56 protein-coding genes and 1 tRNA gene (1 of these 57 running past the window's edge) are annotated in these 57,671 nt (G+C 58.0%); 39 read left to right on the top strand and 18 right to left on the bottom strand.

Going from position 1 to position 57,671, the window contains the following annotated elements:
- Window positions 1-69: 69 nt before the first annotated feature.
- From P0111_16645 to P0111_16630, 4 genes are all read right to left on the bottom strand, one after another.
- The gene (locus P0111_16645) at window positions 70-666 is read right to left on the bottom strand and encodes a hypothetical protein (protein ID MDF0645661.1); all 597 of its coding nucleotides are present in this window, start codon (window positions 664-666) and stop codon (window positions 70-72) included.
- Window positions 667-835: 169 nt separating this feature from the next.
- Window positions 836-1,468 carry a L,D-transpeptidase gene (locus P0111_16640; GenBank protein ID MDF0645660.1) on the bottom strand — a complete coding sequence of 211 codons (633 nt, stop codon included), beginning with the start codon at window positions 1,466-1,468 and terminating at the stop codon, window positions 836-838.
- 9 nt (window positions 1,469-1,477) lie between these two features.
- On the bottom strand, window positions 1,478-2,584 hold the full coding sequence (locus P0111_16635; GenBank protein ID MDF0645659.1) for a L,D-transpeptidase: 1,107 nt from the start codon (window positions 2,582-2,584) through the stop codon (window positions 1,478-1,480).
- A 53-nt stretch (window positions 2,585-2,637) separates the two neighbouring features.
- Window positions 2,638-3,255, bottom strand: a complete 618-nt coding sequence (locus tag P0111_16630; GenBank protein ID MDF0645658.1) for a hypothetical protein — start codon at window positions 3,253-3,255, stop codon at window positions 2,638-2,640.
- Between the two features lie 429 nt (window positions 3,256-3,684).
- On the opposite strand from P0111_16630, the gene rpmH reads away from it, so the two are divergent.
- From rpmH to P0111_16480, 30 genes are all read left to right on the top strand, one after another.
- Complete coding sequence (gene rpmH / locus P0111_16625) at window positions 3,685-3,822, top strand: 50S ribosomal protein L34 (protein MDF0645657.1); 138 nt, start codon at window positions 3,685-3,687, stop codon at window positions 3,820-3,822.
- A 160-nt stretch (window positions 3,823-3,982) separates the two neighbouring features.
- Window positions 3,983-4,363, top strand: coding sequence for a ribonuclease P protein component (gene rnpA / locus P0111_16620; protein ID MDF0645656.1), 381 nt, complete (start codon window positions 3,983-3,985; stop codon window positions 4,361-4,363).
- A gap of 8 nt (window positions 4,364-4,371) precedes the next feature.
- Window positions 4,372-4,584 (top strand): membrane protein insertion efficiency factor YidD, encoded by a 213-nt coding sequence (gene yidD / locus P0111_16615; GenBank protein MDF0645655.1) that lies wholly within the window; start codon window positions 4,372-4,374, stop codon window positions 4,582-4,584.
- Between the two features lie 20 nt (window positions 4,585-4,604).
- A complete protein-coding gene (yidC, locus tag P0111_16610) occupies window positions 4,605-6,284 on the top strand; it encodes a membrane protein insertase YidC (GenBank protein ID MDF0645654.1) in 1,680 nt (559 codons plus the stop codon).
- A 17-nt stretch (window positions 6,285-6,301) separates the two neighbouring features.
- Entirely contained in the window at window positions 6,302-7,720 is a 1,419-nt protein-coding gene (gene mnmE / locus P0111_16605) for a tRNA uridine-5-carboxymethylaminomethyl(34) synthesis GTPase MnmE (protein ID MDF0645653.1), read from the top strand.
- A gap of 9 nt (window positions 7,721-7,729) precedes the next feature.
- Complete coding sequence (mnmG, locus tag P0111_16600) at window positions 7,730-9,643, top strand: tRNA uridine-5-carboxymethylaminomethyl(34) synthesis enzyme MnmG (GenBank protein ID MDF0645652.1); 1,914 nt, start codon at window positions 7,730-7,732, stop codon at window positions 9,641-9,643.
- Between the two features lie 31 nt (window positions 9,644-9,674).
- Window positions 9,675-10,316 carry a 16S rRNA (guanine(527)-N(7))-methyltransferase RsmG gene (rsmG, locus tag P0111_16595; GenBank protein ID MDF0645651.1) on the top strand — a complete coding sequence of 214 codons (642 nt, stop codon included), beginning with the start codon at window positions 9,675-9,677 and terminating at the stop codon, window positions 10,314-10,316.
- Window positions 10,317-10,368: 52 nt separating this feature from the next.
- A complete protein-coding gene (locus P0111_16590) occupies window positions 10,369-11,145 on the top strand; it encodes an AAA family ATPase (GenBank protein ID MDF0645650.1) in 777 nt (258 codons plus the stop codon).
- Window positions 11,123-11,971 carry a ParB/RepB/Spo0J family partition protein gene (locus tag P0111_16585; GenBank protein MDF0645649.1) on the top strand — a complete coding sequence of 283 codons (849 nt, stop codon included), beginning with the start codon at window positions 11,123-11,125 and terminating at the stop codon, window positions 11,969-11,971. Before P0111_16590 ends, P0111_16585 begins: the two co-directional genes overlap by 23 nt.
- Window positions 11,972-12,125: 154 nt before the next feature.
- The gene (locus tag P0111_16580) at window positions 12,126-12,617 is read left to right on the top strand and encodes a polymer-forming cytoskeletal protein (GenBank protein MDF0645648.1); all 492 of its coding nucleotides are present in this window, start codon (window positions 12,126-12,128) and stop codon (window positions 12,615-12,617) included.
- A gap of 67 nt (window positions 12,618-12,684) precedes the next feature.
- On the top strand, window positions 12,685-13,086 hold the full coding sequence (locus P0111_16575) for a polymer-forming cytoskeletal protein (GenBank protein ID MDF0645647.1): 402 nt from the start codon (window positions 12,685-12,687) through the stop codon (window positions 13,084-13,086).
- Window positions 13,087-13,154: 68 nt separating this feature from the next.
- Window positions 13,155-14,237, top strand: a complete 1,083-nt coding sequence (mnmA, locus tag P0111_16570; GenBank protein ID MDF0645646.1) for a tRNA 2-thiouridine(34) synthase MnmA — start codon at window positions 13,155-13,157, stop codon at window positions 14,235-14,237.
- 126 nt (window positions 14,238-14,363) lie between these two features.
- Window positions 14,364-14,903: an ATP synthase F1 subunit delta gene (gene atpH / locus P0111_16565; GenBank protein ID MDF0645645.1), complete on the top strand. Its 540-nt coding sequence runs from the start codon at window positions 14,364-14,366 to the stop codon at window positions 14,901-14,903.
- Window positions 14,904-14,921: 18 nt separating this feature from the next.
- Window positions 14,922-16,439 carry a F0F1 ATP synthase subunit alpha gene (gene atpA, locus P0111_16560; protein MDF0645644.1) on the top strand — a complete coding sequence of 506 codons (1,518 nt, stop codon included), beginning with the start codon at window positions 14,922-14,924 and terminating at the stop codon, window positions 16,437-16,439.
- A gap of 146 nt (window positions 16,440-16,585) precedes the next feature.
- Window positions 16,586-17,464, top strand: a complete 879-nt coding sequence (gene atpG / locus P0111_16555) for an ATP synthase F1 subunit gamma (protein ID MDF0645643.1) — start codon at window positions 16,586-16,588, stop codon at window positions 17,462-17,464.
- Window positions 17,465-17,652: 188 nt separating this feature from the next.
- On the top strand, window positions 17,653-19,095 hold the full coding sequence (atpD, locus tag P0111_16550; protein ID MDF0645642.1) for a F0F1 ATP synthase subunit beta: 1,443 nt from the start codon (window positions 17,653-17,655) through the stop codon (window positions 19,093-19,095).
- Window positions 19,095-19,517, top strand: a complete 423-nt coding sequence (locus P0111_16545) for a F0F1 ATP synthase subunit epsilon (protein MDF0645641.1) — start codon at window positions 19,095-19,097, stop codon at window positions 19,515-19,517. Before atpD ends, P0111_16545 begins: the two co-directional genes overlap by 1 nt.
- A 163-nt stretch (window positions 19,518-19,680) precedes the next feature.
- A complete protein-coding gene (locus P0111_16540; GenBank protein MDF0645640.1) occupies window positions 19,681-20,220 on the top strand; it encodes a GNAT family protein in 540 nt (179 codons plus the stop codon).
- Between the two features lie 12 nt (window positions 20,221-20,232).
- Window positions 20,233-20,994 (top strand): methyltransferase domain-containing protein, encoded by a 762-nt coding sequence (locus tag P0111_16535; protein ID MDF0645639.1) that lies wholly within the window; start codon window positions 20,233-20,235, stop codon window positions 20,992-20,994.
- Window positions 20,995-21,409: 415 nt separating this feature from the next.
- Window positions 21,410-22,138, top strand: a complete 729-nt coding sequence (locus tag P0111_16530) for a proteasome-type protease (GenBank protein ID MDF0645638.1) — start codon at window positions 21,410-21,412, stop codon at window positions 22,136-22,138.
- Between the two features lie 4 nt (window positions 22,139-22,142).
- The gene (locus tag P0111_16525) at window positions 22,143-25,487 is read left to right on the top strand and encodes a transglutaminase family protein (protein ID MDF0645637.1); all 3,345 of its coding nucleotides are present in this window, start codon (window positions 22,143-22,145) and stop codon (window positions 25,485-25,487) included.
- Between the two features lie 510 nt (window positions 25,488-25,997).
- Window positions 25,998-29,387 carry a helicase-related protein gene (locus P0111_16520; protein ID MDF0645636.1) on the top strand — a complete coding sequence of 1,130 codons (3,390 nt, stop codon included), beginning with the start codon at window positions 25,998-26,000 and terminating at the stop codon, window positions 29,385-29,387.
- Window positions 29,388-29,392: 5 nt separating this feature from the next.
- On the top strand, window positions 29,393-32,938 hold the full coding sequence (locus tag P0111_16515) for a hypothetical protein (GenBank protein ID MDF0645635.1): 3,546 nt from the start codon (window positions 29,393-29,395) through the stop codon (window positions 32,936-32,938).
- A gap of 530 nt (window positions 32,939-33,468) precedes the next feature.
- Entirely contained in the window at window positions 33,469-34,095 is a 627-nt protein-coding gene (locus P0111_16510) for an ATP-binding protein (GenBank protein MDF0645634.1), read from the top strand.
- 47 nt (window positions 34,096-34,142) lie between these two features.
- Complete coding sequence (locus P0111_16505; protein MDF0645633.1) at window positions 34,143-34,694, top strand: DUF4276 family protein; 552 nt, start codon at window positions 34,143-34,145, stop codon at window positions 34,692-34,694.
- 20 nt (window positions 34,695-34,714) lie between these two features.
- The gene (locus P0111_16500; protein MDF0645632.1) at window positions 34,715-35,839 is read left to right on the top strand and encodes a macro domain-containing protein; all 1,125 of its coding nucleotides are present in this window, start codon (window positions 34,715-34,717) and stop codon (window positions 35,837-35,839) included.
- Window positions 35,840-35,859: 20 nt separating this feature from the next.
- On the top strand, window positions 35,860-36,495 hold the full coding sequence (locus P0111_16495; GenBank protein ID MDF0645631.1) for a DNA-processing protein DprA: 636 nt from the start codon (window positions 35,860-35,862) through the stop codon (window positions 36,493-36,495).
- A 139-nt stretch (window positions 36,496-36,634) separates the two neighbouring features.
- Window positions 36,635-37,195, top strand: coding sequence for a DUF3800 domain-containing protein (locus P0111_16490; protein ID MDF0645630.1), 561 nt, complete (start codon window positions 36,635-36,637; stop codon window positions 37,193-37,195).
- Window positions 37,196-37,962: 767 nt separating this feature from the next.
- Window positions 37,963-38,463, top strand: a complete 501-nt coding sequence (locus P0111_16485) for a hypothetical protein (protein ID MDF0645629.1) — start codon at window positions 37,963-37,965, stop codon at window positions 38,461-38,463.
- 1 nt (window position 38,464) lies between these two features.
- The gene (locus tag P0111_16480; GenBank protein MDF0645628.1) at window positions 38,465-38,683 is read left to right on the top strand and encodes a hypothetical protein; all 219 of its coding nucleotides are present in this window, start codon (window positions 38,465-38,467) and stop codon (window positions 38,681-38,683) included.
- 261 nt (window positions 38,684-38,944) lie between these two features.
- Here P0111_16480 and P0111_16475 read toward each other — a convergent pair whose 3' ends face one another.
- The 3 genes from P0111_16475 to P0111_16465 form a co-directional block, all read right to left on the bottom strand.
- Entirely contained in the window at window positions 38,945-39,913 is a 969-nt protein-coding gene (locus P0111_16475; GenBank protein ID MDF0645627.1) for an alpha-E domain-containing protein, read from the bottom strand.
- A gap of 219 nt (window positions 39,914-40,132) precedes the next feature.
- Entirely contained in the window at window positions 40,133-41,563 is a 1,431-nt protein-coding gene (locus P0111_16470; protein MDF0645626.1) for a circularly permuted type 2 ATP-grasp protein, read from the bottom strand.
- A 78-nt stretch (window positions 41,564-41,641) separates the two neighbouring features.
- Window positions 41,642-42,217: a DUF3365 domain-containing protein gene (locus P0111_16465; GenBank protein ID MDF0645625.1), complete on the bottom strand. Its 576-nt coding sequence runs from the start codon at window positions 42,215-42,217 to the stop codon at window positions 41,642-41,644.
- A 131-nt stretch (window positions 42,218-42,348) separates the two neighbouring features.
- On the opposite strand from P0111_16465, the gene P0111_16460 reads away from it, so the two are divergent.
- Together P0111_16460 and P0111_16455 are read left to right on the top strand one after the other, a co-directional pair.
- Window positions 42,349-43,350, top strand: coding sequence for an RluA family pseudouridine synthase (locus P0111_16460; GenBank protein MDF0645624.1), 1,002 nt, complete (start codon window positions 42,349-42,351; stop codon window positions 43,348-43,350).
- Window positions 43,347-43,769, top strand: a complete 423-nt coding sequence (locus P0111_16455; protein ID MDF0645623.1) for a hypothetical protein — start codon at window positions 43,347-43,349, stop codon at window positions 43,767-43,769. The genes P0111_16460 and P0111_16455 overlap by 4 nt, the downstream gene beginning before the upstream one ends.
- A 78-nt stretch (window positions 43,770-43,847) precedes the next feature.
- Here P0111_16455 and P0111_16450 read toward each other — a convergent pair whose 3' ends face one another.
- A complete protein-coding gene (locus P0111_16450) occupies window positions 43,848-44,027 on the bottom strand; it encodes a hypothetical protein (protein MDF0645622.1) in 180 nt (59 codons plus the stop codon).
- 60 nt (window positions 44,028-44,087) lie between these two features.
- Here P0111_16450 and P0111_16445 point away from each other — a divergent pair, with 60 nt between their 5' ends.
- Window positions 44,088-44,519, top strand: coding sequence for a GNAT family N-acetyltransferase (locus P0111_16445; protein ID MDF0645621.1), 432 nt, complete (start codon window positions 44,088-44,090; stop codon window positions 44,517-44,519).
- A gap of 57 nt (window positions 44,520-44,576) precedes the next feature.
- On the opposite strand, the gene P0111_16440 is transcribed toward P0111_16445, so the two are convergent.
- From P0111_16440 to P0111_16425, 4 genes are all read right to left on the bottom strand, one after another.
- Complete coding sequence (locus P0111_16440) at window positions 44,577-45,227, bottom strand: outer membrane beta-barrel protein (GenBank protein ID MDF0645620.1); 651 nt, start codon at window positions 45,225-45,227, stop codon at window positions 44,577-44,579.
- A 104-nt stretch (window positions 45,228-45,331) separates the two neighbouring features.
- The gene (locus P0111_16435) at window positions 45,332-46,186 is read right to left on the bottom strand and encodes a metal ABC transporter permease (protein ID MDF0645619.1); all 855 of its coding nucleotides are present in this window, start codon (window positions 46,184-46,186) and stop codon (window positions 45,332-45,334) included.
- Between the two features lie 9 nt (window positions 46,187-46,195).
- Window positions 46,196-47,002, bottom strand: a complete 807-nt coding sequence (locus P0111_16430; protein MDF0645618.1) for a metal ABC transporter ATP-binding protein — start codon at window positions 47,000-47,002, stop codon at window positions 46,196-46,198.
- Between the two features lie 42 nt (window positions 47,003-47,044).
- On the bottom strand, window positions 47,045-47,986 hold the full coding sequence (locus P0111_16425; protein ID MDF0645617.1) for a metal ABC transporter substrate-binding protein: 942 nt from the start codon (window positions 47,984-47,986) through the stop codon (window positions 47,045-47,047).
- Window positions 47,987-48,133: 147 nt separating this feature from the next.
- Between P0111_16425 and P0111_16420 the strand changes: the two genes are divergently transcribed.
- Both P0111_16420 and P0111_16415 read left to right on the top strand, forming a co-directional pair.
- Window positions 48,134-49,300 (top strand): anhydro-N-acetylmuramic acid kinase, encoded by a 1,167-nt coding sequence (locus P0111_16420; protein ID MDF0645616.1) that lies wholly within the window; start codon window positions 48,134-48,136, stop codon window positions 49,298-49,300.
- Window positions 49,301-49,313: 13 nt separating this feature from the next.
- Window positions 49,314-49,817, top strand: a complete 504-nt coding sequence (locus P0111_16415) for a DUF2726 domain-containing protein (protein MDF0645615.1) — start codon at window positions 49,314-49,316, stop codon at window positions 49,815-49,817.
- A gap of 42 nt (window positions 49,818-49,859) precedes the next feature.
- On the opposite strand, the gene ybgF is transcribed toward P0111_16415, so the two are convergent.
- Window positions 49,860-50,366: a tol-pal system protein YbgF gene (gene ybgF, locus P0111_16410; protein MDF0645614.1), complete on the bottom strand. Its 507-nt coding sequence runs from the start codon at window positions 50,364-50,366 to the stop codon at window positions 49,860-49,862.
- A 333-nt stretch (window positions 50,367-50,699) separates the two neighbouring features.
- On the opposite strand from ybgF, the gene P0111_16405 reads away from it, so the two are divergent.
- The gene (locus P0111_16405) at window positions 50,700-51,512 is read left to right on the top strand and encodes a right-handed parallel beta-helix repeat-containing protein (GenBank protein MDF0645613.1); all 813 of its coding nucleotides are present in this window, start codon (window positions 50,700-50,702) and stop codon (window positions 51,510-51,512) included.
- A gap of 18 nt (window positions 51,513-51,530) precedes the next feature.
- Here the strand turns inward: P0111_16405 and P0111_16400 are convergent, their stop codons facing one another.
- The 5 genes from P0111_16400 to P0111_16380 form a co-directional block, all read right to left on the bottom strand.
- Entirely contained in the window at window positions 51,531-52,460 is a 930-nt protein-coding gene (locus tag P0111_16400; GenBank protein ID MDF0645612.1) for a GGDEF domain-containing response regulator, read from the bottom strand.
- Window positions 52,461-53,007: 547 nt separating this feature from the next.
- Window positions 53,008-53,346, bottom strand: a complete 339-nt coding sequence (locus P0111_16395) for a PilZ domain-containing protein (GenBank protein MDF0645611.1) — start codon at window positions 53,344-53,346, stop codon at window positions 53,008-53,010.
- Between the two features lie 206 nt (window positions 53,347-53,552).
- On the bottom strand, window positions 53,553-53,750 hold the full coding sequence (locus P0111_16390; GenBank protein MDF0645610.1) for a hypothetical protein: 198 nt from the start codon (window positions 53,748-53,750) through the stop codon (window positions 53,553-53,555).
- Window positions 53,751-53,888: 138 nt separating this feature from the next.
- Window positions 53,889-54,920, bottom strand: a complete 1,032-nt coding sequence (locus P0111_16385; GenBank protein ID MDF0645609.1) for a kelch repeat-containing protein — start codon at window positions 54,918-54,920, stop codon at window positions 53,889-53,891.
- A 170-nt stretch (window positions 54,921-55,090) separates the two neighbouring features.
- Window positions 55,091-55,167: transfer RNA gene (locus P0111_16380), tRNA-Met, on the bottom strand.
- Between the two features lie 88 nt (window positions 55,168-55,255).
- On the opposite strand from P0111_16380, the gene fmt reads away from it, so the two are divergent.
- The 3 genes in view from fmt to rpe are tightly spaced (at most 2 nt apart) and all read left to right on the top strand, a layout consistent with a single transcriptional unit that may run on beyond the window.
- Window positions 55,256-56,212: a methionyl-tRNA formyltransferase gene (fmt, locus tag P0111_16375; protein ID MDF0645608.1), complete on the top strand. Its 957-nt coding sequence runs from the start codon at window positions 55,256-55,258 to the stop codon at window positions 56,210-56,212.
- A 2-nt stretch (window positions 56,213-56,214) separates the two neighbouring features.
- The gene (rsmB, locus tag P0111_16370; GenBank protein ID MDF0645607.1) at window positions 56,215-57,645 is read left to right on the top strand and encodes a 16S rRNA (cytosine(967)-C(5))-methyltransferase RsmB; all 1,431 of its coding nucleotides are present in this window, start codon (window positions 56,215-56,217) and stop codon (window positions 57,643-57,645) included.
- Window positions 57,642-57,671, top strand: partial view of a ribulose-phosphate 3-epimerase gene (rpe, locus tag P0111_16365; protein ID MDF0645606.1) — the start only. 651 nt of this gene lie beyond the right edge of the window; 30 of the gene's 681 nt are visible here — the first part of the coding sequence; the start codon lies at window positions 57,642-57,644; its stop codon lies off the right edge, out of view. Before rsmB ends, rpe begins: the two co-directional genes overlap by 4 nt.

Genomic DNA, 57,671 nt, shown 5'->3' with positions numbered 1-57,671 from the left:
TGGTACGGCGGCGATGTCTTTCCGGGTATCTTATGGGGCGAAAAACGGAAAGGCAACGCTTCTGATCTGTCAGTGTTGACTCGTGCGGCGGATAATTGTGGGCATACCGTTGGTCAGGGACCAGGCGAGAGATTGTGCCTCGCGTTCAGACAGAATGAGTTCGACGGAGGGGGGCCGTTGTACATCGATGCCGGAGGACAGGGCGCGAACCCTCGTATCCAACCAGTGCCACCAGCGTTTCATGCGAAGAAGCGTCCAACGAACCGGCGCCTGCTCTGGGGGAGCCACGACCGCCAGCGTCAGAGGAGGAGAGAACACCAGTTCATAAGAATCCGGCATGTCCGCCAGAGAAATCGGTTCCTGCTCCGTCCCCGGCGAGTCTGCTTTGCGCCGGACCACGGCCGGTCGCCCAGTGAGACGAAAAGTGCCCGTCATCCTGTCCTGAGATTGCGCGTACCACTCGATGATCGGCAGGCGGTGGAGTTCCACTCCGCGTGCCTTGAGGACGACAGTCTTGGTTGCGAGATCGATCAGCAGATAGGCCTGCGGGCGCGCGGCCAATTTGACTTCCTCGGCCAAGACGCGCGTCGCTTCGTGCAGCGCGACCGGATCGTTGATGTTCACGTCGAGCGGATTGTCGGACTCGGCCGCCCATGCTGTCTGCACCGTCGTGATCCGCAAGGACAGCAAGAGGAACAGGATCGTATTCCTCCAGGCGCGCAGGGCCCTGTGCGCCTTTCGGACCGCTGGCTGCCGTAGAGGTCGCACCGGACCAGTGTACGAGGTTGGTTTCGGGCGGGGAAGAGATGCGAAGGCCGGGCGGTTCTGCACTCGGCTAGAAGATCATGATGGGCGTGCCGACGCGCGCAAGTTGATAGACGCTCTTCAAATCGTCGTCATTCAGTCGGATGCAGCCGTGCGTGACGTTCTTTCCCAGGAGTCTCGGATAGAGCGTGCCGTGGATGAAGTAGCCCTTTCCGAATCCCAGCGCATATTCGCCGAGCACGCCCGGTTCCATCCGATCGGCGTGACTGGTGGGAACGGCCAGGCCTTCTTCGACGAAGGCCCAATCAGGTTTGACCCAGACGGGATTCACCAGCTTGGATTGAACATAGAATTCGCCCCGCGGCGTATCGAAGATCCATTGGCCGGCGGCTTCGCCGGGCTTGTCGAGTATCGTTCCGCTTCCTGTCGAGGCAAGGGCATCCAACATGACTCGGTCGCGGCGTTTGATGAACAAATGATTTCTCGCTGTGTCGACGACGATGTACGGACGGTTCGGAACCAACTGCGCAAGTTGTCTTGTCAAGGACTTGTAACGGGTTTGCAGGACAAGCAGAGCGGCCGGATCGCCGACGGTCGGAGACTCGTCGAGCGGGCCGGGCTCGATTCGCGGAGTACTTTGAACCAGACTCAACAGGAGAAAGGCGACCACACTTGAGGCGAGGATCAAGCGACCTTGCTTCATCGGATGCCGCTATATTTCATTCGCGTCATTGCGAAGATCGGCCAAGACGAGGGCCACGGAATTTTGTTCGTCCAGCGCCCCGACGATGGTCACCGGGGTGCCCTTTTCAACCCGGCTGAAGAGCCAGGCCATTTGAGGGTTTTCAAGCATGACGCAGCCCAGAGATGGCGCCATCAGTTGGCGTTCAGTGCCATGAATCTCAATCTGACCGCCGATGCCGCGCGAATTGGGAATGTGCCCGGTCTTCCGGTCCAGAAGAAATCGCTGCCGGTCCTCGGCATTGGGATAGTCCAACACGAGCGCGCGGAAGAACTGCGTTTGACCCTGTCCGCGTTTGGTCGTCACGTGGTACCGCCCCTCCGGGGTGGCGCCGTCGCCCTGGTAGCGCTTTTCACGGATGCCGTTGAAGCCGAGCCGGACCGAGTATGACAGCACGTGCTGTCCGTTTCTATAGAGGATGAGACGGCGGTCCGCTTTGCTCACGACGATGGCGGCGGTGCGGTGTGATCGCGACCACTCCACGGTTTCCTTGACCATCTTCTGCCAACGGGCGATGCGTTCGCGGCTGGCGTAGCGTCCGAGTTCGTTGTTCAGCAGCGAGGCTTGCGTCGCTAGTCTTTGGGCAGCCTGTTCTGAAGCGGCGAGAGAGTGGCCGTACTCCTGGAGCTGATAAAACGACCGGGCCTGCTTGAGCAGCAAGTCCGTTTCCACAGGGTTCCGACCGAGGACCAATCGGCTGTCGATCGTGCCGACTTGCCGTGCGAGGGTGCGCGAACGGTCTTCGGCGCGTACGAGCTGCTGCTCCGCAGTGCGGCGAAGCGATTCGCGCTGCTCAGTCAGTCTGCGGACAGTCTGGACACCCTCTTCGTGCAAGCCCCGAAGCGCGGATTCCAAATCGTTGGGTTCCCAGGGCCACCGAATCGTGTCGTCCTCTGCTTCGACGCGAGCCTTGAGAATGATCCACTGTTGAGCGAAGCGCGCATATTCACGCGGGGCGATCTCCGAGGCGCGCAATCGGACCAGATCGTGGTCGATGGATGCGACCGCCTGCACGACCTCCTCCGGCACGGCCTTCACACAACCCGTCAGGAGGCAGGACAGAGTCAGTACTGTCATGCTCCACCGGAACGGCCTGGTTGTGCGAGAATCTGTCACCACGACGACGTCCCCTATTTTTTCCTGCCGCGAACCGGTTTGGCCTTTGCGATCTTCGCAAGGGCCGCTTCGACTTCGTGAGCCAACGCCTGGCTTTTTTCCTGAATGGCCTTGGCTTTGGTCTGGGCCGTGAGGTAGTCCGATTTGTCGATCATCATCTGGACATCGTTGAGGGACGCCTTCAATGCGTCCGCATCGGCCTTGATCGACTCAAGGGCGGCGCGGTCCTTGCCGGCCGGGGCCGTGGCGATCAAATCGGCCGCGCGTTTAACGGCGTCTTCGGCGGCATGATGGGCCTGAACGGCGCTCATCTTGGCCTCCTCCAGCTTTTTGAGCGACTCGGCCTTTATTCGTTCGGCGTCCGTCTTCACCGTGGCGACCAACTGGTCGACCTTGCCGTAATCTCGGAACAAGGCGAACTTGGCTTCTTGATCGGCCACTTCTTTCCTGATGGCGGCGATGCCGCCCTCGAGCTTGGCGTACTCGTCGGCGGCGTAGGTGGCCGCACCGCTGTGTTGGGCATCCTTAACTGCCTGTTCGGCCGAACTGATTTGGTCGGCCGGGGGTTGCGCGCAGCCGCCGAGGAGCAGCAGGGCGTAGAGCGTGATGAAACATGTCCATGGCTTGACCATGAGCTCTCCTCCTTCAGTCACCGACAGAGGTCGGTGGATGAAACGGGATGTTGGGCGTAATCGATACAAATGACGTCGGTCTATGATGCGGCAAATACAGGACATTCGCAAAGGCAGTGCCACTGAATCGTCCCTTGGAAATCGCCATCTTGCCCGCAAACATTGACGATTGGAGGGCGCCAAGCCATCGGTCCACGGCGACTCTGAGGCAGTCTAGCTCAGTCGGGCGAAAAGATCTACAAAAGCGCCTCAATTTGAACGGCTTTTCAAGGGCTTACTACATGACATCGATACAGGTGCGTGGAGCTGTTGAAAGAGACTCGGCGGGATGATCACGGGTATGCAACCTGCCTGACGCGGTTTGACAGCTCGAAGACCCCTACCTATAATGCACCGTTCGTTTCGGAAAATGATCGAAGGAGTCACGGTATGTCATTTACGTTTCAACAGCCGTCGAATTTGAAGAAGAAGCGTGAGCACGGGTTTCGCAAACGTATGTCGACCAAGAACGGTCGCAAGGTGCTGGCTCGCCGTCGCGCCAAAGGGCGGGCTAGATTGACCGTGTAGCCAACGAATCCGATCAGGATACCGCCGAGCATCGCGAGCACCCGTTGTCCCCCGTCCGTTCCCCCATTCGGGAAGTTTCCATCCAGCATGGTTCGGTGCGGTCACGCTCAGCCTTGTAGGCCGGGACATCCTGGCGGGCGCCGCGCGGGGGTGTGCCGGCATGACAGGGATCAGACATGCGAAACGCGAACGCTTCCTCCGTGCCAGTCGTGACATCACGTACGTCAAGCAGCACGGGCGTCGTCTGGCGACGGGGCTGTTCAATCTGCTGATATGCAGGATCGAGAGGACGGACACCCGCGTCGGGATCGTGGTCGGGAAGCGATTCGGGGTTGCCGTACGGCGGAATCGAGCCAAGCGCCTGTTCCGCGAGTTGACGAGGCACGTGTCCGAGCGCTTGGCGGAAGGTTACGCGCTTCTGGTATTTCCAAAGCGCGAGGCGCTGGGCTTGCCCTTTGAACGTTTGCGGACGGCATGGTGTTCGACGCTCCGTCGACAAGGGCTCTTTCGCGACGAAGACGATGCGTCGCGGCCTCTATGAAGGATGGGATGCGAGGACTCTGTCTGTCTGTGCTCGCCGGGTATCGCTACTGGATATCTCCGTGGCTGGGGCTGGCCTGTCGTTTTGAGCCCACCTGCTCCGCCTATGCTGCCGAGGCCATCAGCCGGTTCGGCGTGGGGCGCGGATCGGTTCTGGCACTGTGTCGCCTCTTGAAATGCCATCCCTTTCACCCCGGAGGGCATGATCCGGTGAAGGACTAGCGCCGAGCTACGGAAGACCCATGGAAAAACGCGTCGTCATATTTCTTGTCCTTTCCCTTGCCGTGATCCTCAGCTACGACTGGCTGCTGAAGCAGTTCGGATGGCTGCCGCAATCTGGCTCCGTTCAGGAGGAACCGGCGCGCGATACGCCACCGCAGCTCGCCGGCAAGCCCGAGTCCGCGATCCCCGCTGCTCCCATGACGTCTCAGACAGGGGCGTCCGAGGCCGGGGCGGTCGCGCCCGGAGCGAATCCTGTGCCTGCTGCGGCAGACGGCAAGCTGACCGTTGAAACAGACCTCCTGCGGGTCGTGCTCGGTGCACGCGGCGGCGTGATCTCCAGTTGGCAGCTCAAGCAGTATCGCAGTGCCCCCACTGAGGAAAAATGGGTGGAATTGGTTCACCAGAGCCAGCAGAAGCAGAATGGGAAGTTCCGAGGCCCTCTCTCGATCGTGCTGGCCGAATCCTCGGCGGATAGGACGGTGCGCGAAGGAGTATTTTCCCTCGACAGCGATTTTGTGAAGCTGGATGCGGCTCATCCGGAAGGCCACGTGACGATGCGGTTCCATGACGCGGCAACCGGGTTGACGGTTCAAAAGCAGCTGACCTTTCATGTCGGCGGCTATGAAGTTGATGTGGCCGTGACGGTGCAGGGAGTCTCGCAGCCGTATGAAGTGGCCTTAGGAACGAATTTCGGCATCGTGGAGTGGGGTGACGGAATGATCGGATCGATCGGTCCGGCCTCGTTGGTGGACGGAAAGGTCGAAAAGGAGATACCGGATACCCAACTGGAACGGAAGGGAGCAGTGCAATGGGTTGCGCTTCAAGACAAGTACTTCATCGGTGTCTTGATGCCGCAACGTGGGACGACGGCCGTGGAGAAGAAGGAAGGGGAGAAGCTGGTGTCCGTGAGCGTGAAGACGGCCTTGGTCGGCGACGGAGCGGTCAATCAGCTCAGGCTCTATGCGGGCCCCAAGGAGTACGACACGCTGCGCTCATTGAGCGTGGGGCTGGAAGATACGATCGATTTCGGCTGGTTCATATTCGGAAGCTGGAGCGTCGTCAAGGCTGTCGCAAAACCGATTTTCTATGTTCTCCGCTTCATCAATGAATTTACCCACAATTACGGCGTCACGATCATCCTGCTGACGATGGGCATCAAGCTGTTGTTCGTCCCCCTGCAGTATAAGAGCTATAAATCGATGAAGCAGATGCAGGTGATTCAGCCGAAGGTATTGGCGGTCCAAGAAAAATTCAAAGACGACCGCGACCGCTTGAACAAGGAATTGATCAAGCTGTATCGCGATCACAAGGTGAATCCGGTAGGGGGATGCCTGCCGATGGTCCTGCAAATGCCGGTCTTCGTCGCCTTGTTCAATATCCTGTACATGACCATCGATCTGCGGCAGGCCCCGTTCGTTGGCTGGATCACCGACCTGTCGGTGCAGGATCCGTACTATGTGCTTCCGATCATCATGGGCGCGACAATGGTCCTTCAGCAGAAGATCACGCCGACGACGATGGATCCGACACAAGCGAAGATCATGCTCATGTTGCCGGCGTTTATGACGTTCTTGTTCATCAATTTTCCCGCCGGATTGGTGCTCTATTGGTTGACGAACAATGTCCTGACCATCACGCAGCAGTTGGTTACGGACCGCCTGTTCTTCGCCAAACCGCTGATAGCCGAACCGGCGAAATAGTCTCGTCGTCACGCATCATGCGCGGATCGCTCGATGACACAATCTGTGCGATAGCCACCCCTGTCGGTGAAGGGGGCGTCGGCATCGTGCGGCTGAGCGGGCCTGAAGCGCTGCGGATCGGCGAGACAGTCGTCCGATTGCGTTCCGGGCGGCTTCTTGGCGCAGTGGCCACCCATACGTTACATCTCGCCGATGTGCTAGCTCCTGTTTTGATGACGAGCCGTGAAGGGACCCTAGGTCCGAGTCCGGGCGTATTTCTGGATGAAGCCCTCGTCGTGCATATGAAGGCCCCGCGATCGTTTACGGGTGAGGACGTCGTGGAGATCCAATCGCACGGAGGAGGATTGATTCTGTCTTTGATCTGCCAGGTTTGCGCTGAAGCGGGAGCTCGACCTGCGGAAGCCGGTGAATTCACGAAGCGAGCTTTCCTGAACGGACGGTTGGATCTCTCCCAGGCCGAAGCCGTATTGGATACCGTGCGCGCGAGGTCTGCGGCAGCCCTGGGCCTGGCACAGCGTCAGCTGCGGGGCGAACTGGCGACGGAGGTGGAATCAGTCCGTTCGGCCCTGCTGAGGTTGTTGGCGCATGTCGAGGCCGGAATCGATTTTGTCGAGGAAGAAATCAGTTTCGTGACGGGAGAAGAGCTTCGTCGCACCATCGAGAACGCGGCAGTCATGATCCGTAGGCTCGCCGATTCCTTTCGGCAGGGCAAGGTCTTGCGGGAGGGAGCGCGTGTCGTCATTCTTGGACGCCCGAACGTGGGGAAGTCGAGCTTGCTGAACAAGTTGCTACGAGAAGATCGGGCGATTGTCACGGCGACTCCTGGCACGACGAGAGATGTGATCGAGGAGTCCATCGATCTGGAGGGACTCCGAATCCATCTGATAGATACGGCCGGCCTCAGGGAGACAGAGGACCCCGTCGAGTTGGAGGGCATCAAACGGACCAGGTCCGCCCAGCGGGAGGCGGACCTGTCGCTGGTTGTGGTAGACGGGAGTCAGCCTCTGACTCACGAAGACCGGCAGCTGATCGAGGCAACCGGTGCTGGCCTCCGTGTCATCGTCGTAAACAAAGCGGATCTCCCTTGTGTCGTGCCATCCGAGGCGATGCCGTCCGACGCCCTGGTCTGTTCGGTATCGACCGTGACCGGCGTAGGGTTGGATCGCTTGCGGTCCGAGGTGCGCAGACAATTGATCTCGGGCGGGGGCGATGCGGGAGAGACGGTGATCGTTACGAACGTGCGTCACCACTCTGCATTGCAACGAGCGGCGGAGGCGGTGGATCAAGCGTTGGATTCGCTCGAACAGGGTGTCGCGGCCGAATTGATCGCCGCGGATTTACGCGTGACAACGGAGGCGCTGGCAGAGATCACCGGTGCGATTACAACCGACGAGATTCTGGAGCGGGTGTTTGCGGAGTTCTGCATCGGGAAATAGCGAGAAGGCATGGATCGACGCCGATTCGAAATCATCGTCGTGGGAGGCGGGCATGCCGGCTGTGAAGCCGCCTTGGCCGCGGCGCGCATGGGGGCTCGGACCCTCCTGTTGACGATGGACCTGCAGCGCGTTGCACAGATGTCGTGCAATCCGGCCATCGGCGGCATTGCAAAGGGGCATCTCGTCAAGGAGATCGACGCCCTCGGAGGCGAGATGGCCAGAAACACGGATCTGGCCGGCATCCAGTTTCGCTTTATCAATACCAGTAAGGGGCCGGCGGTGCGGGCGTTACGGGCGCAGTGCGACAAGGGGCTGTATCGAGAGGCCATGCGGACGACACTCGAGCGCGAGTCGAGGTTGACCATCGCCCAGGGAACGGTCGATCGGGTGCTCACGAGCGGAGGGAAGGTCACCGGCATCGTCACGGAAGGCGGCGAGCGCCTGGACGCCCAAGCGGTCATTTTGACTTCAGGTACATTCCTTAAGGGTCTCATCCATATTGGTCTCCAGCATTTTGCGGCCGGTCGAGCGGGCGAAGCATCGGCGGAGCACTTGTCCGACTGCATGCGGGATTTCGGTTTTGAGGTGGGCCGGTTGAAAACCGGCACTCCTCCCCGATTGGATAGGGATACTATCGATTTTTCCGTCATGATTCCTCAGCCGGGAGATCAGCCTCCTCCGCCGTTCTCATACCGAACCGATCACGTGCGGACGCCTCAGCGCGATTGCCACCTGACTCACACGAATGAGCGCACGCACGACATTATCCGGAATAATCTCGATCGGTCGCCGTTGTATGCCGGAGTGATTGAATCTGCAGGACCACGGTATTGTCCTTCGATCGAAGACAAAGTGGTTCGGTTCGCGGATAAGCAACGACATCAGGTTTTTGTTGAGCCTGAAGGCCTAGAGAGTCGAGAGTTTTATCCCAATGGGATCTCGACCAGTCTCCCTGTAGACGCGCAGGCTGCGATCCTCAAGACCATCCCAGGATTGGAGCAGGCCACGATGCTCAAGCCCGGCTATGCGATCGAGTACGACTATTTCCCGCCGCGGCAGTTGCATCCGACTTTGGAAACCAAGCTGGTTGAGGGGCTCTACCATGCGGGACAAATCAATGGAACCTCCGGATACGAGGAGGCTGCCGCCCAAGGTCTGATGGCCGGGATCAACGCCGTCCTGAAGCTGCAGGGGAAGTCTCCGCTCGTGCTTGACCGTTCGCAAGCCTACATTGGAGTCCTGATCGACGACTTGATTACGAAGGATGCACGCGAACCCTACCGCATGTTTACGTCCCGCGCTGAATATCGTCTCCTACTCAGGCACGGGAACGCCGATCTACGTTTGACCGAGCAAGGTCGACAAGTGGGATTGGTTTCGGAAGAGCTCTTTGCGCGCTTCCAGAAAAAGCGAGAAGCAATTACCCGTGAAATTGAGCGATTGGAGAGCCTACGCCTGAATCCGACGGATGATGTCCGGTCGCGCCTATACGGAGCAGGTATTTCGGACTTGTCCAACACATGTACCGTGGCGCAGCTGCTTCGTCGACAAGGTGTTAATTATCAGAGTTTGCTCGCATGTTTGGATATTGATCGACAAGAAGATGCTGAAATTATTGAAGAAGTTCAGATTCATGTCAAGTACGCCGGATACATCAGGCGTCAGCTTCAGCAGGTTGCTCGTTTCAGCAAATTTGAGGGCAAGCTGATTCCACCGACCTTCCCATACCATCACGTTCCTGGCTTCTCCCAGGAGGTGCGAGAAAAGTTGCTCAAGGTCCGACCGGAATCGATTGGTCAAGCTTCCAGAATTTCTGGTGTCACTCCGGCGGCGATCTCACTTCTTCTCGTGGCCCTGGAAAAAAGTAAGAGACAAGGCGGATCCACCGTTGCTCAAGACGGTAGAGTCGAGATTCAGTCTTGACCTCTCTCTCCGGTTCACGTAAGTGTTCCACGTGGAACATGAAGTGGATTTGGAGAAGCTCCTCATTCATTCAGCCGAGAAATTTAAAATTGCCCTCACGGGAGACCAATGCACACAGTTCATGAGGTATCTGTCACAACTCACGTATTGGAACAGGACAATTAACCTCACAAGCATCACAAACCCCCGTGAAATTGTGATAAAGCACTTCATCGACTCCCTAGTATCGCTTGCGACGGTTCTATTTCCTTATCAAGCAAAATTGATTGATGTGGGAACCGGAGCAGGCTTTCCTGGAATTCCCCTCAAGATTGTTCGACCTGATCTGCAGGTGACGTTGATTGAATCAAATAAGAAAAAATGCTCGTTTCTGTCCTCCCTCATCGGAACACTCAGACTCACGGACATTGAGGTATTTGCTCGAACGGTTCAGGAGTATCAGGACCATGGTGATGCTCACACGCGCTTTATTACAGCGAGGGCAGTACGCGCGGACGTCATTCATTCAGAATTGCTCTCCCTGGCTCTGCCCACCGGTAAAATCGTGCTGTATCGAACAGAGCCACTGATTTTGAAAGACTCTCCAACGAAGTTTGTGATCGAAGCCCAGCGGAAGTTTGACTTGCCAGAGAATGCCGGTGAGCGAGTGATTACCGTTTTGTCACCGAAATGAGGTAGGCCTGTTCCACGTGGAACAGGCGAGGATGAAGGTTAGAGAGAGATCGATGGCGAAGATTATTGCCGTAACCAATCAAAAAGGTGGAGTAGGAAAAACCACCACGTCCGTCAATCTTGCCGCAGGCGTTGCATTGCAAGGTAAGCGAGTCTTGCTTGTGGACATGGATCCGCAGGGTAACGCCACGAGCGGGCTCGGTCTCGACCCGAGATCACTTCACGGAAATATTTATAACTGTTTGATAAATAACGATAATAGTGACGACATTGTGAAAAAGACCGAGATCGGTGATCTCTCTATACTTCCTTCTAATGCCGATCTGGCAGGCGCTGAAATTGAGCTGGTCAACATTGAAGATCGAGAGCAGCGTCTTCGTCATGTGCTCCAGAAAATAGAAGATCGATTTGACTATATCTTTCTGGATTGCCCACCGGCACTCGGAATTCTGACCGTGAATGCTCTCTGTGCCGCCCGAACAGTGCTGATTCCGGTGCAATGCGAGTACTATGCGATGGAAGGATTGACGCGACTCATCGACAGCATCGAACGAGTCCGTCACTCGTTGAACCCAGAGCTGACGATCGAGGGGATCGTCTTGACAATGTACGACGTGAGGAATACGTTGGCTCGGCAGGTTGCGGATCAGGTTCGGTCGCACTTTGTCGACAAGGTCTATCAGGTCACGATTCCCCGGAACGTCACGCTTGCGGAAGCTCCGAGCTATGGTCGTCCCGTCCTCTTGTACAACATGGCGTCGACCGGCGCTCAATCGTACCTCTCTCTAGCCAAGGAGTTTCTCGGCCATGGAGAAAAAAGCCTTGGGTAGGGGTCTGGAGGCGCTCCTTCCCTCCGGCAAACCGACTGCGGTGCCTGACGCAACTGATGTGCAGCACCTTCGGGTTGATGCGATCGTCCCCAACCGATATCAACCGAGACAGAGCTTCTCGCCGCAGGAACTCGATGAGTTGACGGCCTCGCTCAAACAAAGCGGGTTGCTGCAGCCGATACTCGTTCGGCGCAAGGGAGACGGGATCTATGAGTTGATATCGGGAGAGCGTCGGTGGCGTGCTTCGAAAGCCGCCGGGCTGGAGACCATTCAAGCCGTCGTCCGGAACTGCAGCGACGACGAGTCCATGGTCCTGGCCCTGGTGGAGAATCTCCAGCGTGAGGATCTCAATCCTTTGGAAATGGCGAGGGCCTATCACCGCATGCTGGTGGAATTCGGTCTGACACAGGAGGTGATCGCCCAGCGGGTCGGTTGTGAACGGTCTTCCATTGCCAATATCGTCCGACTGCTGAACCTTCCTGCCGACGTACAACAACTCATCGAGACCGATCAGCTTACCTTGGGCCATGCCAAGGTCATTCTAGGGCTGTCGAGTCCTGTCGAGCAGCAACGGATCGCTCAACTGATCGCGGCCCGCGGTCTCTCTGTCCGAGAAACCGAAAACTTAGTCGAATCCGCTCTCGGTGAGAAGAAGCGCAAGATCAAAGAGGTCAGGCGGTCTCCTTTGTCGGATGTCGAACATCGGTTGGAGAAACGGCTCGGCACCAAGGTGAAGATCGCCAGCGGCCGCCGTGGCGGCAGAATCATCATCCACTATTTTTCTCCCGCGGAGCTCGACGGGATTCTGGAAAATATTCTTCAGTGACCGCGCTGAAATTAGCGTCAACGCTTTATGCGCTCGAGAGAAATGGCATATCAGTTGCCAAATCAGGCGGCTGATGGCACTGTCAGTCCATGTCTCCGAGCGCTAAGGCACATTCAGATCACATCCGGCATCGATACATGTAGGAGGAGCGCTCATGTGGGGACAGGATAAACAGGACGCCAAACGCCAGACAGAGGGAGACCAAGATCAGGATACTGAACAGTCTCAAACGGAGTCCACCACCGGCAAGGAAGGCTTGGAAGACATCAGTGCTTTCGTCGGGAAAGGCGTGGATTTCAAGGGCACCATTTCCTATAACGGCACGGTGCGGATCGACGGCTCGTTGGAGGGGGAAATTCGAACGGACGGCACGCTGTTGATCGGAGAGGACGCCGTCATTCAGGCCAAAATCTCCGCGGGAACGATCGTCTGCAAAGGCAAGATCACGGGAGACGTCGTCGCCAGAGAACGCGTCAAGCTGCGCGCACCGGCCGTCGTCAACGGCAGCGTGAAGACGCCGATTCTCTCGATGGAAGACGGCGTGCAGTTCAACGGGGGGCTGGAGATGGGTCAGGGTACTCAAGGTGCCACGGTACATACCCTGAGCGGAAGCAGCGCCTCCGGTGTCAAACGGGTGGGCGCCTAGCCGCTGATCCTCGATCGGCCGGCGTACACCCAGTATCCTTTACAACTACAACCCTCGGGAGGTAGGCATGTGGGCACTGAAGGAACGCCAGAATCCGATGGTGCAGGGGCGCGACAATATCACGCTCTTCGCCAAGGACGTCCGCTTCAAGGGTGTCGTCAAATTCGACGGCACTGTGCGGGTTGATGGCCATGTCGAGGGCGAAATCCATACGACCGGGACCTTGATCGTCGGAGAAACGGCGGTCATCAAGGGAGTCGTGTCGGCCGGCGTTCTCATGAACAGCGGCAGGATCAACGGGACGATCACGGCGGTGGAAAAAATCAGCGTCCACAAGCCCGGTGTCCTCGTGGGTGACATCCGTACCCCGTCGATCGCGATTGAAGAGGGGTCGCATTTTCACGGCATGTGCGATATGGGGCTGGAGCGGTGGCCGGAGGAGGAACCCGCCGTCACTCTCGCCTCATAGTCACAGAAGAGACTCTCCCCACCGTCCCCTGGCCCTTTCCCTTCTGCCTCGGTAGAATACGATCCACTATGGCGCGTTCGACAGTACTCCTCGGCATGAGCGGCGGAGTGGATAGCTCCGTGGCCGCTGTCTTGCTGGTCCGGCAAGGCTACGACGTTCAAGGTGTCACCCTCCAAGTCTGGGAGCCTGAGGACGAGCATGCCCCCGTGTCGAAAAAGTGGCAGGAGCGGGGATGCTGCAAAATCGGGATCGCGAAGTTTGTCGCGAACAGGTTGAACATTCCCTACGAAGTGATCGACATGCGGCAGCCCTTCCGGGAAGGAGTCATCGATGACTTTCTCCGGGCCTACGGAGAAGGCACGACCCCGAATCCCTGCGTGCGATGTAATGAACGCGTCAAACTGCGCGGCCTCGTTGAGCTTGCGGACGCTCGCGGCATTCAGTACGTCGCGACCGGTCACTACGTTCGGACCGCGCAGCAGAACGGGAAGACCATGCTGTACCGATCCGTGGATGCGAAGAAGGACCAGAGTTACTTTCTCTATCGCCTGCATGCCGACTGGCTGCCACGCCTCATCTTTCCCGTGGGTGGAATGCACAAGGCGCAGGTCTGGCGCGAGGCGGAAGCGCTGGGGCTGCCCGCCGATGAGTTGAAGGAAAGCCAAGAAATTTGCTTTGTGAGCCGCGGCGACTATCGGACCTTCATTGAAACAGAACTGCCCGGAGCAAAAAAGCTCGGGGCTTTCGTCGACCGGGAAGGGCGATATCTCGGCGCCCATGAAGGCATCGCCTTCTATACGCCGGGACAGCGGCGCGGCCTGGGTGTGGCGGCCGGCCGGCGACTCTATGTTCAGGAAGTCCGCGCCGCGACCAACACCGTCGTCCTGGGTCCCGAAGAGTCACTTGCGCAACACAGTTGTCAGGTCGTGGATCTGAACCTGTTGCATCCGAATCTGTTCACGCAGATGATTCGAGCCGAGGTCAAAATCCGCCATGCCACGCCGGCTTGCCCCGCAACGATCGAGCCGGTCGATCGGACCACTCTCCGCGTCCGCTTCGATGCTCCGCTGCGAGCCGTGAGTCCCGGCCAGTCCGCCGTCTTTTATCAGGAGGACGCCGTGCTCGGCGGCGGCATCATTCGCGCCGACTAGTCTCCCACAGGGTGGTCCTCGTATTGACAGTTCCCATCGGCCAGTGCTAACTTGGCGCGCCGATTTTCGTGCGTCCAGCACGAAGGTTTCTCGTTTGTCCAAAAGAGGAAAGAGCGGGCCAGCACAGTGATAAAGACGGCAGTTGCGCGACGTTACGCACAGGCACTCTTCGAGCTTCTCGATCCATCGTCCATAGAAGCCACAAGAGGTACCCTCGCTGGTCTCGGGCAGGCCATGAAGGAATCCGCCTCCCTCCGCCATGCGGTGGCCTCTCCCGCGTTCGGGGTCCATGACAAAATCGCCGTGTTGACGGAACTCGGCAGCCGTCTGGGCTGCCCTCCGGCCGCGAAGGCCTTTTTGGCTCAGCTCGTCAAGAAGCACCGGGTCGCATTCCTGCCGGAAATCGCAGAAGCCTTTGCCCATCTCGTCGATCGTTCAAAAGGCAGACAGCACGTGGTGGTGTCCTCGGCCGTCACACTGCCGTCGTCGGAACAGGAGCGCATCAAGGCTCGTTTGACCGACACGTTGAAACGCGAGGTCGACGTCGCCTTTCAGACCGATGCCGCCCTCCTGGCCGGTCTCCAGATTCTCATCGGGAGCCGAGTGGTCGACAGCACGGTTCGGGGGCGCCTGAATACCATACGAGCGGTGTTGACGCGCGAATAGCACCATAGAGGAGCAGCCATGCAGATCAAAGCGGACGAAATCAGCGCGATCATCAAAGAGAAGATCAAGGGCTTCGACAAGCAGGTCGACGTCAAAGAGACCGGATCAGTCATTCAAGTGGGCGACGGCATCGCCAAGGTCTATGGCTTGGACGGTGCCATGGCCGGCGAAATGTTGGAATTCCCCGGCGGTTTGTACGGCATCGCCCTCAATCTCGAAGAGGACAATGTCGGCGCCGTCCTGATGGGTGACGACGTCGGAATCAAGGAAGGCGATCCGGTGAAGCGCACCGGCCGCATCGCAGAGATTCCCGTCGGCGAGGCCCTGGTCGGCCGCGTTGTGAACGCCATCGGGCAGCCGATCGACGGGAAGGGACCGATCACATCGCCGCATTCATCGCGTATCGAGGTGGTGGCTCCCGGCGTCAATACCCGCCAATCGGTGCGCGAGCCGTTACAGACCGGCATCAAGGCGATCGATGCCATGATCCCGATCGGGCGCGGGCAGCGGGAGTTGATCATCGGGGATCGGCAGACCGGGAAGACCGCCATCGCCGTCGACACCATCATCAATCAAAAGGGCCTCGGCGTGTTCTGCATCTACGTCGCCATCGGCCAAAAGCGCTCGACCGTTGCCCGCGTGGTCAAGACTCTGGAAGAAAACCACGCCATGGACTACAGCATGGTCGTGTCGGCGACCGCCAGCGATGCGGCTCCGATGCAGTTCTTGGCCCCCTTCGCCGGCGCCGCAATCGGCGAATATTTTCGAGACCACGGCAAGCACGCGTTGATCGTCTACGACGATCTGTCGAAGCATGCGGTCGCATACCGGCAATTGTCGCTGTTGTTGCGACGACCTCCCGGACGCGAGGCCTATCCGGGCGACGTGTTCTATCTCCATTCTCGGCTGTTGGAGCGCGCGGCGAAGCTCAGCGACAAGCTCGGCGGGGGGAGCCTGACTGCGCTTCCCATCATCGAAACCCAAGCGGGCGACGTGTCGGCGTACATTCCGACCAACGTCATCTCGATCACGGACGGACAGATCTATCTCGGCAGCGACCTCTTCTACTCGGGCATCAGGCCGGCGATCAACGTCGGGTTGTCCGTGTCGCGTGTCGGGGGCTCGGCCCAAGTCAAGACGATGAGACAGGTGGCCGGAACCCTTCGCCTTGACCTCGCGCAATACCGGGAAATGGCGGCCTTCGCGCAGTTCGGCAGCGAACTGGACAAGGCCACGCAGCTGCAGCTCGCGCGCGGCGTGAGAATGGTCGAGCTGTTGAAGCAGGGGCAGTACAAGCCGATGCCGGTGAGTGATCAGGTGCTGTCCATCTATGCCGGGGTCAACGGCTTTCTCGACGATGTGCCGGTGGACAAGGTTCAGCAGTTCGAAGCCGATTTTCTCCACTACGTACAACAGCACCATGCGGAACTGAAGAAGGAAATCGTCAGCATCGGCAAGATCGATGATAAAGTCGGCGGCCGACTCAAGGAAATCCTCGCGACGTTCAAGCAGAAGATGGGATACGGCGGGAAGTAGCAGATCAGGGCAGTCTCTCTGCGGCCGATCAAAACGGCCATCCAACGAGGCCGCAGGGAGCCCGACGACTGAGGCGTACGGGGCATGTACGTCGCAAGGAGGAGGGCGACTGAGAACAAGGTTGGGGGCCGTTTTCATCGGATCGCATGCCAAGTTTACAAAGTCTGCGCAGGAAAATTGCGGCCTTCAAGAATACGCAGAAGATCACCAAGGCCATGAAAATGGTGGCCGCGGCCAAGCTCAAACGGTCGCAAGACCGTATCCTGGCGGCGAGACCCTACGCGCACAAGATGCGGAGCGTCATGGGGAGTCTCAGCCAACGGGTCAACCGCAAGGTCCATCCACTGCTGAGAAAGCATGAGGGCCGGAAAGTGGAGATCCTCGTCGTGACCAGCGACCGAGGGCTTTGCGGAGGCTTTAACGGAAACATCGTCAGGAAAAGTTCGGAATTCGCCCGGCAATGCGAGGCACGGGGCCTTCAGGCGAATCTGAGCATCGTCGGTCGCAAAGGCCGCGACTACTTCCGCCGTCGTAGTTGGACGATCAGACAGGAATGGACGGGCGTCTTCGACAAGCTCAGTTTCGAGCATGCCATCGATATCGGGGATGACCTGAGCCGCAACTTTGTGGACGGCAGCTTCGACGAATTGTATGTCGTCTACAACGAGTTCAAGTCCGCGATTCAGCAGCGGGTCATCGTCGAACAGCTCTTTCCGATCGATACAGCCGCCGAGTTCGGCTCAGCCCAAGCTGAAGGCACCACCGGCGGGAGTTATCTCTGTGAGCCGGACGAGGTGGAGATCCTGAGCGCCTTGGCGCCGAAGCACGTGCAAGTGCAGACCTACCGCATCCTGTTGGAGTCAGCGGCAGCCGAGCACGGAGCCCGCATGGCGGCCATGGACGGCGCGACCAGAAATGCCGGGCAACTCATCAGGAAGGTCACATTGTATTACAACAAGACTCGGCAGGCCGCCATCACCAAGGAACTGATGGACATTGTAGGAGGCGCCGAGGCGCTGAAGTAATTCACGCGGGTCCTGTCGCCGACCAGCCCGCTCGTCCTCGCACCCCGCCCGGTGTGGGGTCCCCGCTGCGGGTGCTTGGTGAAAGCCGCGTCTTGGCGCGGCAGGGACGGGCGGGTGAGAAAATCGCCCAGGTCGGCGCCACGCGCTCGAATAGAGCTGTGGTGGATGGACAAGGAAGGAGAAGAGCAGTGAGTACTGGCAAAGTCGTTCAAGTCATCGGACCGGTCGTCGACGTGGAGTTCCCTCCCGGACATCTTCCGAATATTTATAACGCCCTGAAGGTTCATCAGGAGGAAAACAAGGCGGCGGGTAGACCGGCGGTGCGTCTGACACTCGAGGTCGCGCAGCATCTCGGAGAAAACCGTGTGCGCGGCGTCGCCATGTCCTCGACCGACGGTCTGACCAGGGGTATGGATGTGCAGGATACCGGCGCCGCCATCTCTGTCCCGGTCGGTCGTGAGACCTTGGGCCGGCTCATCAATGTGCTCGGCGAGCCGGTCGATGAGAAGGGACCGCTGAAGGCGAAGAAAACCTACCCGATCCACCGGCCTGCGCCGAAGCTGGAGGACCAAGAGACGAAAACCGAGGTGCTGGAAACGGGCATTAAGGTCGTCGATCTGCTCGAACCCTACAGCAAGGGCGGAAAAGTCGGCCTCTTCGGCGGAGCCGGCGTCGGCAAGACCGTCATCATCATGGAGCTCATCAACAATATCGCCTTACACCACGGGGGATTCTCCGTCTTTGCCGGGGTGGGAGAGCGGACGCGCGAAGGCAACGATCTCTGGCACGAGATGCAGGAGTCCAAAGTCATCGATCCCGACGATTTTACGAAGTCGAAGGCCGCCCTCGTCTACGGGCAGATGAACGAGCCCCCCGGCGCCCGTCTTCGCGTCGGCCTCACCGGTCTCACCGTGGCGGAGTACTTCCGGGACGAAGAGAATCAGGACGTGCTGCTGTTTGTCGACAACATCTTCCGGTTCACGCAGGCCGGGTCGGAGGTGTCCGCACTACTGGGCCGCATGCCCTCCGCCGTGGGATACCAACCGAACTTGTCCACAGAAATGGGTGCGCTGCAGGAACGCATTACCTCGACCAAACGTGGGTCGATCACGTCGGTGCAGGCGATCTATGTGCCCGCCGACGACTTGACCGATCCCGCTCCTGCGACGGCCTTTGCGCACCTGGACGCCACAACCGTGCTGTCCCGGCAACTGGCCGAGTTGGGTATTTATCCGGCCGTCGATCCCCTCGATTCGACGTCTCGTATTCTTGATCCGCAAGTGATCGGCGAGGAGCATTACAAGGTTGCGCGCGGCGTGCAGTCCGTGTTGCAGCGGTACAAGGATCTGCAGGACATCATCGCGATTCTCGGCATGGACGAATTGTCGGAGGACGACAAGATGGTTGTGACCCGCGCACGGAAGATTCAGCGGTTCTTGTCGCAACCGTTCCATGTGGCCGAGGCCTTTACCGGCGCGCCGGGGAAGTACGTGAAACTCAAGGATACCGTCCGCAGCTTCAAGGAAATTCTGGACGGCAAATATGACCATTTGCCCGAACAGGCCTTTTACATGGTAGGACCGATCGAAGAAGCGGTCGCGAAGGCGGAAAAGATGGGAGTGAAAGTCTAGTGGCTGGAAAGATTCTGTTGGAAGTCGTCACGCCGGAAAAACAGCTGCTGAGCCAGCAGGTGGATGAAGTCATCGCGCCGGGCTCTGAAGGAGAGTTCGGGGTGTTGCACGGCCACTGTCATTTCCTTTCCACCTTGCGAATCGGTGAACTCCGCTATCGCACGGGTGACCGAACGTTTCACATGGCCATCCTCTGGGGCTACGCCGAAGTGACGCCCGATCGTGTCACCATCATGGCCGAGATCGCGGAAAAAGCCGAGGATATCGACGTGGACCGGGCACAGGCCGCCGTCGAATCGGCGGAGCGACGCCTGAAGGCCGGTGGTCTTCCCTCCGAACTCAAGGAGGCTGAAATCAGCCTCGAAAAAGCCCGCCTCCGTAAGAAGATCGCTGAACGAGCCGGCAAGAGCGGCCACGCCTAGGAATCCCGCAAAGCCGGGGGATGTTTCTCCGCTGCGGAGCACGAGCGTCGAGGTTTCCAAAAGGAAATGCCTCCGGAAATCGGCTCAAGGTCGGGTGAGTGACGTCATCGCCCTACACTCCAATCCACCCGGCGGCTCCACATCACGAACCTGCTCAGCTTCCATGCCATTTCCTCTTGACGCCAATTTGAAGGACGGGACAGCGATCGAATTGACCCTGGCAGGACAGGGGGATTTGTCGTTGCTCGCCACGCTCTATGAGAAGATCGTGACCGAGGGGACGTCGTACCCCCACGACCAGCTCCTTCGGGAAGAGGAATTTCAGGATTATTGGGTCAAGGGCAAGAGTACGGTGGTGGCCTATGAGCGGCCACGCAAGCCGAGCGGTGAATTGCTGGGCGCATTTTATCTCAAGCCGAACTGGCCTGGGCGGGCGAAGCATGTGGCGAACGCCGGCTTCATCGTCTCGCCGGACTGGCGGAATCGCGGCTTGGGTCGCCTCCTCGGCGCGACGATGCTGGACTATGCCCAGGTGCTCGGCTTTCGCAGTGTCATTTTCAATCTTGTCTTTTCTGAAAATCAGGTCGCGCGCCACTTGTGGGAGCAGCTCGGCTTTCGGGTACTTGGCGTGATTCCCGATGCCGTGCGTAAGAACGATGGTCGCTACCAGGACGCGCTCATGATGTTTCGCTCGTTGAGCTAAACTCAATCTTCCATGGCAGCCCGACAAGTCTGGGACCCTCAACAGTACGCGGAGCACGCGCGGTTCGTGACGGACCTCGGAGCCCCGCTGATCGACCTGCTGGCGCCCCAACCGGGCGAGCATGTCTTGGATGTGGGTTGTGGCGATGGGGTGCTCACCAAGCAGCTCATGGACCTGGGCTGCGACGCGGTCGGAATCGATGCGAGTCCCGCGATGGTCGAGGCAGCGAAGGCCCGTGGCGTCCCCGCCCAGGTGATGGACGGGCATCAGCTTCCCTTCCACGAGGCCTTCGACGCGGTCTTCAGCAACGCAGCGTTGCACTGGATGGTCAAACCCGACGAAGCGCTGCGCAGTATTCGACTGGCCTTACGACCTGGCGGCCGGTTTGTGGCGGAGTTTGGCGGGAAAGGCAACTTGACCAGGGTGCTGGCCGGGCTTCACACCATTCTCAAGACGTACGGCTGCGATTCCACCACCATTGAACCCTGGTACTTCCCGACCGCTGAGGAATATCGTTCCAGACTGGAGCGGCAGGGCTTCCGGGTCATCTCGATCGACTTGGTTCCTCGTCCGACGAATTTACCTGGGGATATCACAACCTGGTTGGAGATGTTCGCTCAGCCGTTCCTCGGCCTGATCCCGGACACGAGCCGCGCTGAATTCCTCCGGCGCGTGCGCGAGGCGCTGCGGCCTGAGTTGGCGACCTCCGATGGTCGCTGGACGGTGGATTACGTCCGCCTGCGCTGCCATGCCGTCAAGCCGACCGTTGGGTGAGGAGTACCTTCACGCCGCGGCCGTCACGGAATTTCGAGCAGCAGCCTGCCTGGGACATCGATCGCCGTGCCACATCGATCCCTCCACGACGGAGATTGGGATTTCTGCGGTCGATGCACAGGTCTGGCACGGCGCGTTCAGCAAGGACGAGTCGGCTTGACGGGCTGCAGGGGCATAGTCTACGCTCGAATTCCTAGCAGGCTGTTGATAAAGTTCGCCAGCGGCGTTCTCGCATCGCTCAGAGGCTCCATGTACAGAACTGAGTACGCTTCGCCACTTCGCTCGCTGCGGCCTTGCTGGACGGCCTTTCTGAACAGCCTGCGGGTGTTGTAGGCTTCTGGACGCCGGTTCGTTCTAAGCTCGCGACCGGCGATCGAGTGCGGTTTCAGCCGTATCAGAACTACAAGGAGTGACGATGACGTATTGTGTGGGGATCATCCTGGATTCGGGCTTGGTGCTCGCGTCGGATTCACGCACCAATGCCGGCGTGGATCAAATCGGCAACTTTCGTAAGATGACGGTCTTCGACCGCCCCGGTGACCGGATGATCGTCATGCTCAGTTCCGGCAATCTTGCCGTGACCCAGGGCGTGGTCGCCCTGCTGGAACAGCGGGCCCAGATGCATCAACAGAATATCTGGAACAGCGGGTCCCTGTACGAGGTCGCTTGTCTCGTCGGAGAGACCTTGCGCGAAGTCCACAAACGAGATGGGCCCTATCTCATGCAGCACAATATCGACGCGGGCGCCGGCTTTATTCTGGGAGGGCAGATCTGCGGCGAGCGGCACCGGTTGTTCAACATCTATACGGAAGGCAATTTCATCGAAGCCACCCCGGATACGCCGTTCTGCCAGAATGGCGAGATCAAGTATGGGAAGCCCATCCTCGATCGAGTGATCTCCTATTCCACCGGCCTGATGGAAGCGGCGAAATGCGTCCTGATCTCGTTCGACTCCACCATGCGCAGCAATATTTCCGTCGGCCCGCCGATCGACTTGCTCTGCTACGAGCGGGACAGCCTGAAAGTCGGACTCCAGCGGCGTCTCGGAGACCAAGACCCGTATTTTGACGATGTGCGTCGGCGGTGGGGATCTGGGTTAAAGCGCCTGTTCTCCGAGCTGCCCGATCCACACTGGGACAATTGATCCTATGAGCACCAGGGTCGCCCTGAGCCACCAGACCCATTATCGGTTTGATCGGCCGGTGAGCCTCTCCCCACATGAGATCCGTCTGCGACCCGCCCCCCATTGCAGGACCCGCATTCAGAGCTATTCGCTGAACGTTCATCCAGCCAATCATTTCCTCAACTGGCAGCAGGACCCCTATGGCAATTATCTGGCTCGCGTCGTTTTTCCGGAACGGACCACCGAACTGAACGTCGTCGTGGACGTCGTGGCCGACATGACGGTCATCAACCCGTTCGACTTCTTCATCGAGCCCTCCGCCGAACGTTTCCCCTTTGCGTATCAGCCGCGGCTGGCCAAGGAGCTGGCGCCCTTTCTTGAAGTGGACCCCTGCGGCCCGTTGCTCGGCGCATGGCTGGAACGATTCAAGGTCGGCGATCGCGCCGAATCGAGCGCGACCACCGACTTTCTGGTCCGGCTCAACCAACGGCTTCAAAAAGACATCGACTACATCGTTCGGCTTGAACCAGGCGTCCAGACCTGCGAGCAGACCCTTCAACTCTGCCGAGGCTCGTGCCGTGACAGCAGCTGGTTGCTGGTGCAGATTCTGCGGAACTTCGGCCTTGCTGCGCGGTTTGCGTCGGGATACCTGATTCAACTGGTGGCCGATGTGAAGCCGCTGGATGGACCGGCCGGGCCCAAGCAGGACTTCACGGACTTACATGCGTGGGCCGAGGTCTATATTCCCGGGGCCGGCTGGATCGGACTCGATCCGACCTCCGGCTTATTGGCGGGTGAAGGTCACATCCCCTTGGCCTGCACGGCCTCTCCGTCCAGCGCCGCTCCGGTGATCGGCAGCACGGATGTGTGCGAGTCCGGGCTGGACTTCCGCATGTCGGTGACGCGGATTCATGAAGATCCGCGCGTCACGAAGCCCTATACTGAGGAGCAATGGCGGGCCATCGAATGGCTGGGACGCCAGGTCGATGCCGATCTGCAGGCCGGCGATGTGCGCCTCACGATGGGAGGAGAGCCGACCTTCGTCTCGATTGACGATATGGAGGGGGCCGAGTGGAACACCGATGCGCTCGGTCCCACCAAGCGGAAGCGCGCCGGTGACTTGCTCAAACGTCTGAAGAACCGCTTTGCTTCTGGTGGCCTGCTGCACTACGGCCAGGGCAAGTGGTATCCGGGTGAAGTACTCCCTCGGTGGGCGCTGGGGTGCTATTGGCGGCTGGACGGCGAACCGGTTTGGCACGATCCGGCGTTGGTTGCCGATGAAGCAGTCGCCTACGGCTATTCGGCGGATCATGCGCAGAAGTTTGCGACGAGGTTGGCCGAACGATTGAGCCTCGATCCCGCTTTTGCCATTCCAGCCTACGAGGACGTCTGGCATTACCTGATGGAGGAACAGAAGCTTCCCATCAACGTGGACCCACTTCAACGAGATCTCAAGGATCCTGAACAGCGTCAGAGATTAGCGCGCCTGCTGGATCGAGGATTGGGTCAAATCACCGGCTATGTGCTGCCGTTGAGAGCGGTCGCACCGTCGTCTAGCCGATCTAGTCCGCGCAGGGCCCGCTGGATTTCCGGCCCCTGGCCGCTGAAGCGAGGGCGGCTGTACCTGTTACCAGGAGATTCGCCGATGGGCTATCGTCTGCCCTTGGCCTCACTACCATGGGCGGCCCCGGATGATGTAGACATCGAGCCGGAACAAGACCCACTGGAACTGCGTGAGCCGTTAGGACCAGCCGAGGCACTAAAACGCGCGTCGGGAACACAAGATCAACGGCAACTCGCGATCACCAGTTCATCGGCGATCGGTGAATCGACTCAGGGTACGCTCCGGACGGGGCTCTGTGTCGAGGTTCGCCAAGGACGGCTGCACGTCTTCATGCCGCCGCAGTCGTATCTGGAAGATTATCTCGATCTGATCAGCGCGGTTGAGCAGACTGCGGCTGAGTTACAGAGTCCGCTATGGGTCGAGGGGTATCCACCTGCCTATGATCCACGATTACAATCGCTCAAAGTCACGCCCGATCCAGGCGTCATTGAAGTCAACATTCACCCGGCCACGGGCTGGGACGAACTGGTCGACAACACGCGCATCCTTTACGAAGAGGCCCGCAGCTCCCGGTTGGGTACGGAAAAGTTCATGCTCGATGGCCGCCATACCGGCACGGGTGGCGGAAACCACGTCACATTAGGCGGCCTCACCCCGTCGGATAGTCCAATGTTGCGCCGTCCGGACTTGCTCCGAAGCCTCACTTCGTACTGGCTGAACCATCCGGGGTTGTCCTACCTGTTCTCCGGCATGTTTGTGGGGCCGACAAGTCAAGCGCCCAGGGTGGATGAAGCGCGCCACGATCACCTGTACGAACTCGAGATTGCGTTTCAGCAAATGGCGGCCAAGCAGGAGGCCGGGCAAGACCGGGTCACGCCCTGGCTGGTGGATCGCTTGCTGCGGCATCTGCTCGTGGATCTGACCGGCAACACGCACCGCGCGGAATTTTCCATCGACAAGCTCTACTCGCCTGATTCCGCGACGGGACGATTGGGCCTGGTGGAATTCCGGGCCTTTGAAATGCCGCCTCACGCGCGGATGAGCCTGACGCAGCTCTTGTTGCTACGCGCGCTCGTTGCAAAATTCTGGAAGCAACCCTATCAAGCTCAGGTCGTGCGCTGGGGCACTGAATTGCACGACCGGTTCATGCTGCCCCATTTCGTCTCGCAGGATCTGAAGGACGTGCTGTGGGACTTACAGACGGGCGGCTATGCCTTTCGCGACGAATGGTTCGCGCCGTTTCTGGAGTTCCGCTTTCCGCGATACGGGAGCGTGGTCTACGACAATGTCGAGCTGGAACTGCGGCAAGCGATCGAACCTTGGCACGTGCTGGGGGAAGAAGCGGCGGCCGGCGCCACCGCGCGCTACGTGGATTCGTCGGTGGAACGGATGCAGGTCAAAGTCAACGGCATGGTCGAGACACGTCACGTCGTCACGTGCAATGGCCGTCCGGTTCCGCTCCATCCGACTGGGACGAACGGCGAATTCGTCGCGGGAGTGCGGTATCGAGCCTGGCAACCACCGTCTGCCCTGCATCCGACCATCCCGGTACAGTCCCCGCTGACGTTCGATCTGGTCGATACCTGGACCGGCCGTTCCATCGGCGGCTGCACCTATCATGTAATGCATCCGGGAGGACGGAACTATTCCACGTTTCCCGTCAATGCAAACGAAGCCGAGGCCCGCCGCCTCACTCGCTTCTGGGACCACGGCCACACGCCCGGCCCAATGACCATCCAATCTGAAGCACGGAATCGCGACTTCCCCTTCACCCTCGATTTGCGACGGCGGCCGGAAGCCATCTAGCGTAGTGCCTCAGAAGTTCGTTCGTGGTGAGCCCTTCGATAAACCAACCGTTCGTCCTGAGGCTCTCGAAGGAGACGGTTGGTTTCCTCAGGACAGGCCCTTCGACTTCGCCCAGAGCAGGCCTGTCGAACCCTGCGGTGAGCTCGGTCGAACCGCATGAACGGAACTTCCTGAAATCGGGCGCCCTTCAACACGCTCAGGGCGAACGAATCAATGCCGGAACATGCGGGACACAACACTAGAAACTATCTCAAAATGACTGTTCCAGTAAGAACTGGTCATGCCCGCGAAAGCGGGCATCCAGAATGATCCGAAAAGACTGGATTCCCGCCTGCGCGGGAATGATGACAACAGACCCCATCCCATCATGAAACAATTTTGAGATAGGTTCTAGTCCGGCCCCGCGCAACCCTGCTGCCGCGTTCGCAAACCTCCAAGTGCATCCCTTGGCTGATTTCCTCGAATGAAACGGGTACACTGCGCCGGAACCGAGCCGGACACTCGCAGGCCATGCCCCGAATCTTCGACAACATCGAACAATCTCTCCTACCTGCTCTGCGCGCAACCATCCAGGTTGCCGACCGCGCGGATTTCTGTGTTGGATACTTCAATTTGCGCGGATGGAAGCAGCTCGACTCGCACATCGAACAATGGGCCGGCGGAGATGGCCATTGCTGCAGACTTCTCGTCGGCATGCAGCGGTTGCCACAGGACGAATTGCGTGAAGCGTTGAGCCTGATCAGTCGGGGTGGCGAGATAGACAACCAGACGGCAATTCGCCTTAAAAAGAAGCTCGCCGAAGAGTTCCGCGAGCAATTGAGCGTCGGCATTCCGACCAACGAAGACGAAGCCGGTCTACGCAAGCTGGCCGAACAGATTAAATCCAAGAAGGTCATTGTCAAACTGTTCCTCCGGCATCCTCTCCATGCCAAGTTGTACCTGCTGTTCCGCCCCGATCCCATCAATCCCACCGTCGGGTACCTAGGAAGCAGCAATCTGACGCTCGCAGGTCTTTCCAAGCAGGGCGAGCTGAATGTGGATGTCCTCGATCACGACGCCTGCCAGAAGTTGGCCAAGTGGTTTGAGGACCGATGGAACGACCGTTGGTGTGTGGATATATCCGAAGAACTCGTCCGTATTATCGAAGAGAGTTGGGCTCGGGAAGAACTTGCGCTTCCGTACCATATCTATATCAAGATGGCGTACCATCTTTCGCAAGAGGCACGGGCCGGGCTTTCTGAATTTCGAATTCCACGGGACTTTGGCAATCGACTATTCGAATTCCAGACGGCGGCGGTCAAAATTGCTGCGCATCACCTGAACAAGCGTGGTGGTGTATTGATTGGGGATGTTGTAGGGCTGGGCAAAACTCTTATGGCTACGGCTCTCGCCCGCATCATGGAGGACGACCACGGACTCGAAACGCTCATCATCTGCCCCAAGAACTTGGTCTCGATGTGGGAGGATTATCGCGCGCAATACCGGTTGCACGCGAAGGTGTTGTCCATCAGCCAGGTAGTGGGAGAACTGCCTGATCTGCGCCGATACCGCCTCGTGCTCATCGACGAAAGCCACAATCTGCGCAACCGTGACGGCAAACGCTATCGAGCCATTCAAGAATACATTCAAGCCAACGAGAGCAAATGCATTCTGCTCTCTGCCACCCCGTACAACAAAACCTATCTCGACCTTTCCAACCAGTTGCGTCTCTTCGTCAAAGAAGACAAAGACCTCGGCGTTCGTCCCGAACGATTAATTCGCGAGCTCACCGAAACCGAGTTTAGTCGACGGCATCAATGTCCCGTGCGCTCCCTGGCGGCGTTCGAGAAGAGCGACTATGCGGACGACTGGCGAGAACTGATGCGCCTTTACATGGTGAGACGCACCCGCAGTTTCATTCAGGACAACTATGCCCAGACCGACCCGGCCAGCGGACGGAGATTTCTCACCTTTGAGGATGGGAGCCGGTCGTACTTTCCCGTCAGAGTCCCAAGAACAGTGCCCTTTACGATTGACGATGCCAACCCCACGGACCAGTATGCGCGGCTCTACGCCGACGATATCGTCGATACCATCAACGCCCTCAATCTCCCTCGGTACGGATTGGGAAACTATGTCGCGGCGACACCGCATGAACCACCGACACAAGCGGAAGCGAGATTGCTGCAAGACCTGTCTCGCGCCGGAAAACGCCTCATGGGGTTCTGTCGGACGAATCTGTTCAAGCGTCTCGAAAGCAGCGGCCAGGCCTTTCTCCAATCCATCGAACGCCATATTCTCCGCAATCACGTCTACCTACATGCGATCGAACAGAAGAAGCCCATCCCCATCGGCACGCAAGATGCCGAGATGCTCGATGCGCGCATCTACGACGAAGATGCCGACGCCCCCGGAGCTAAGACGGGATTGTTTGAGGATGACGAGACCGATCATGAGCAAGAGCGGCCTCGAACAGGATCGCTAAGAACGGCCAAGGACTTCGCTCGTCGAGGAGCTGAGATTTACGAGGAGTTCGCTGGTCAATTCAAGCGGCGATTTAAGTGGGTGCCGCCAGGACTCCTTGTGAAATCGTTAGAGAACGATTTGCGGAGCGATACAGAGGCTCTACTAAACATCTTGCAACGCTGCGGTGAATGGGACGCGAACAAAGACGCCAAGCTTCAGGCCCTTGTCGCTTTGCTCATGAAGAAACACCGGAATGACAAAGTCCTGATCTTTACGCAATTTGCCGATACCGTCCGCTTCTTAGAGACTCAGCTCGCGGCTCGCGGAATCTCATCCTTGGCTGGTGCAACCGGAGACTCTCCGAACCCGACGGCCTTGGCGTGGCGGTTCAGTCCGGACAGCAATGAGAAGCGCGACAGACTGAAACCAGGCGAAGAGTTGCGAGTCTTGATTGCCACGGATGTCCTCAGTGAGGGGCAAAACCTGCAAGACGCGGCCGTCGTGGTGAATTTCGACCTGCCCTGGGCCATCATTCGCCTCGTCCAACGAGCGGGCCGAGTGGACCGCATCGGACAGAAAGCTGAGAACATCCTCTGCTACTCGTTTTTGCCAGCCGAAGGCGTCGAGCGCATCATTCGACTCCGAGCCATGGTGCGGCGTCGCCTGCAAGAAAATGCGGAGGTGGTTGGAACCGACGAGGCCTTCTTCGAGGATGATCGAAACGATCATGCCGTCCTCAATCTCTACCATGAGAAAGCAGGCATCCTGGATGGAGAGGCGGATACGGAAGTCGATTTGGCCTCCTATGCCTACCAAATCTGGAAGAACGCGATTACCGCCGATCCCGGCTTACAAAAGACCATTCCCGATCTGCCGCCCGTGATCTTTGCCACACGGGCGCATGATCCTACGGATAAGCAGCCAGGCGGGGTGCTGGTGTATCTCAGAACGGCCGAAGGCAACGACGCGCTGGCCTGGATCGACAAACACGGTACCGCCGTCACGGAGTCTCAGTTCGCCATCCTCCAGGCCGCGGCGTGTAGCTCAGACACCCCGGCTCTCCATCGCCAGGAGAACCATCACGAACTCGTCCAGAAGGGCGTCGAGTTGATTATCACGGAAGAGAAAACAGTTGGGGGACAATTGGGACGGCCTTCGGGGGCACGTTTCCGCACGTATGAACGCCTCAAGCGCTATGCGGAACATGTCAAAGGCACGTTGTTCGAGTCTCAGGAACTCCTGAAAGCGATTGATGAAATCTACCGCTATCCCCTCCGCCAAGCCGCCGTGGATACGCTCAATCGCCAACTCCGAAGCGGGGTGTCTGATGAAGCACTGGCACAACTGGTGGTTGCGCTCCGTGAAGAGGACCGGCTCTGTCTGATTCATGAGGAAGAACAGACCCAGGAACCACGGATCATCTGTTCCATGGGACTGGCAGGATCTTCAGAGTGATCTCAATGGCCAAACTCAACATCCCTAGAACTCGGTCGCTGCTCCAGAAATTCGAATTTCGGACCCTCTTTATAGAGGAATTGGGCTGGTCTCAACCATCCGTCCGAAAACCAACGTCTTTAATCCACGACGGAATACAGTTCGCGATTCAACAGATCGCGGAATTGTCCGGAGTCGTCGTGCTGGAAATCATGGCACAAGACGGCGCCATCCCCAACGCGAAGATCCGGGCGGCTGCCTACAAATCGATTGCCAGGCAGCATCATGAAAACCTCCTGATCTTTCTTGACCGGCACCGGACCCAAAGCCTCTGGTATTGGGTCAAGCGCGAAGGCTCGAAAACCTATCCGCGCGAGCATATCTACGTGCAAGGTCAGCCGGGAGACCTCTTCCTGAGCAAGCTGAGCGCCATGGTGTTCGACATCAGCGAGCTGGACGAATTGGGGCGTGTGCCAGTGGTCGAAGTCGCCGGCCGGCTCAGAGAAGCGCTGGATGTCGAGAAGGTCACAAAGAAATTCTATCGAGAATTCTCAGAACAACACCTGGCCTTCCTGGAATATATCCGTGGGATCGCCAATGAACGGGACCGCCGGTGGTACGCCTCCGTGCTCCTCAATCGGCTCATGTTTATCTACTTTCTTCAGCGCAAGGGCTTTATCGACAACGGCAATTTTGACTATCTCCAGACCAAGCTGGCAGAGACTCGGAAGACGGTAGGACCCAACCGGTATTTCGGAACGTTCTTGAAACTCCTCTTCTTCGAAGGCTTCGCCAAACCAGAGCAAGAACGCTCGGCGGAGGCGCGAGAGCGGCTCGGCTCGATACGGTATCTCAACGGCGGTCTTTTCCTGCAGCACAACATCGAGGAAGACAATCCCAAGATCGACGTGCCGGACAAGGCATTTGAAAATCTATTCGCCCTGTTTGAGCGGTATTCCTGGAATTTGAACGACACCCCAGGCGGAGAAGACAACGAGATTAACCCGGACGTTCTGGGGTACATCTTTGAGAAATACATCAACCAGAAAGCGTTCGGTGCCTACTACACGAGACCGGAAATTACGGAGTATCTCTGCGAAGCCACCATCTACCGGTTGATCCTCAACGCCATCAACACACCAGCGACAATCGAAACCCATCATATCCCTGGCGTGAAGAACTATCAGTATCAAAACATTCCTGACCTCATTATGGACCTGGATGCGCCGCTTTGCCGACAGCTTCTGAATGACGTGCTAGCTGGTCTCAGCCTACTCGATCCGGCTTGTGGGTCCGGCGCGTTTCTGGTCGCAGCGATGAAGACCCTCATCAACCTCTACGCAGCCATCATCGGGAAGATCAAGTTTCTAAACGACCGCAATCTGTCCGCCTGGCTGGCTCAGGCCGAGCGGGAGCACAAGAGCCTGAGCTACTTCATCAAGAAACGCATCATTACCGACAATCTCTACGGCGTGGACATCATGGAAGAGGCGACGGAAATCGCGAAGCTTCGTCTCTTTCTCGCCCTCGTCGCCTCCGCGGAAACTGCCGATCAATTGGAACCATTGCCCAACATTGATTTCAATATTCTGGCGGGGAACTCTCTCATCGGGCTACTACGTGTGGATGACCAGGACTTTGCCAAGTATGCCGACGATCTGGCGACCGCCAGTTACTTCAAGGATTATCGGCAGGCGCTCGCAGAAAAGAACCGCCTCGTTGAGACCTATCGGCACGCATCCGTGTATGCCGAAGACTTGCGACATCTTCGGCACGATATCGAAGACAAGAAACGGACAGCAAAAGGGCTCTTGGATCGACTACTACTCGATCAGTTTCAATCTCTGGGGATCAAATACGAAGAGGCCACCTGGGACGAGAAAAAGAATAAGGAAGGGAAGACGCACAAGCGTCCGCTATCGGAAACCGATATCCAAGAGCTGAAGCCTTTTCACTGGGGCTATGAATTCGACGAGATCCTCAACAAGAGAGGCGGGTTTGATGCCATCATCACCAATCCACCCTGGGAAATCTTCAAACCCATCGCGAAGGAGTTCTGCTACGAATATGATCCTGAGGTGGAGCGACGTGGCACAGACATCAAAGATTTTGAGAAGCGCCTTGTCAAATTGCTTGAGCAACCGAAAGTGCGGGAGAAATATCTTGCATATCTGAGCCGATTTCCCCACATCAGCGCGTTCTTCCGATCCGCTCCCCAGTACAAAAACCAAATCACCGTCGTGGATGGCAAGAAGGCCGGAACTGACATTAACCTCTACAAACTGTTCACAGAGCAATGCTTCAATCTTCTCCGACAGGGCGGGCATTGCGGCATTGTGATTCCCAGCGGAATTTACACCGACCTAGGCGCCAAGCAGCTCCGAGAAATGCTCTTCTCGGAGACCAATGTCACGGGCCTATTTGGTTTTGAGAACCGTAAGGAAATATTCGACGGCGTGCATCGAAGCTACAAGTTCATTGTTTTAACCTTCGAGAACGGGGGCGTCACCAAGCAGTTCCCTGCTGCCTTCATGCGACTCGATGTTCAGGAACTGGACCGGTTTCCTCAAGAGGGCGCCATCGAGATGTCCGTGGATCTTATCCGCCGGCTCTCTCCCGGTTCCCTGTCGATCATGGAGTTCAAAAACGATCTGGACGTTCGAATCGCCGAAAAGATGCTGCGGTTTCCACTGTTAGGTAACCAGGTCGAAGGAGCCTGGAATTTGAAGCTTACGGCAGAATTCCATATGACCAACGATAGCCGCCTGTTCAAGACTTCTCCTGGCCCAGGACGGTTACCCCTTTACGAAGGGAAGATGATCTGGCATTACGAACATGGAAAGAGCGGCATCCGGTACTGGATCAACGAGCGCGAGGGCGTAAATGAACTGCTCGCAGCAAGGGTCCGTGGTATCAGAACAATGCTGCGCCAACATGGATTGCCTGAAGAAGTGAATGAGGAGGAGATTATTCTTGGGTACAGCCATTACAGGGTCGGGATTCGCGCTGTGACTGGCGCAACTAATGAACGGACCTTGGTCGTTTCAGTGATTCCAAAGATGGTATTCGCCGGCAACTCTATTCTAGTCAGTCTCCCGGTTCGTGACGAAATTGAGGGGGAAACTTGGCTTCAAGCTGAGAATGACAACCCTCCGCGTCTACTCTTCGCATGTTCCGTGCTTTCGAGCTTCGCGGCAGACTGGTTCATTCGTCAGAAAATCCTGACGAACATGAACATGTTTTTCCTCTATGAGATACCGACTCCTCGTCTTACGGAGAAGAACGAGGCGTTCTGGCCGATTGTAGAGCGGGCAGCACGGTTGATCTGTACTACGCCTGAGTTTAATGACCTCGCAAAGGAAGTCGGCCTCAAGAGTCTCAAGGCGGGTGCGATAGACTCCACCGAGCGGGCGAAGCTCCGGGCCGAACTCGACGGCCTCATCGCACATCTCTACGGGCTCACGGAAGAAGAGTTCGCATATATCCTCACCACCTTCCCGCTGGTTCCTGATCCAGTGAAGGAAGCGGCACGCAATGCTTACCGCGATGTGGAGCGAGGACTGGTCCGATGAGAACGCGGTTCCTTCGATCATTCCGCCTCAAGCATTTCAAGGCTGTGAGGGATAGCGGCCCCGTCCGCTTCACACCATTGACCGTCTTCATCGGCAACAACGGTTCCGGCAAGAGCAGCATCACAGAGGGCTTAGAGACCCTCCAAGCGATTGTTGAGCGCGGCTTGGATGTTGCCATGCAACCCTGGCGAGGTTTTGAACATGTGTGGCATCAGGGAGTTCGGCGGAATATCAGGAGGACTGGCGAGAGACGCCCATGCTTTGAGAATCCAATGAGTTTTCAACTTGCTGGGCGTTCAGCCTTGGGTCCATTCACCGCCGCTCTTGTCCTCAATGCTGCTCCCGGGACAAACGAGATCTTCATTGAACACGAGGAGGTGAAGGTTCCGAACCAACCTACAATGGTTCGCGACTCAAAGGGACGAATGACACTTCGCGTCCCAGGTGTGGAACCGAATAGAAGAGTCTTTAGCGATGGCCAAGCCGGCATTGTGGGATCTCTGGGAAGTGAAATATCGAGCTGGCAGTTTGTGTCCCTCATCCCCCAATCCATGGGAGCCCCGGTTCCCCAGCACCGGACCGGTGGCCAGGTCCGGTTGAACAAGGAAGGGGCAAACTTGGCCGATTATCTCTTAAGCATTCGCAGGCTCGATCAGGCGGCGTTCGACGGCATCGTAGAGACACTGCAACACGTCTTGCCATACGCCAAGGACTTACAGCCTGCTCTGACGTCAGAATTAGAACGGACTGTCTACCTCCAGTTGTCGGAAGCGGATTTCAAAGTTCCTGGTTGGCTGTTATCGACCGGCACCCTTCGGATTCTCGCGTTCCTCGCGCTGTTTCGTCATCCGACTCCGCCGCCTCTGATTGTGATCGAAGAAATCGAAAACGGGCTCGATCCCCGAACTCTACACTTGCTCGTGGATGAAATTCGCACCCTCGTTGAATCAGGGCGTTCGCAGGTCATTGTCACGACCCATTCGCCCTATCTTCTGGATCTTCTGGACCTCTCCCACATCATCATGGTCGAGCGCATTGATGGCCAACCCACCTTTACGCGGCCAGCGGACCAGAAGGCCTTACAGCGCTGGGCGCGTGACTTCAGCCCGGGACGTCTCTACACGATGGGCCTATTCAACAAGAAGCACGCCCGATGAAAGTCGGGATGATCTTCGAGTGCGGTCCAGCCGGTGCCGACAAAGTCGTGTGCGAGCTGCTGGCACGTCGCCTCAAACCTTCAATCCAGATCGTCAGCATCACGCTCGATAACAAACGCAAGCTGCTGCCGGATTGCGGAGAGGCGACATCTCAGTTATTCAAGGATGGATGCGAGCGCGTGGTCATCGTGTGGGACCTCTATCCGCCATGGCGTGAAGCTGGGGCTAAACCCTGTCGAAGAGAAGACCGACAAACTATTGCGCGATCACTGAAGAAGGCGAAGGTCTCATCGAAACACGTGTATCTCGTTTGCATTGAACAGGAATTGGAAGCCTGGTTGATTACGGACGGAAGGGCCATCTCACAAGTCTTGTCTCGACCGGCCCATCCAGTCCGAGTTGCTGATGTGAAGAGCTCCGACAAAGTCAACAACCCGAAAAAACGGATCATGAAAACCTTTCTGCAACATACTGGTCGTCCTTACACCGACCGGATCCATGCCAAGCAGATCATCGAAGTGATGCCTGACTTGAACAGGATCAAGCGCTGTGCCTCTTTCATCCGTTTCGCCGCCAAGGCAACCGGGGTAGCGTTATAGATCTTGAAAATGTGGCCGCTATGAGAATCCTAATCGGAGATATACTGAAGTCGAAGGCGCAGACGCTGATCAATACGGTCAATTGCGTGGGCGTTATGGGAAAAGGGATCGCGCTTGAGTTCAAGAACCGATTCCCGGACATGTATGAGGATTACGTTAACCGATGCCGACGTGGTGAGGTGAAACCCGGCGTCCCGTACCTCTACAAGACGCTGTTCCCGCCACAGATCATCAATTTCCCGACCAAGGACCATTGGAAGTCGATCTCCAAACTGAGCGACATCGAGCGTGGACTGCAACACCTCGTGGAGCGTTATCGGGAATGGGGTATCACGTCATTGGCCATTCCTCCCCTGGGATGCGGCAACGGACAATTGGAATGGCGGGTGGTTGGCCCCGTGATTTATCGGTTCGTGAAGGACATGGGTATTCCCATTGAGATGTATGCCCCCTATGGCACGCACCCGAAAGAACTCACAGTAGAGTTTTTGGCTCAAGACACCGATCGGCATGCAGAGCCGGCCGCTAAAAATGGCCAGTCAGCACTGAATCCGGCTTGGGTGGCCTTGGTTGAAATTCTTGCTCGCATCGAGCAACAACCCTACCATTGGCCGATTGGAAGAACGCTGTTTCAGAAAATCGCCTACGTTGCCACCAACGAAGGGTTGCCAACCGGGTTACATTATCAGCGAAGCAGCTTCGGCCCGTTCTCAGGCGAGTTGAAAGCTCTCGGAGCGAAGTTGGTCAATAATGGCCTGCTACAGGAAGAACGCCGTGGGAAGATGTTCATGGTCACTGTGGGGCCGAACTTCAGCCGCATTCGCCAGAAGTATGTGCCAGCCTTTGAACAATGGGATAAGGTCCTCGACAAGACCGCCGACCTATTCACCAGGGTCAACACTGATCAAGCCGAGGTCATTGCTACCGTTTTGTTTGCTGCCCGTGAACTTGCGGGAGCACAGCGCGAGGTACCTTCTGAGATGACGGTACTGGAGGCGGTCATGCAGTGGAAGCAGAAACGTCGTCCGCCTCTTGATCGAAGTACGGTCGCCTCGACCATTCGCAATCTCGCCACCTTGAGATGGCTGGCTATTACGGCCGATCCAAATCTACCGGTGCCGGAGGATGAGGCCATCCCAGCCTAGATCGTGGGTTCACAGACAGCATGCCGACAGCTCTTGTGTGGCGTTCTTCTAGAGATGCGCGGTTCCCTTCACAGCTGGCTCAGTACCTCGGCGCTGAGGCTCCTTCTCGGATTGCCTCCATTGGGAATCCCGAAATCCTCAACAGCAAACCCCTCGCTCTTATCTGTTCGGTGAAATGTCCTGGCAACATCATCCTCCAAACCTACGACCTTGCGAAGAAGTTACGTGAGGCTGGTGTGCCGGTTATTGGCGGTTTTCATTCGCCGATGGAACAAGAGTGTTTGCGGATTCTTCTACGCGGAATGCAGCCGGTCATTGTGTGCCCAGCTAGGGGACTTCAGGGGATGCGGATACCGTCGGAACATAAGCCCGCTTTTGAAGAAGGTCGGCTTTTGTACCTCTCGCCGTTTTCTGACACAGTGCGCCGCGCAACCGTTGACACCGCTCTGCGTCGCAATCGCTTTGTGGCCGCCCTGGCCGAGCACATTGTCGTTCCCTACGCCGCTCCTGACAGCAAAACCTTCGAACTGTGCCGGGTTCTCACCTCATGGAAGAAGCCTGTCTCCACGCTGGCGAGTGAAGCGAACGGCGCGCTTCTCAAGCTGGGCGCACGATCGGTGGAGGGATCTGTCGATGAGTTCGCTCTTAAGTTTTAGTCACCCGCTGTTCGGACGAATACAAAGTACCGGGAGTCTTTCCTGAGCCAGTGCGGGGTCACCGGTCTGGTCCGATGACCAACCGGCTTGAAGCGCTGACTCCCGCGGTTTAGCTCAGGACACCAGGAACCGGACACAGATGCTGGTCTTTCTCGATGATTCCGGAGACCCCGGCTTTAAGGTAAAGAAGGGCTCCTCTCCCTGCTTCGTGATCGCCTTGGTGATCTTTGACGATCATTTGGAAGCTGAGACCTGTGCCGTGGAGATCAAGAAACTGCGGCGTGAGTTGGGCCTGACCGATCATTTCGAATTCAAGTTCAGCAAGTGTTGCGATCGCTTTCGGAAGGCCTTCCTCACACGTGTGGCGCAATCCACGTTTCGTGTGCGTGCGATCGTGATGCGAAAGAGCGTGATTTATAGTCCGGAGCTCCGGCAGTCCAAGGACAATTTCTATCGATATGCTATCAAGATGGTGTTGCAGCATAGCTTTGGGACCATTCAGAAAGCCCGCCTGAAAATGGACGGGCACGAAGATCGGGAATTTCGGCGGGAACTTTTCTCGTACCTTCGGAAACAGCTTCAGATCAACCGTGATGGGGAGCCAATTCTGGAGGATGTGCGGATCGTGGATTCAAAGAATAACGTGCTTATTCAACTGGCGGATATGGTGGCCGGTACGCTACGGAGGCATGCCGAGTAAGAAAAACCGGACGCCATTCAGTACAGAAACCTCATCGCGAAGCATATCGAAGATGTGTGGGAGTTTCAGTAGGTGGCGAGGGAGGTAAAAATTCGACCCAGCCCCTATCCCGAGGATTCTCGGGGACGCGCACCATACGGTGACAGTTCGGAAGCTGGGTCTTTGTAGCGATAACCGTACAGTACCGGTGCCGTACCTGTCAAATGTACGTTGATGTTGATTGAGGTTCTGCAGGCGGCCAAGTCACAACCCATCGCTATTCCGACAGAAATGCTGTGGCGACCAGAGCAGCGGCTCCTCCCGCTTGCCATTGTGGTTCGACAGGGGAGAATACTAACAGTGTGTTGACAAACTATACGAGGACCTTGGAAACGAAGTCGCGTCTGAGATCGCAAATGCCAGCAGAATACCTTGCAGGCTGTTCAGAAAGGCCGTCCAGCAAGGCCGCAGCGAGCGCAGAGGCGGAATCGTACTCTCTGCCGTACGGTGAGCCTCTAAGCGACGCGAGAACGCAGCTGGAGGCCTTTGTCAACAGCCTGCTAATGTACCGGGAGTCTTTGCTGAGCAAGTGCGGAGTTACCAGCCGGGGCCGATGACCATCCAGCCCGAAGCACGGAATCGGGATTTTCCCTTGCCCCTCGATCTGCGGCGGAAACCCACATGTACCGAGTGTACGTCGCGACGCGGCCCCGGCACGCCCTTCACCGATCCTGACACCATTCACTCGACTGGCTGCTAATTGTGTGAGTATTCGCTAGAATAGCGCCGTGTCGGTCTTCGAGCCCATATTCCAGATTCTCAATGCAGCAAAAGTGCGATATGTCGTTGTAGGCGGGCTGGCGACAGTGCTGCACGGACATGCGAGACTGACTGCTGATGTCGATTTGGCCATCGATCTTGCTCCAGAGGAAGTGGCCAAAACGATCAGGGCGCTGGAGGGTCAAGGATTTCGCCCGCAAATTCCGGTCTCGGCGAACGCGTTTGTCGATCCGACAACACGTGAATCATGGTGGCGCGAGAAGCATATGAGAGCGTTTTGTCTCGTCGATCCGGCCAATCCAATGAGGGTGGTGGACTTGCTGCTCAAGCCGGAGGTTCCCTTTGAAGAACTGTGGGCTCGTTCGCAAGAAGCCATTGTGGGTCAAACGACAGTCCGAGTTGCCTCTCTGAATGACCTGATTGTCCTGAAGCGGCACGCCGGCAGACCGCAGGATTTGGAAGACGTCACCCATCTGGAATCTATTCGGCAACGGAAGGCAGATCGCTGACATGGCCGGCGAGCAGCCAATTTCTCTGAAGACGGCGCATCAGGCGAATTGGACCGCTGAGGATCAAAGTCTCCTGGGCGCCACGCTCGCGGCCACGCCGACCCAACGGATAGCCTGGCTGGAGGAAGCGCTGCGCCTTGCCTATGCCACCGGCGCGTTGAAGCCCAAGCGACTGATCACCAAGCAGGAGTGGGACGCGATGGGGTCCACGCCCCAATAATCACGTGGGCGGCCGCAGAAGGAACCAGCCCATACATGTTCAGTTTTTGGCGCTCACCCGAAACCTGGCTTGCGATGCAATATGACTATGAGCTTCGGCAGGCAAGGCGATGTGTGAAGTTCGGTAGTGTCGGCAGAGTCAAACTCACAGCGACTTGACCCCCTTGGTCCACCCGGCCTGCCACAGGCGTCGCCGATCATTTTCGGATTGGGGCCGGCACCTTTCCGGATTGGGGCCGGCACCTTGCCGGGAGTCGGTGCGTCACTGCACCTTCTCTTTCGCCGTGACCCCTTCAACCGGATGCAGGGCGAAGAATGTTTCGTAAATGGCGTCGTCGATCCGATTGAGCTTGAATTGAAAGTCATCGAAAAACTCGTGCAACCCGCCCGACAAGATGTCCGCCATATCGATGTAGTCCATTTCAGATCGTAACCGCCCCAACCGCTTTTCCGCCAAATTGCTATGCCGATCGCTTGCCGATCCGGCGATCGCATGCAGTGAATCTTCAGCCTTGATCAGGCAATAGCGGATGGTTCGTGGAAAGTTCGGGTTGAGAATCAGAAATTCGGCCACCCGATTGGGCGAAATGCGGCCATGCTGTTTGCAATACATCTCGAGGGCGCTGGCGGACTTCAACAGTGCGGACCACTGGATGATATCGAACGGTGTGCCGACTTCGCTTACGGTCGGGAGCAACATGAAATACTTCACGTCGAGGATGCGGGATGTCTTGTCCGCTCGTTCCAGCAGGCGGCCAAGCCTGGCGAAGTGCCAGCCTTCTCCATGCGACATGGTGGCATCGGTGATTCCCAGGAAGAGATGACTGGCGGCCTTGACGTCCAACAGAAACGCGTGGAGGTTGTGGCTGGAGAGTCCCATGGACACGGCGTTCTTGACCATCAAATGAAAGCGGTTGACCTGTTCCCACATATCGGTGGAGATGATTTCCCTGACCGACCGTGCGTTCTCACGGGCGGCCACGAGACAGGACAGGATCGAATTGGGGTTTGCCGCGTCGGCGGAAAGAAATCGGATCACGGTCTCCCTCGTCGCTTTGCCGTAGCGGTCCGCAAACACCTCATGGTCGCCTGTCGTGGCGACCAACGGTTCCCATTGCTCGGCGGTTCCCCTAGGAAGGTCGAGGGTGAGGATCAGATTCACCTCGATGAATCGAGCATAGTTCTCGGCACGTTCGACATAACGGTTCAGCCAATAGATGGAACTGGCCACGCGACTCAGCATATGTGATTAGAACCTATCTCAAAATTCTTTCATGATGGGGTGAGGTCCGTTGTCGTCATTCCCGCGCAGGTGGAAATCCAGTCTTTTCGGGACTTTCTGGATGCCCGCTTTCGCGGGCATGACCAGTTCTTACTGGAACAGCCATTTCGAGATAGATGCTAGACGCACACCGCACGCGGTTTCGCAGAGCCGCATCTAGGGTATTGCTCATGAGAGGACCCATGTATCCTTGTTCCCGCCTCCTTGCGATGAATTCACCACGAGGGAGCCCTTTCGTAACGCCACGCGTGTCATGCCTCCAGGCAGCACGTAGACATCCTGAGCGTACAAGACGTAGGGACGCAGATCGACGTGACGCCCTTCCAAATGATCCTCCACGAGGGTAGGCACCCGCGAGAGCGCCAGCGTGGGTTGCGCGATATAGTTCCGCGGATCCGCCTGAATACGCCGGGCGAACTCTTCACGCTCCTGCTTCGAAGCATGGGGTCCGATGATCATTCCATATCCCCCTGCTTCATTCGTGGCCTTCACGACGAGCTCGTCCAGGTGTTCCAGTACATAGGTCCGATCCCGTTCTTCGGAACACACATAGGTGGGGACGTTTCGAAGGATGGGTTCCTCCGCCAAGTAGTACGTGATAATCCTGGGGACGTAGGCGTAGATCGCTTTGTCGTCCGATACGCCGGTGCCGGGCGCGTTGACGAGCGCCACTCTCCCTCTCTTGTACGATTCCATGAGACCCGGCACCCCGAGGACTGAATCGCGTCGAAAGGTGAGCGGGTCCAAATAGTCGTCGTTGATCCGCCGATAGATGACGTCCACGCGCTGCAATCCCTTGGTGGTCCGCATGTGTACGGATCCGTCCACCACCACCAGATCGTTGGCTTCGACCAATTCCACTCCCATCTTTTGTGCGAGCAGGGAGTGCTCGTAATAGGCTGAGTTGTAGATTCCGGGTGTCAAGATCACGACGGTGGGATCGGGGACATCCGAGAGATAGCGGAGCGTGTCCAAGAGCTGGCTTGGATAGCCGTCGACCGGCCGCACCCGATAGGCGTCAAACAGCTCTGGGAACGTCCGCTTCATGACTTGCCGGGCTTCCAGCACATAGGCGACACCGGACGGGCAGCGCATATTGTCCTCGAGGACATAGTAGTGACCGTCGCTGATACGGATCAGATCGATCCCGGCAATGTGGCACCAGATGCCTCGCGGTGGGTTCAGACCCATGCAGGGCTGCAAGAAACCCTTGCTGGAAAAAATCAGCTCGCCGGGGACCACTCCGTCTTTGAGTATGCGCTGATCGTGGTAGATGTCGTCGATGAAGAGATTCAAGGCGCGCATGCGCTGGCGAAGCCCGGACTCGATGTGCTCCCAATCCCTTGCCTCGACAATCCTGGGCACAATATCGAAGGGAAAGACCTGCTCATGCCCGTCGGTGCTTCCGTAGACGCCGAACGTCATGCCCATGTTGAGAATGACGCGCTCCGCCGCCTGCTGACGTTTCCTGAGTTCCCCCTCCGGTAAGGAGGCAAATTTTCTGAGGAGTAAGGAGCTCCCGGCACGTGGCTGCCCCTTGCCCTCGTACAGTTCGTCGTAAAATCCCTCAGGGTCGTACCCGGAGAACCGTATGCTCATCCCGACCTTTCGACAGCGGTCTCGGCCCTGTGCCGCCTCTTGCTCGCACCTCCGCCGTAGGGGTGAAGCATCGTTAGACTATCGTCCAATTGGAATCTCGATCACCAACCCACCCATCACGTCATTCAGCTTGAAATCCTTCTTCGGACTGCTTGGGTGCTGGTTGTGGCAGTCAATGCAGGCTTTCGTGACGGCATGATCGGCGTAGATCGCTTGAAAATAGCGCTGATCGCCGATCTTGACGGTGCCTGTCGACGCTCGATCCGGGTGGTCGCGCACGGCTTCGAGCCCGGCCTTCTCCGCTTGGTCGTAGGGGGCATTCTGAGGGTTGATGGGCCACAGGCTGATGAGACGGTAGCGGACCTTGACCCCGGTTTTCGCGGCGAGTTCGCTCGACTCCATCAAGAACTGGGCGGGTAGCGGCAACCGGTTCGTTTTCGCGCGCCAATCTTCAGCGGCGACCGACCCGCCTTCCTTCTGCATTCGCTCGACCACATGAACGGTATAGAACGTTCGGTCCGCCTCGATGACGGCATGAATGTAGTCCGCGACGGTTTCGGGAGGGATACCTTCTCGGTCCGAGGCTCCCCCGCGATCCGCGAGCAGCACGCTGAGGCCCACTATGACGCCGGCGACGAAGACGATCCCTCTCATGCCGCGATCTCCTCTCGTGAAAGGTGGGGCCAGCCTCCGGCCTGTAGCATAATCCCTCTTCCCACGAGGAGGCAATCGACAGTACTCTCCGATTGCATTCAGGGGAATCTCTTTAGTAGCGTGGACCCGATATGATCACGGAGTTTGTCGTCACGTCCGGAGAACTGCCGAAGCGGCTGGATGTGTTCCTCGTGAACCGGGAGCGAGACATTTCGCGGTCCGCCCTGCAACGATTGATTGAACTGGGCCGCATCCGCATCAACGATCAATTCGTCAAGCCCAGTCAGAAGATCAAGCCGGGCGACAAGATTACGATGGATGTGCCGAAGCCGGAACCTCTGGAAATCAAAGGCGAGGCCATCCCCCTGGAGGTCCTGTTCGAGGACGAGCATCTGCTGGTCTTGAACAAGCCCCCCGGCATTGTCGCGCATCCGGCTCCCGGCAATTGGTCCGGGACCCTCGTCAACGCCCTCCTCCACCACTTTCAGACATCGGGCGGCACCATCTCATCAATCGGCGGCAAGGAACGGCCCGGGCTGGTCCATCGCCTGGATAAGGAGACTTCCGGCGTCATGGTCGTGGCCAAGAATGATCAGGCTCATAGACACCTCGCTATGCAATTCAAACAGCATACGATTGCGCGAGTCTACGAAGCGCTTGTGTGGGGCGTGCCGAAAACGGGCCGAGGAGTGATTGATCTGGCCATCGGACGAGATTCCAAGGAACGGAAAAAATTCTCCGCGCGCACGGCCCGGCCTCGCACGTCCGTGACGGAGTATGTCGTCCATCGTCGGTTTGCCAAATTCGCGGCACAGGTCCTACTCTATCCGCGGACCGGTCGCACTCACCAGCTACGGGTGCATGTATCTTCGCTGGGCCATCCGATTCTCGGCGACCCCACCTACGGAGGACGCAAGGTCTGCCGCATCGAGGGGCTGGACATTCCCCGGGTCATGCTGCATGCCAGGACCTTGGGTTTCACGCATCCCTCGACGGGAGAGTTCCGAGAGTATACGGTATCGCTCCCCGTAGATATGGAGGAGGTCAGGCGGCACCTGGATCGGACGATTCTCGGCCAGAGCCGAGAGACGAGAGCTTCTCCATTGTCCTATACGAAGAAGGTGATCTCATGACTGTTGCAGATGTGCTTGAAACCGTCGGGGGGCTGACCTCGCAACTGAAGGCCTATGCGGCCAAACTGCCATCGATTGTGTACCTGACCGTGGTGCCGACCGGCATCAAGCCCAAACCGGAAGCCATCGAGGAATATGAGCAGCTCGTCTCTCGATTTCGCCATCAGAGCGCCGGCACTCCGTACAAAGGGTTGAACGAGCCGCTGATCGAATCGCTGGAGGCGTTTGAAGTCGGCAAGCTGCTCGGTTCGGTCCAACCCCTGTTGGCCGTGCTCGATCACCTGGAACGGATGCAGCGAGACAACGAGGCCGCGATCGGTCGTACCGACGAAAAACGGCTCCTCGATTACCGTGCCGCGCTCCACAAGATCCTGCCGGGGAACAAGCCGGAATTGGATGGAGCTGGACGAGGGCTATGAGAAGTGCTGAGTCCTGAGAAATGAGCGCTGAGATCTATCGGAAGGGTGGTTGGGGTTCAAGAACGGGTCGCGCTTGGATTAATGCCCCATCTTCGGCCCCGTCGCATTGGCCCCCTCTGAGATCAGTTTGAATCGAACCAGGGAACCGCAGTGCGGACACTTCGCGCGGATCGTCTGTTCGTCGAGCAGCTCGTACTCGTCCTGCTTCAACCACATCAACTGGAAACATTTCGGACAGCTGCGGACTTGCGTTGCCATGAGTTTCCTCGTACACTAGCCCCGTTTCGACTCACCCGCGGGGAGATACTTTAGTACAAGATGCCTTCTGCCCTCAAGACCGCCCTGGTTTTTTCCGACAAGAAGGATCTTCAGGCGGCACAGCTCCTCGGGCTCTTCCACCAAGCACCCTGGGCCAAAGATCGGACCCTCGAGGATGCCAGGGACATGTTGCGGCACACGGACCTCATCGTCAGTGCGTGGGATGGTGAGCATCTGGTGGGCTTTGGGCGAGTCTTGTCCGACTTCGTCTACCGAGCGACGATATGGGATGTGATCGTCGACAAGACCTACCAGAAGCAAGGGATCGGGACGGAGATCGTTCAGCGCATCCTTCAGCATCCTCGGCTGCGTCGAGTCGAACTCTTCTGGCTGTGCACGAGGCGCCCGGCCTTCTATCAAAAGCTGGGATTCAGCGCCAAGGAACAGACCGGGATGGTCTGGAGTCGATCGAAGCAGGCTAAACAGGAATGACGCGATAGACCCTCGCTCGAAGGCGCCCTTTCCGGCCCCTGCTCCCCGCTCTCCGGTTCAGAAGAACAGCTTCACCCCGAACAGAAATCCGAAGGACGAGTAGTTCCAATCGTTGTCTCTCACGTTATTGATGGTTACGTGTCCGTCGTTCCGCTTGTAGGCCATTTCGGCATTGAGCGCGAACTGTTTCGTCAGGAGCCAGTCCGCGCCCCAACCGAGCCGCCAGGCCAAGGTGTTGCTGGGAGAAATGGTCGTCCCTCGGATCGAACTACTCTCTCCGAAGCTGTTGACGTTCACGCCCAGACCCATGTTGATATAGGGAGTGATCGGACCCCAGCGCACCGGACGAAGTTCGACCGTCGGCATGACCGAGACGGTGTCTTGGTGTCCCAAGTCGACACCAGGTCGTTCGAGATCCATCCCGTGCCGCTCCCATTCCAACATCAGGCCGACTAAAAACCATCTGTTGAGGCTATACATCGCCTGGAAGTTGAGGAGCGATCCGACATCGGTCGAGGTGTTGGCGCTCACCTGTTGGGTGACCGGAGCAAAACCCGCCCGCATCCCCAACATGAAGGTTCCTGGGGCGATCCCTCCCTCTTCCGTCTTCCACTCTTCCGCCGATGCGGCACCGGCTGCAATGCAGAAGATCAGCAGACCTGCGCACAGTGCTCCTGCAAGGTGCCGACGCCTACTTATCTCGTTCATAGGTCCTCCTTGGATGCGCGCCAGGTACACGAAGGGCCTAATTTAATGCCTTTCCCCGCTCATGGCAAACCGAGAATTCAGCAGGTACAGGTCCCTCTCGTCCCTCAGTGACGGTCAATTGGCTGGGAGAAGCTCATCGACGGCGCTCCGGTCGAGCGACGCCTTTTGGGGGAGAACAGAATGGACAGGAAAAAGAGGCTTGTGGACAAGAGAACGATGGCGGGACCGGAGGGGACATCCCACAAGGCCGAGATCAACACCCCGCACACGGCCGTGGTCATGCCTATGAATAGCGAGTACCAAGTCAAGGTGGACAGGCTGTGCGTCAGCTGATACGCCGTCGACGCGGGAATCAAGATCATGGCAAACACCAAAATCGCGCCGACCGTCTTGAGTGAGACGACGACGGTGAGGGCGATCAGACTCAGCAACAGGAAAAAAATGCGACGGGCCGGCACGCCGGATGCCTCGGCCATTTCTTGATCGAACGCGATGAAGTACAGCTCTTTGGAAAACAGCAGCATCAGGCCGATGATGAAGATGCCGAGCCACATGATCGTGCGCAGTTCATCGTTGGTGACGGACAGGACGTTTCCGAAGAGATAGCCGTACACCTCCGCATTGTATGTCTTCATCAGTCCGATGAACAGAATCGCCAGCGCCATCGTGGCGGTATAGAGAATGCCGATCGACACGTCCAGTTTCATGCGGCCGTGTTCCTCGACCCAGCCGGTGATCCACACGGTCGTCAAGCCGAACAGCACGGCCAGCGCCAACGGCGACCATCCGGTCAAATAGCCGAGCGCGACGCCGGCAAATGCGGCGTGAGCGGTCCCGGCTCCGACGAACGCCAGCCCACGCAGGACGACGAACACGCCCACGACGGAGCACAGGCCCCCGACCAAGGCCGCCGCCAGCACCGAACGCTGCATGAAATCGTAGGCAAAGAGTTCTAGCATGGCCCGGTCTCAGTGGTGGTGGTGGTAGTCCTCGACGAGGATGGTATCGTGTGCGGTGATGACCACGTCCTTCCCATAGACCTGACGCAGGATGTCGGGCTTCAATACCTCGGCGGGAGGGCCGGAGGCGAACAAGCGGGTTTTCAACAACACCAATCGATCCACTCGAGAACGGATCATATTGATGTCGTGTGTAATCAGGAGCACGGTGAGTCCGAGCTCCTCATGAAGCTTCTGCACGAGATCGATGACGCTGTGCTGAGTGGGAATATCGAGCCCCGTCGTCGGTTCGTCCAGCAACAAGACCTTCGGCTGCTGCGCGAGCGCTCGTGCAATGAAGACCCGCTGCTGCTGTCCGCCTGACAGCTGTCCCAACGCCGTGTCGCGATGCGCATCCATTCCGACATGCGCCAGGGCATCGACCGCGATGTCCCGGTCTCGACTTGTCGGACGCGCAAACAAACCGAGGGCCCCGTATCGTCCCATCATGACGGTTTCGAGAACCGTCACCGGAAAGTTTCGATCCACCACTCCCTTCTGAGGCAGGTAGCCGATTCTGGCCCGATGGTGACAACGCAACTTGTCGCAGGCGCAGTCGAAAATTCGGAGATGTCCGGAGATCGGCGGCAGCAGACCTAACACCGCCCGGCACAGGGTCGTCTTGCCGGATCCGTTCGGGCCGATGACCCCGATGAAATCCCCTTCGTGGATATCCAGCGAAATGTCCTCGAGCGCCACGACGCCCGGAAACTGGAATGTGGCATGGTCGAAGCGAATGATGGCCTGTGGAATGACGGCCTGTGAACGGAGTGACACGCTCACGTCTCCGGGGCGGGTTGCGACAGCAAGAACGTCTGGTCAAGCGGCTTCGAGAGCATTGACCAATTGGAGCACATTGTAGCGCAACATGTCGAGATAGGTTTCCGTTCGAGGCAATCCGCCCGGAAGGGTCGTCAGCACCACAACGCGGGCGCCGGTCTCCTTTGCCAGGAGTTCGGGAAATTTCTGACTCAGTTGAATTTCGGAGACCACGACTTTGACCTTGTGCTGTTTCATCGTCTGAATCAGCTCTTGGATATGACGCGCACTCGGCTCGCCTCCCGACTGCAATTGAATCGTCCCGACGATATCGAACCGGAATCGCCTGGCCAGATAGGGCCAGGCCGGGTGGTGCGCCACGAACTTCCGGTCGGACAAATCCTTGACCCTTCCACTCAGTTCCGTCTGCAGTCGGTCGAGGCGGGTGAGATAGGCTGCCTGATTTCGGCGATAGTCGTCCGCATGGTCCGGGTCGGACTGTATCAGCGCTTCGGTGACGTGTCGGATCATCGTGGCCGCATTGGTCGGATCCAGCCACACGTGCGGATTCCCTCCGACCGTCGGCTCCTCGCGTGCATGGTCGTCCTCCGGGATGTGGGCATCGCCGATCAGCCCTATCCCGGTGGAGGTGGTGACGACACGCAGGGAAGGGCCTCCGGCATTCTTCACAAGAGGGGATACCCATATCTCCAGTCCGATCCCAACTTGAAAGAAGAGGCGGGCTTTGCGTACGGCGATGAGGTCGCTTGGTTTCGGCGAATAGGTATGTTCGTTCTCATACCCCTTCAACAGTGAGGTCACCGAGACATGCGGCCCTCCGACCTGCTCGACGAAGTCCTTGAGCACGGGGATGGTGACGACGATGTTCAGAGCCTCACGCGGACCGGCGGCCAGCGCGTTGGCGGGAATGATCACGCAGCACAGAAGCTGTAGCACGAGCAGCAGGACGCACCGGCTCGATCGCAAGAGACGCTGGGGCATGGGGGGGCGACCGTAACATCGGGACCAGACGATGTCAACGCGACCAGCCCACTCGCCCGATTGACGCACCGGCGGCTTGACCGCGGACGAGAGTTCCATTAGCGTAGCGGCGCTCAACGACACCTTGACCAGCGGAGGATGAGAGTCATGAAGGTGATTGGACTGATGTCCGGGACCTCGGGCGACGGAGTCGATGCGGCATTGGTTGAAATCACAGGGCGAAAGCGATCGCTTCAAGTGAAGACGCTTGGCACAGAAACACTCGCCTATCCGCGAACGCTTCAGCAACGGATCCTCACCGCGTCGGTATCGGGAACAGTCGGAGAAATTTGTCACCTGAATGCCCTGTTGGGCGAATGGTTTGCCGATGCAGCCTTGCAGATTATTCGGGTGGCCAAGCTTCGTCCCTCCGACGTTGCGCTGATCGGATCACACGGCCAAACCGTCCATCACCTTCCACACGGCATTCAGGCGCCTGGTGTAGGCGCCATCCGGTCAACGCTGCAGATCGCCGAGCCGGCGGTCATCGCCGAGCGAACGGGGATTACCACGATTGCGAATTTTCGGGCTCGAGATGTCGCGGCCGGCGGTCAAGGCGCTCCCCTCACCCCTGTGGTTCATGCCCTCCTTCTCCGACACCCCCGTCGCGCGAGGCTTGTGGTGAACCTCGGTGGCATCAGCAATGTGACGTATATTCCTCCGGATTATACGGAGGAAGGGGTTGTGGCGTTCGACACCGGTCCCGCAAACATGGTGCTCGACAACCTCGTGGCTCGTACGACGAACGGCCGTCTTGCTATGGATCGGGATGGGAAGATGGCGCTGCGCGGGAAAGCAGACGGCAGGCTGTTGAGCAAGCTGTTGGCTCATCCCTTTCTGTCTCAACCGCCTCCGAAGTCGACCGGGAGAGAGGAATTCGGGGTGACGTTGGCCGAAGAACTGCTCGCGGGGCCGCAGAAGCTGTCCTTGGACGATCTCCTCGCGACATGCAGTGCGTGGACGGCCAAAGCCGTCGGAACGTCGCGTCGCTGGATCAGGGGACGGATCGACGAAGTCGTGGTCGGAGGAGGCGGGGTTCGCAATCGGGCGATCATGGCTCAATTGTCCGCCGTATTCGCTCCCGTACCGGTGACCACGTTCGATGCATTGGGATGGGACAGCAAAGCCTTTGAGGCGGTCGCATTCGCCGTCTTGGCCTATCGAACGGCCAAGGGACAGTGGGGAAATCTTCCGGCGGTGACGGGAGCCGCGCATCCGGTTATTCTGGGGGCGATCGTTCCGGCCGGCCCACGGTGGGCTCGACTGTTCAAATAAGTGAGCCGGTAGGATGGATCATGTATTCTTCTGGAGTGGTCTGGCCATAGGTATCTACGCCATGTGGCGGTTCACGGTCCGCAGGAAACCGACCCACACGGAAGCGCTCGCGCTCCCGACCGGCGTGATCTTGGAGCCGCAGCCTCCGCTCAGCGACAAAGACCTGCAGCTCTATAATCTGCTCCGGATGGCCGCGCAGGATCGGTACATCGTGCTGGCTCGCGTTCCGCTGATGTGCGTTGTACGGGTGCAAGCCGGAGCAACGGGGCGAGTTCAGATGCTGCGCCGCCTGGCGCTCAAGAATTTGGATTTCGTGCTGATTCATCCAGGATCGCGGCTGGTCGAACATGTCGTCCAGGTCGAAAGTGATCAGCAATCGGACCCACGCGAAGCGGAAAAACGGCAGGACATCCGGAGAATCGTTCAAGCGGCGGGAATCAATCTGGTTGTTCTCGAGATGGATCGATTCTACTCCGTCCAGCAGCTGGGAGATATGTTGGGCATCGGCGGCGAGTGAGCGTACGCGATGTGTCTGAGGTCGTCATAACGAATGCGGCCTCTATTCAGGCGCCATCGTCGTCGCTTCGATTCGTGACTGGTCCACCTCGAGCGCCTTTCTCGCCGCCTCGGCTTCCGGGCTGTCCGGATATTCATCGAGCACGCGCTCGTACATGATCCGCGCTTTCTCATAGTCCTTGAGCCTGCTGTAGGTCTGGCCGATTTTCAGGGTCGATGCGGACAGTTTTGGGCTGAGGGGATAATAGGACACAACGTTGTAGAACGATGCCAAGGCGTCCTTGTAGCGGCCCATTCTATACTGACACTCCCCGACCCAGTATTGTGCATTGGCAGCGAGCGCCGTTTGGCCATGAAGTTCGAGGAATAAGCGAAAGCCGGCCAAGGCCGCCTCGTAATCACGATGCTTGAATTCCTCCATCACCCGATCATACAGATGACGCGATGTATCCTGGACTTGCCCCGGAGCGGCGGAGGTCAAGACTGGGCTGAAACACAACGACAGGAGCACGCCGAATACTGCAACAATTCTGAGTCTGTGGGGGGTCATTGCCATCCTCCGAAGTGAGTCACAATGGCTCTAGGGATCACGAGACATCGCAATCGTCATGCCAGTTGTCGGCGGCAGTAGTTACAAGAGAGCGGCGTAAGACCTCGTCAATGCGGGGATTCGGAGCGTAGAGGTTTCCCCCACCTCCGGGGGAGCCAACAGAATTGTACGAGTCTGGCTGGGCGAACCCGCGGCTTGACAAACATGAGCCCGCAGTTCCTCATCACCGGCGCTGTCGTGTGCCTGTCACCAATATTGGCGTGACCGACGATTGGAGAGAGAGACCTCCCGGGACCGTTGATTGTGCCTGAACGATCGAGCGGTAGGACGCGAATGAAGACCGAGCAGGAGGATCAGGGCAAGCAGGAGATTCCCCCGAATCCGCTCGGGGGAAGAACGCTGGTGGTGGACGGACAGGATGCCAAGGCCTATCCGAGACCGAGTGCGGCGCTTGCCGAGGCGGAGGCGAACGACCAGGTCTTCGTCCGTTCGGGAACTTATGAGGACAAGATCTTCGTGGCGTCGCGACCGATTACCCTCATCGGCGCCGGTCGAGACCTCGTTCATATCTTCTCCCGCCGTGGCGCCCCCTTGTATCTGCAGCAGGTACCGAGCGGAAGAATCAGCGGGATCAGCTTTCGCTATATCGGGAGCGATCAACATTCCGCGATGAACCTTCTCGATTCCACCTGTACGGTGACACAGTGTCGTGCCCTGGAGGGCATTCTTTCAGGCGTCGTCATCTACGGGCCTGAAGCCCGGCCGACGTTCGTGGGCAACGAGTTCTGCGGCAATCGTGAGTCCGGCTTGTTCGTATTTGCCGGGGCACAGCCTCGATTGGCCGAGAATGTCTGCCGTGGCAATCATCATTTCGGCATTGCGGTTCGGGACGAAGGCAGTTATCCGGAGCTGGTCAGAAATCAGTGTCGAGAAAATATGCTGAGCGGCCTCCTGCTTTTCCATCACGCCAAAGCGCTCCTGGTGGACAACTGCTGTACGGACAATCTCCACTGGGGCTTGGTGATGACGCCTGACTGCAGGACGTCTCCGGATCGGGACGCACTCGAACGGTCCAACACGCTGATACCCAATCCACGAGGTGCGATATTCGTCACGGACACGCCGCTCTCCGAGATCGGGCGATGAGACGGCGCGAAGAGATGATCAGGAACCGGCATGAGCGGATTGCGTGCGGTAGCCCGAAGCCTCGTGAAAATGGAAGCCGCTGCCTCCTTGCTGCTTCGCCCGATACATCGCCTCATCCGCATGCTTGAGCAGTTCGTCTATCCCTTGATCGTCGTGGGGATAGACCGTGATTCCGATACTGACGCCGATCGACACGCTATGCCCCTTCAATTCAAAGGCCGTGGAGATCGATTCGGCGATCCGCTTGGCCACGACGACGATGCTGGCTTCCGACGGCACACCTTCCAGAATGACCGTAAATTCATCTCCTCCCATGCGGGCCACCGTATCGACCTCACGGACGCAGCTTTTCAATCGTTCCGATACCGCCTTCAACAACTCATCTCCGATGTCGTGGCCTAATGTGTCGTTTACGGCCTTGAAGCGGTCGAGATCGAGCAGCATGAGCCCGACGGGTTGCTGAAGGCGTTTGCTGCGGGCCATCGCTTGAATCATGCGATCGCGAAACAGGCTCCGGTTGACGAGACCGGTGAGGTGATCGTACTGGGCTAGATAGGTCAAGCGCTCTTCCGTGCGCTTGCGTTCGATCGCGTAGCGGACCGCTCTGGCGAGAAGTTCCGGATGGCCCTGTCCCTTGACCAGATAATCCTGGGCTCCTTGTTGCACTGCTTGCAGCGCCAGCGCCTGGTCGCTGACGCCGCTGAGTACGACCAGCGGGATTGCAGGGTTGGTTGTGTGCACCTGCCGAACGGTCGGCAATCCAAAAGCGTCGGGAAGGGAAAGGTCAAGAAGAATGGCGTCAAAGCGGGTGTGACCGATGAGCGCCAACCCGTCCGCCAGGGTTTTGACGTGGGTGATGCGGAACTCCTCTATACTCCACTCAGCCAGCAGATCCTGGGTAAACTGGGCGTCGACATCGTTGTCCTCTATCAGAAGAACGGCGATCATCGTTGGTTAGCTCATGTCGGTAACATCGCAGAGATGCACATGATTCCCCGGTCTGATTATAGCCAAGCGGGGAACGCTGAGGAACAAAAAGCAGGAATGTTGCCAATAACTCTGTGGGCGAATCAGAGATGTATAGGAGACAAGTCCCGCACGAGGACGCAGGCCGATGGACGCGATTAGCCCTGAGGGGAGAGTGGAGGGACGTTCTGATAGGAACCGGTCGGGGCCTGCTCAGGACCCACCGCCGCCTCACAAGCGTACCCAGGCTCGAAGGGCCACAGGAGCGACCGCCCGAATGTCGACCCCCGGACGTAGACGTAGCGGAAGGTGACTCCAAGCCGGTCAGCCTCTTGCTGCATCGTAGAGAGGCACCCTTCGTACGAAAAGGATCTTCTACCGAGCAAAATCGGCTCGCCTGTCTGACTATGGAAGACGGTAAATGGCTCCGCACAACCGGCGAGACTCAGAGTCAAGAGACAGAACGTGTAGGAAAGAAAACGTATCGACCGCATACGCCGATTGTAGCAGATATCGGTGGGAAATTGGACTACTGAGCAACGACCGATGAGCCGGACTTTCCGAAAACGGGGTTCCGAATCAAACGCCCAAGCCGTACCTGATCCTGACCCGGCATACAAATAAACTCCACGCCGAAGTACCGCCCCTGGCACCAGCGGACTCTCGCCAGGCCCACCGACAGGGGAGGTGTCTGGTCGGGAAGCAGGACCTTGAGTTCGAGGTATGAGCCAGAACGGACAACCTTCTTGCTGGTAATCGCGCATCCAGGAACGGAGAGGTTCAACACGGTCCCTTCCCCGACAAACGACTCACCGGCAAACACAACAGGAAGACGGGTATCTACCCTGGTACAGTAGCGGAGCTTCATGATGGAATCATCCACATTTCCCTCAGCGCTTACCGTCGTCCCGCCATATCGCCGCTAAGGTGCGGTTACAGAGAACAATAATCAGAGATCCGGCTGTCTGTCTGCCCTACAAAAGGAGGGAGGAGCGGAACTTCGGGAGTGTCTCGCAGGCTTGCTGGGCGCGCGGAGTACGCGTCGATCTCAGTGGATGAGTAGAACTAGGGAGGTTAAACAGGCTTTTCCGCTATATACTCCAAATATTTCCATAATTCTTTGGCCTCGCCCTCTCCGAACACCAACGGTGTATTGTTGGCGGATCCGCTGAAATAGATCTTCACGCTCATCTCATCCTGCCATGCTTGCACTTCGCAATAGGCGATGCTGTCGAGATTGAGAGCCCGTTTCCCTATTCGAACATAGTGCATCGGACTTCCTTCCAACTGCGCGAAATACGACCAGACTATAGCATCGATGAATGTAGCGTCCTACGAGATCGCTCATTTCCGACAAATCCCGTCCTGATACGGGGGATTTAGGTTGGTTTCTCACTGTCGGACAGACTCCTAAGCCGGAATGAATACTTCATTGACATTGGTATAAGTTGCGCCGGGGGATGGACCACCGCTCAGAACGTACAGTCGACCATGAAGGGAGACCACACCAAGTCCGTGGCGGCTTGTGGGAAGCGGAGCCCTTCTTTCCCATTTATTGGTTGCAGGGAGATAAGCATGGTTGAGATTAAAAGTCGTTTCACTGCTTTCACCACCGACGGTATAGATGATGCCGTCAATCGTCCCTGCTCCAATCCCACTTCGCGGAGTGGGTAGATGGGCCACTGTCTCCCAACGATCGGTTATCGGATCGTAGGCCTCGACGCTTGTGACGTTTCGATTGAAGTCACCGCCCAATCGTCCCCCGATGGCATAGAGTTTTTGATGAGAAACGGTTACCGCCAAATGGTCACGAGGAGTGGGAAGTGCTGCCCTCGCCATCCATGTATCGGCCACGGGATCATACATCTCCACTGCCGCTGAATTGCCGTTCGCGCCGATCCCGCCGATGGCATACAGCTTACCGTTAAGCTCAGCGAGGCCCAAGGCTCCACGAGGAGTCGGCATCGGCGCTCGTTCGGACCATGAATTGGTTGTAGGGTCGTATGCGAACACTCTTGCGCTCCGACCAGGAGGCCATTGTATGAGGCCGCCAACGACATACAGTTGATTGGCCACACTTGCCGCGCTTGCATGGTGAACGGGTATGGGAAGCGGCGCTCTCAATCTCCAACGGTCAAGCGTGGTGTCGTACTCCTCAACGGCATCAGTGCTGAGAATACCGGGTCGGTTGAAGAAACGACTCAGAATGGTCTCCATCCAATCCAGATCGCGAAATCCACCGACGAGGTAAATTTTGTCTCCGACGGCGGCGGCAGCCACCTCTGTTCGTTTGATTGTAGCCGGCGCAAGGGTTTCCCAGTGTCCAGAAGCCTGGATCGATCCTCGGGCAATTGCCCAGTGCACGAATGTGAACAGGATTACAGTGATGACCACCCAGTGCCTGGACGCTCGGGAGACGAGCCAGACATCGAAGATAAGCATGGCCGAAGCTGGATCCTCTTTGGGCACGGGAGTCTAACTCTGGCTGATACCAGTCACAGAATCAACCCATTCAGAGCGAAAAGGCATGTGGGGCCGGATCTAGCAGGCACCGTCGGTTTGGAATGGTGCAGAAGTCTTGAGGAGATAATTGAGGGGAGCTATCTGATGGGTGGTTGCGGGGGAAGGATTTGAACCTTCGACCTTTGGGTTATGAGCCCAACGAGCTACCAGGCTGCTCCACCCCGCGCGCGGAATCTAACAAAGCGTCGAACGGCAAGTCAAGCAATGGCCGAGTGCCGGTTGCATTCTCAGGAAGCAGGTGCTAAAGCGGGAGCATGCGCGTCATTTTCATGGGTACACCGGATTTTGCCGTTCCTTCTCTGGAAGCGCTCCTGAATTCCGACGATGAAGTCGTCGGAGTGGTCACGCAACCAGATCGACCAAAGGGCCGTGGACAGACATTGGCGTTCTCTCCCGTGAAGGATCTTGCCTTGCGCCGACGGATCCCCATGTTGCAGCCGGTCAAGATGAAGGATCCTGACTTGTTGGCCGCCTTGCGCGGATGGAGTTCCGACATCATCGTCGTGGCGGCGTTCGGCCGAATCCTTCCTCCATCGATTCTTTCCCTTCCCCGGAGCGGCTGTGTGAACGTACACGGCTCGCTGCTGCCGCGGTATCGCGGGGCAGCTCCGATTCAATGGGCGGTCATCAACGGTGAAACCGAAACCGGTATCACGACGATGTTGATGGATGAGGGCATGGACACCGGAGCGATCCTGCTGCAGGAACGTATGGTCATCGAGCCGCAGGACACGGCCGGGAGCCTGTCTGTCCGCATGGCCGCACTAGGCGGACGGCTGCTCATCGAGACGTTGAAACGCGTGAAAGCCGGAACGCTCACTGCGAGGCGGCAAAACGATAGCCAGGCGACGCTCGCTCCGATGCTGAAGAAAGAAGATGGACTTGTCGATTGGAACCTCTCCGCCCGCGCGCTGGTCAACAGGATTCGCGGGTTAACCCCCTGGCCCGGCGCGTACACGTTCGTGCGCGACGATCGCTGGGTTCTTTGGAACGCGGTGGCATCCGGCGAACCGACGTCTGCAGCGCCGGGCACGATCGTCAACGTGTCGAAGCAAGCGCTTCGCATTGCGACCGGCGAGGGGCTGCTGGCGGTCACCGAGCTTCAGGTCGCCAACAGCCGGCGGATGGCGGTGCCGCAGTATCTCGCGGGTCATGCGATCCAACCAGGTTTGCGTTTGGGGCCTCCGTCACCGGTTAGCCCCGGTTCCTAGACATGCCCGCCGATTCCAGACCTGCTCCCCTCGCGCACAGGCCCTCCGCACGATCGACCGCATTAGCCGTATTGGTGGAATCGACACAGTCGGACGATCCCGTCGATGGGATTCTGGAGCGGGCCTGCGCGCCGATAGGCCATGATGCGCGAGAACGGGCCCTAACGGTGGAACTCGTCTACGGCGTGCTCAGACATCAAGGAACGATCGACTGGAGATTGGAGCCGGTTCTCGACAAGTCGATGCAGAAGCTACCGCGGCTGATTCAGATGCTTCTCCGAATGGCTGCCTATCAGCTCCTCTCTCTCGATCGCATCCCTCACTCGGCGGCGGTCAACGAGTCGGTCCGGCTGGCCAAAGTCAATGTTCCGGTCCTGGGAAGGGATTGGAGCGGCTTCGTCAACGCCGTTCTCCGCGCCCTGCTTCGAAATCCCGTTGCGCCCTGGCCTTCCATGGCGGACGATCCCGTCCACTCGCTCTCCGTGCGTTATTCCGTTCCAGAATGGCTGAGCCGTCGATGGATCCATCGGCTCGGGTCTGACGCGGCCGAGGCTGCCTGCGCCCACTCCGTCACTATTCCACCCGTGACGATCAGGGTTAATCGGCTCAAGTCGACGCGTGATGACCTTCTTGAGCGGCTTCGACGAAGCGGGGTATCGGCCTCCCCGACCAGCGTGAGCCCGCTGGGTATCACGGTCGAGTCGCGCGGGCCCATCACGTCTCTCCCGGGATTTTCGGAAGGCTGCTTCTATGTCGAAGACGAAGCAGCCCAGCTCATCCCTCCCCTTCTCGGCGCGAGTTCAGGTGAGTCGATCCTTGATGCCTGTGCGGCGCCGGGAGGAAAGACGACTCATTTGGCCGAATTGATTGGAGATCGAGGGACCATCTTGGCCCTCGATAAGCACGGAACGAGGCTCGACGTCGTCGCTGCCAATTGCGCGAGACTCGGATTGCGGAGTGTCAGGCCGATTACCGGCGACGCTCGATACAGGGATGGATGGCAACGTGCGGCCTCAACTCCGCTTGCTCGCGCCGAAGTCCGACATGACCTGTTCGATCGTATCCTTGTCGATGCTCCCTGCAGCGGATTCGGAGTCTTGCGCCGGCACCCTGAGGCGAAGTGGCGGAAGCACAGCGCTGCGCTCGTCCGCTATCAAAAGCTACAGCTGGAGATCCTCGATGCCCTCAGTGCCACCTTGCGACCCGGCGGTGCGCTGGTCTATAGTACCTGCTCGACTGAGCCGGAAGAGACGGAAGACGTTATCGCGAGATTCCTCAATTCTCATGCGGACTTCCATCGCGAGTCCCTTGCTCCGTGGCTGTCAGGCGAGGCGCAGGATTTCCTGACCAGTCAGGGAGACCTGACCACGGAGAATAACCGGTACGCGATGGATGTCTTCTATGCCTCGCGCCTCAGGAAACGAGATTCATGACCAGACCTGTCCGTATCGCTCCCTCG

The sequence above is a fragment of the Nitrospira sp. genome, from assembly GCA_029194535.1.
Classification (GTDB): Bacteria; Nitrospirota; Nitrospiria; order Nitrospirales; family Nitrospiraceae; genus Nitrospira_C.
Note: the sequence above shows the minus strand (reverse complement) of the source record. Positions and strands in the feature narration are given on the sequence as shown.

Excerpts from the sequence above, each read along its gene's own strand:
- P0111_16640 (MDF0645660.1), bottom strand. The coding sequence starts at position 1,468 with ATGAAGCAAGGTCGCTTGATCCTCGCCTCAAGTGTGGTCGCCTTTCTC.
- P0111_16635 (MDF0645659.1), bottom strand. The coding sequence starts at position 2,584 with ATGACAGTACTGACTCTGTCCTGCCTCCTGACGGGTTGTGTGAAGGCC.
- P0111_16630 (MDF0645658.1), bottom strand. The coding sequence starts at position 3,255 with ATGGTCAAGCCATGGACATGTTTCATCACGCTCTACGCCCTGCTGCTC.
- rpmH (MDF0645657.1), top strand. The coding sequence starts at position 3,685 with ATGTCATTTACGTTTCAACAGCCGTCGAATTTGAAGAAGAAGCGTGAG.
- rnpA (MDF0645656.1), top strand. The coding sequence starts at position 3,983 with ATGACAGGGATCAGACATGCGAAACGCGAACGCTTCCTCCGTGCCAGT.
- yidD (MDF0645655.1), top strand. The coding sequence starts at position 4,372 with ATGCGAGGACTCTGTCTGTCTGTGCTCGCCGGGTATCGCTACTGGATA.
- yidC (MDF0645654.1), top strand. The coding sequence starts at position 4,605 with ATGGAAAAACGCGTCGTCATATTTCTTGTCCTTTCCCTTGCCGTGATC.
- mnmE (MDF0645653.1), top strand. The coding sequence starts at position 6,302 with ATGCGCGGATCGCTCGATGACACAATCTGTGCGATAGCCACCCCTGTC.
- mnmG (MDF0645652.1), top strand. The coding sequence starts at position 7,730 with ATGGATCGACGCCGATTCGAAATCATCGTCGTGGGAGGCGGGCATGCC.
- P0111_16590 (MDF0645650.1), top strand. The coding sequence starts at position 10,369 with ATGGCGAAGATTATTGCCGTAACCAATCAAAAAGGTGGAGTAGGAAAA.
- P0111_16585 (MDF0645649.1), top strand. The coding sequence starts at position 11,123 with ATGGAGAAAAAAGCCTTGGGTAGGGGTCTGGAGGCGCTCCTTCCCTCC.
- P0111_16580 (MDF0645648.1), top strand. The coding sequence starts at position 12,126 with ATGTGGGGACAGGATAAACAGGACGCCAAACGCCAGACAGAGGGAGAC.
- P0111_16575 (MDF0645647.1), top strand. The coding sequence starts at position 12,685 with ATGTGGGCACTGAAGGAACGCCAGAATCCGATGGTGCAGGGGCGCGAC.
- mnmA (MDF0645646.1), top strand. The coding sequence starts at position 13,155 with ATGGCGCGTTCGACAGTACTCCTCGGCATGAGCGGCGGAGTGGATAGC.
- atpA (MDF0645644.1), top strand. The coding sequence starts at position 14,922 with ATGCAGATCAAAGCGGACGAAATCAGCGCGATCATCAAAGAGAAGATC.
- atpG (MDF0645643.1), top strand. The coding sequence starts at position 16,586 with ATGCCAAGTTTACAAAGTCTGCGCAGGAAAATTGCGGCCTTCAAGAAT.
- P0111_16540 (MDF0645640.1), top strand. The coding sequence starts at position 19,681 with ATGCCATTTCCTCTTGACGCCAATTTGAAGGACGGGACAGCGATCGAA.
- P0111_16535 (MDF0645639.1), top strand. The coding sequence starts at position 20,233 with ATGGCAGCCCGACAAGTCTGGGACCCTCAACAGTACGCGGAGCACGCG.
- P0111_16530 (MDF0645638.1), top strand. The coding sequence starts at position 21,410 with ATGACGTATTGTGTGGGGATCATCCTGGATTCGGGCTTGGTGCTCGCG.
- P0111_16525 (MDF0645637.1), top strand. The coding sequence starts at position 22,143 with ATGAGCACCAGGGTCGCCCTGAGCCACCAGACCCATTATCGGTTTGAT.
- P0111_16520 (MDF0645636.1), top strand. The coding sequence starts at position 25,998 with ATGCCCCGAATCTTCGACAACATCGAACAATCTCTCCTACCTGCTCTG.
- P0111_16515 (MDF0645635.1), top strand. The coding sequence starts at position 29,393 with ATGGCCAAACTCAACATCCCTAGAACTCGGTCGCTGCTCCAGAAATTC.
- P0111_16500 (MDF0645632.1), top strand. The coding sequence starts at position 34,715 with ATGAGAATCCTAATCGGAGATATACTGAAGTCGAAGGCGCAGACGCTG.
- P0111_16495 (MDF0645631.1), top strand. The coding sequence starts at position 35,860 with ATGCCGACAGCTCTTGTGTGGCGTTCTTCTAGAGATGCGCGGTTCCCT.
- P0111_16490 (MDF0645630.1), top strand. The coding sequence starts at position 36,635 with ATGCTGGTCTTTCTCGATGATTCCGGAGACCCCGGCTTTAAGGTAAAG.
- P0111_16480 (MDF0645628.1), top strand. The coding sequence starts at position 38,465 with ATGGCCGGCGAGCAGCCAATTTCTCTGAAGACGGCGCATCAGGCGAAT.
- P0111_16470 (MDF0645626.1), bottom strand. The coding sequence starts at position 41,563 with ATGAGCATACGGTTCTCCGGGTACGACCCTGAGGGATTTTACGACGAA.
- P0111_16465 (MDF0645625.1), bottom strand. The coding sequence starts at position 42,217 with ATGAGAGGGATCGTCTTCGTCGCCGGCGTCATAGTGGGCCTCAGCGTG.
- P0111_16460 (MDF0645624.1), top strand. The coding sequence starts at position 42,349 with ATGATCACGGAGTTTGTCGTCACGTCCGGAGAACTGCCGAAGCGGCTG.
- P0111_16455 (MDF0645623.1), top strand. The coding sequence starts at position 43,347 with ATGACTGTTGCAGATGTGCTTGAAACCGTCGGGGGGCTGACCTCGCAA.
- P0111_16450 (MDF0645622.1), bottom strand. The coding sequence starts at position 44,027 with ATGGCAACGCAAGTCCGCAGCTGTCCGAAATGTTTCCAGTTGATGTGG.
- P0111_16445 (MDF0645621.1), top strand. The coding sequence starts at position 44,088 with ATGCCTTCTGCCCTCAAGACCGCCCTGGTTTTTTCCGACAAGAAGGAT.
- P0111_16440 (MDF0645620.1), bottom strand. The coding sequence starts at position 45,227 with ATGAACGAGATAAGTAGGCGTCGGCACCTTGCAGGAGCACTGTGCGCA.
- P0111_16435 (MDF0645619.1), bottom strand. The coding sequence starts at position 46,186 with ATGCTAGAACTCTTTGCCTACGATTTCATGCAGCGTTCGGTGCTGGCG.
- P0111_16425 (MDF0645617.1), bottom strand. The coding sequence starts at position 47,986 with ATGCCCCAGCGTCTCTTGCGATCGAGCCGGTGCGTCCTGCTGCTCGTG.
- P0111_16420 (MDF0645616.1), top strand. The coding sequence starts at position 48,134 with ATGAAGGTGATTGGACTGATGTCCGGGACCTCGGGCGACGGAGTCGAT.
- P0111_16415 (MDF0645615.1), top strand. The coding sequence starts at position 49,314 with ATGGATCATGTATTCTTCTGGAGTGGTCTGGCCATAGGTATCTACGCC.
- ybgF (MDF0645614.1), bottom strand. The coding sequence starts at position 50,366 with ATGACCCCCCACAGACTCAGAATTGTTGCAGTATTCGGCGTGCTCCTG.
- P0111_16405 (MDF0645613.1), top strand. The coding sequence starts at position 50,700 with ATGAAGACCGAGCAGGAGGATCAGGGCAAGCAGGAGATTCCCCCGAAT.
- P0111_16400 (MDF0645612.1), bottom strand. The coding sequence starts at position 52,460 with ATGATCGCCGTTCTTCTGATAGAGGACAACGATGTCGACGCCCAGTTT.
- P0111_16395 (MDF0645611.1), bottom strand. The coding sequence starts at position 53,346 with ATGAAGCTCCGCTACTGTACCAGGGTAGATACCCGTCTTCCTGTTGTG.
- P0111_16390 (MDF0645610.1), bottom strand. The coding sequence starts at position 53,750 with ATGCACTATGTTCGAATAGGGAAACGGGCTCTCAATCTCGACAGCATC.
- P0111_16385 (MDF0645609.1), bottom strand. The coding sequence starts at position 54,920 with ATGCTTATCTTCGATGTCTGGCTCGTCTCCCGAGCGTCCAGGCACTGG.
- fmt (MDF0645608.1), top strand. The coding sequence starts at position 55,256 with ATGCGCGTCATTTTCATGGGTACACCGGATTTTGCCGTTCCTTCTCTG.
- rsmB (MDF0645607.1), top strand. The coding sequence starts at position 56,215 with ATGCCCGCCGATTCCAGACCTGCTCCCCTCGCGCACAGGCCCTCCGCA.